The organism is Marinilabilia rubra (genome assembly GCF_003121985.1).
Lineage (GTDB): Bacteria > Bacteroidota > Bacteroidia > Bacteroidales > Marinilabiliaceae > Marinilabilia > Marinilabilia rubra.
In genome coordinates this window covers 57,672-115,342 of record NZ_QEWP01000004.1, presented here as the reverse complement: position 1 = coordinate 115,342, position 57,671 = coordinate 57,672, and the positions used below count along the sequence as shown (strand labels likewise).

51 protein-coding genes and 1 tRNA gene (2 of these 52 cut by a window edge) are annotated in these 57,671 nt (G+C 38.2%); 30 read left to right on the top strand and 22 right to left on the bottom strand.

The genetic code is table 11. The annotated features are described in order from the left end of the window. Nucleotides 1–808, top strand: the 3' portion of a protein-coding gene (locus tag DDZ16_RS06785; protein WP_232526578.1) for an Lnb N-terminal periplasmic domain-containing protein. Its footprint begins 374 nt before the window's first position; only the last 808 of its 1,182 coding nucleotides appear in the window; its start codon lies off the left edge, out of view; it ends in the stop codon at nucleotides 806–808. A 505-nt stretch (nucleotides 809–1,313) separates the two neighbouring features. Beyond that, nucleotides 1,314–2,609, top strand: a complete 1,296-nt coding sequence (locus DDZ16_RS06780) for a serine hydrolase domain-containing protein (protein WP_109263686.1) — start codon at nucleotides 1,314–1,316, stop codon at nucleotides 2,607–2,609. Nucleotides 2,610–3,359: 750 nt separating this feature from the next. On the opposite strand, the gene DDZ16_RS06775 is transcribed toward DDZ16_RS06780, so the two are convergent. Both DDZ16_RS06775 and gyrA read right to left on the bottom strand, forming a co-directional pair. Further along, nucleotides 3,360–4,523: a tetratricopeptide repeat protein gene (locus tag DDZ16_RS06775; RefSeq protein ID WP_109263685.1), complete on the bottom strand. Its 1,164-nt coding sequence runs from the start codon at nucleotides 4,521–4,523 to the stop codon at nucleotides 3,360–3,362. Between the two features lie 35 nt (nucleotides 4,524–4,558). Next, on the bottom strand, nucleotides 4,559–7,096 hold the full coding sequence (gene gyrA, locus DDZ16_RS06770) for a DNA gyrase subunit A (protein WP_109263684.1): 2,538 nt from the start codon (nucleotides 7,094–7,096) through the stop codon (nucleotides 4,559–4,561). Between the two features lie 263 nt (nucleotides 7,097–7,359). Here gyrA and DDZ16_RS06765 point away from each other — a divergent pair, with 263 nt between their 5' ends. Continuing rightward, nucleotides 7,360–9,930 (top strand): ATP-dependent Clp protease ATP-binding subunit, encoded by a 2,571-nt coding sequence (locus DDZ16_RS06765; protein WP_109263683.1) that lies wholly within the window; start codon nucleotides 7,360–7,362, stop codon nucleotides 9,928–9,930. Nucleotides 9,931–9,992: 62 nt separating this feature from the next. Here the strand turns inward: DDZ16_RS06765 and pyrI are convergent, their stop codons facing one another. Next, nucleotides 9,993–10,457, bottom strand: coding sequence for an aspartate carbamoyltransferase regulatory subunit (gene pyrI, locus DDZ16_RS06760; protein WP_109263682.1), 465 nt, complete (start codon nucleotides 10,455–10,457; stop codon nucleotides 9,993–9,995). A 48-nt stretch (nucleotides 10,458–10,505) separates the two neighbouring features. After that, nucleotides 10,506–11,423, bottom strand: a complete 918-nt coding sequence (gene pyrB / locus DDZ16_RS06755) for an aspartate carbamoyltransferase (RefSeq protein WP_109263681.1) — start codon at nucleotides 11,421–11,423, stop codon at nucleotides 10,506–10,508. 460 nt (nucleotides 11,424–11,883) lie between these two features. On the opposite strand from pyrB, the gene DDZ16_RS06745 reads away from it, so the two are divergent. The 4 genes from DDZ16_RS06745 (at nucleotide 11,884) to DDZ16_RS06730 (ending at nucleotide 15,711) form a co-directional block, all read left to right on the top strand. After that, the gene (locus DDZ16_RS06745) at nucleotides 11,884–12,588 is read left to right on the top strand and encodes an SAM-dependent methyltransferase (protein ID WP_109263679.1); all 705 of its coding nucleotides are present in this window, start codon (nucleotides 11,884–11,886) and stop codon (nucleotides 12,586–12,588) included. 95 nt (nucleotides 12,589–12,683) lie between these two features. After that, nucleotides 12,684–13,067 (top strand): BlaI/MecI/CopY family transcriptional regulator, encoded by a 384-nt coding sequence (locus DDZ16_RS06740; RefSeq protein WP_109263678.1) that lies wholly within the window; start codon nucleotides 12,684–12,686, stop codon nucleotides 13,065–13,067. After that, nucleotides 13,064–14,341 carry a M56 family metallopeptidase gene (locus DDZ16_RS06735; RefSeq protein WP_109263677.1) on the top strand — a complete coding sequence of 426 codons (1,278 nt, stop codon included), beginning with the start codon at nucleotides 13,064–13,066 and terminating at the stop codon, nucleotides 14,339–14,341. Before DDZ16_RS06740 ends, DDZ16_RS06735 begins: the two co-directional genes overlap by 4 nt. 80 nt (nucleotides 14,342–14,421) lie before the next feature. Next, nucleotides 14,422–15,711, top strand: coding sequence for a tetratricopeptide repeat protein (locus tag DDZ16_RS06730; protein WP_109263676.1), 1,290 nt, complete (start codon nucleotides 14,422–14,424; stop codon nucleotides 15,709–15,711). Here the strand turns inward: DDZ16_RS06730 and DDZ16_RS06725 are convergent. From DDZ16_RS06725 to DDZ16_RS06715, 3 genes are all read right to left on the bottom strand, one after another. Continuing rightward, the gene (locus DDZ16_RS06725; protein ID WP_232526577.1) at nucleotides 15,708–16,808 is read right to left on the bottom strand and encodes an NUDIX domain-containing protein; all 1,101 of its coding nucleotides are present in this window, start codon (nucleotides 16,806–16,808) and stop codon (nucleotides 15,708–15,710) included. The two genes, DDZ16_RS06730 and DDZ16_RS06725, sit on opposite strands and share 4 nt — an antisense overlap. 101 nt (nucleotides 16,809–16,909) lie before the next feature. Then, nucleotides 16,910–17,863 carry a phosphoribosylaminoimidazolesuccinocarboxamide synthase gene (locus DDZ16_RS06720; RefSeq protein ID WP_109263675.1) on the bottom strand — a complete coding sequence of 318 codons (954 nt, stop codon included), beginning with the start codon at nucleotides 17,861–17,863 and terminating at the stop codon, nucleotides 16,910–16,912. A gap of 18 nt (nucleotides 17,864–17,881) precedes the next feature. Then, the gene (locus DDZ16_RS06715) at nucleotides 17,882–18,814 is read right to left on the bottom strand and encodes a PhoH family protein (protein WP_109263674.1); all 933 of its coding nucleotides are present in this window, start codon (nucleotides 18,812–18,814) and stop codon (nucleotides 17,882–17,884) included. A gap of 381 nt (nucleotides 18,815–19,195) precedes the next feature. Here DDZ16_RS06715 and DDZ16_RS06710 point away from each other — a divergent pair, with 381 nt between their 5' ends. Next, the gene (locus DDZ16_RS06710; RefSeq protein WP_109263673.1) at nucleotides 19,196–19,672 is read left to right on the top strand and encodes a hypothetical protein; all 477 of its coding nucleotides are present in this window, start codon (nucleotides 19,196–19,198) and stop codon (nucleotides 19,670–19,672) included. A 166-nt stretch (nucleotides 19,673–19,838) separates the two neighbouring features. On the opposite strand, the gene DDZ16_RS06705 is transcribed toward DDZ16_RS06710, so the two are convergent. After that, a tRNA-Pro gene (locus tag DDZ16_RS06705) sits at nucleotides 19,839–19,912 on the bottom strand. 397 nt (nucleotides 19,913–20,309) lie between these two features. On the opposite strand from DDZ16_RS06705, the gene DDZ16_RS06700 reads away from it, so the two are divergent. Next, on the top strand, nucleotides 20,310–21,365 hold the full coding sequence (locus DDZ16_RS06700; protein ID WP_232526576.1) for a sensor histidine kinase: 1,056 nt from the start codon (nucleotides 20,310–20,312) through the stop codon (nucleotides 21,363–21,365). A gap of 346 nt (nucleotides 21,366–21,711) precedes the next feature. Here DDZ16_RS06700 and DDZ16_RS06695 read toward each other — a convergent pair whose 3' ends face one another. The 5 genes from DDZ16_RS06695 to DDZ16_RS06675 all read right to left on the bottom strand — a co-directional run bounded on the left by DDZ16_RS06695 (nucleotide 21,712) and on the right by DDZ16_RS06675 (nucleotide 27,283). Beyond that, nucleotides 21,712–23,127, bottom strand: coding sequence for a dicarboxylate/amino acid:cation symporter (locus DDZ16_RS06695; RefSeq protein ID WP_109263671.1), 1,416 nt, complete (start codon nucleotides 23,125–23,127; stop codon nucleotides 21,712–21,714). Nucleotides 23,128–23,254: 127 nt separating this feature from the next. Next, nucleotides 23,255–24,325, bottom strand: a complete 1,071-nt coding sequence (gene aroC, locus DDZ16_RS06690) for a chorismate synthase (protein ID WP_109263670.1) — start codon at nucleotides 24,323–24,325, stop codon at nucleotides 23,255–23,257. A 266-nt stretch (nucleotides 24,326–24,591) separates the two neighbouring features. Then, nucleotides 24,592–25,116 (bottom strand): FKBP-type peptidyl-prolyl cis-trans isomerase, encoded by a 525-nt coding sequence (locus tag DDZ16_RS06685; RefSeq protein WP_109263669.1) that lies wholly within the window; start codon nucleotides 25,114–25,116, stop codon nucleotides 24,592–24,594. A gap of 125 nt (nucleotides 25,117–25,241) precedes the next feature. Beyond that, nucleotides 25,242–25,976, bottom strand: a complete 735-nt coding sequence (locus tag DDZ16_RS06680; protein ID WP_109263668.1) for a cell division ATP-binding protein FtsE — start codon at nucleotides 25,974–25,976, stop codon at nucleotides 25,242–25,244. 113 nt (nucleotides 25,977–26,089) lie between these two features. Beyond that, complete coding sequence (locus tag DDZ16_RS06675) at nucleotides 26,090–27,283, bottom strand: pyridoxal phosphate-dependent aminotransferase (RefSeq protein WP_109263667.1); 1,194 nt, start codon at nucleotides 27,281–27,283, stop codon at nucleotides 26,090–26,092. 264 nt (nucleotides 27,284–27,547) lie between these two features. Between DDZ16_RS06675 and DDZ16_RS06670 the strand changes: the two genes are divergently transcribed. After that, complete coding sequence (locus DDZ16_RS06670) at nucleotides 27,548–28,072, top strand: DUF7935 family protein (protein WP_109263666.1); 525 nt, start codon at nucleotides 27,548–27,550, stop codon at nucleotides 28,070–28,072. A gap of 67 nt (nucleotides 28,073–28,139) precedes the next feature. Here DDZ16_RS06670 and DDZ16_RS06665 read toward each other — a convergent pair whose 3' ends face one another. Together DDZ16_RS06665 and DDZ16_RS06660 are read right to left on the bottom strand one after the other, a co-directional pair. Beyond that, nucleotides 28,140–29,339 (bottom strand): FprA family A-type flavoprotein, encoded by a 1,200-nt coding sequence (locus DDZ16_RS06665; protein ID WP_109263665.1) that lies wholly within the window; start codon nucleotides 29,337–29,339, stop codon nucleotides 28,140–28,142. A gap of 18 nt (nucleotides 29,340–29,357) precedes the next feature. After that, the gene (locus tag DDZ16_RS06660) at nucleotides 29,358–29,753 is read right to left on the bottom strand and encodes an SPOR domain-containing protein (protein ID WP_232526575.1); all 396 of its coding nucleotides are present in this window, start codon (nucleotides 29,751–29,753) and stop codon (nucleotides 29,358–29,360) included. Between the two features lie 624 nt (nucleotides 29,754–30,377). On the opposite strand from DDZ16_RS06660, the gene mltG reads away from it, so the two are divergent. Then, complete coding sequence (gene mltG / locus DDZ16_RS06655) at nucleotides 30,378–31,445, top strand: endolytic transglycosylase MltG (protein WP_109263663.1); 1,068 nt, start codon at nucleotides 30,378–30,380, stop codon at nucleotides 31,443–31,445. Here mltG and murB read toward each other — a convergent pair. The 4 genes from murB to DDZ16_RS06635 form a co-directional block, all read right to left on the bottom strand. Then, nucleotides 31,442–32,452 (bottom strand): UDP-N-acetylmuramate dehydrogenase, encoded by a 1,011-nt coding sequence (gene murB / locus DDZ16_RS06650; protein ID WP_109263662.1) that lies wholly within the window; start codon nucleotides 32,450–32,452, stop codon nucleotides 31,442–31,444. The two genes, mltG and murB, sit on opposite strands and share 4 nt — an antisense overlap. Nucleotides 32,453–32,492: 40 nt before the next feature. Next, nucleotides 32,493–34,895 carry an exopolysaccharide transport family protein gene (locus DDZ16_RS06645; protein ID WP_109263661.1) on the bottom strand — a complete coding sequence of 801 codons (2,403 nt, stop codon included), beginning with the start codon at nucleotides 34,893–34,895 and terminating at the stop codon, nucleotides 32,493–32,495. A gap of 81 nt (nucleotides 34,896–34,976) precedes the next feature. After that, on the bottom strand, nucleotides 34,977–35,732 hold the full coding sequence (locus tag DDZ16_RS06640) for a glycosyltransferase family 2 protein (RefSeq protein WP_109263660.1): 756 nt from the start codon (nucleotides 35,730–35,732) through the stop codon (nucleotides 34,977–34,979). Nucleotides 35,733–35,770: 38 nt separating this feature from the next. After that, on the bottom strand, nucleotides 35,771–36,856 hold the full coding sequence (locus DDZ16_RS06635; RefSeq protein ID WP_109263659.1) for a glycosyltransferase family 4 protein: 1,086 nt from the start codon (nucleotides 36,854–36,856) through the stop codon (nucleotides 35,771–35,773). Nucleotides 36,857–36,987: 131 nt separating this feature from the next. Here DDZ16_RS06635 and DDZ16_RS06630 point away from each other — a divergent pair, with 131 nt between their 5' ends. From DDZ16_RS06630 to DDZ16_RS06620, 3 genes are read left to right on the top strand one after another with little or no spacing between them, the layout of a single operon-like run. Further along, entirely contained in the window at nucleotides 36,988–37,803 is an 816-nt protein-coding gene (locus DDZ16_RS06630) for a polysaccharide biosynthesis/export family protein (protein ID WP_109263658.1), read from the top strand. Nucleotides 37,804–37,832: 29 nt separating this feature from the next. Beyond that, nucleotides 37,833–40,250: a GumC family protein gene (locus DDZ16_RS06625; protein ID WP_232526574.1), complete on the top strand. Its 2,418-nt coding sequence runs from the start codon at nucleotides 37,833–37,835 to the stop codon at nucleotides 40,248–40,250. 53 nt (nucleotides 40,251–40,303) lie between these two features. Continuing rightward, complete coding sequence (locus DDZ16_RS06620) at nucleotides 40,304–41,914, top strand: hypothetical protein (protein WP_232526573.1); 1,611 nt, start codon at nucleotides 40,304–40,306, stop codon at nucleotides 41,912–41,914. Here DDZ16_RS06620 and DDZ16_RS06615 read toward each other — a convergent pair. Further along, nucleotides 41,911–42,471 carry a WcaF family extracellular polysaccharide biosynthesis acetyltransferase gene (locus DDZ16_RS06615; protein ID WP_109263848.1) on the bottom strand — a complete coding sequence of 187 codons (561 nt, stop codon included), beginning with the start codon at nucleotides 42,469–42,471 and terminating at the stop codon, nucleotides 41,911–41,913. The genes DDZ16_RS06620 and DDZ16_RS06615 overlap by 4 nt on opposite strands. A 188-nt stretch (nucleotides 42,472–42,659) precedes the next feature. On the opposite strand from DDZ16_RS06615, the gene DDZ16_RS06610 reads away from it, so the two are divergent. The 11 genes from DDZ16_RS06610 (at nucleotide 42,660) to DDZ16_RS06560 (ending at nucleotide 52,088) form a co-directional block, all read left to right on the top strand. Further along, on the top strand, nucleotides 42,660–43,655 hold the full coding sequence (locus DDZ16_RS06610; RefSeq protein WP_109263657.1) for a D-xylose ABC transporter substrate-binding protein: 996 nt from the start codon (nucleotides 42,660–42,662) through the stop codon (nucleotides 43,653–43,655). A gap of 164 nt (nucleotides 43,656–43,819) precedes the next feature. Beyond that, nucleotides 43,820–45,232 (top strand): tRNA uridine-5-carboxymethylaminomethyl(34) synthesis GTPase MnmE, encoded by a 1,413-nt coding sequence (gene mnmE, locus DDZ16_RS06605; RefSeq protein WP_109263656.1) that lies wholly within the window; start codon nucleotides 43,820–43,822, stop codon nucleotides 45,230–45,232. A gap of 151 nt (nucleotides 45,233–45,383) precedes the next feature. Next, nucleotides 45,384–46,511 carry a tyrosine-type recombinase/integrase gene (locus DDZ16_RS06600; protein ID WP_109263655.1) on the top strand — a complete coding sequence of 376 codons (1,128 nt, stop codon included), beginning with the start codon at nucleotides 45,384–45,386 and terminating at the stop codon, nucleotides 46,509–46,511. Between the two features lie 44 nt (nucleotides 46,512–46,555). Beyond that, complete coding sequence (locus tag DDZ16_RS06595; protein WP_109263654.1) at nucleotides 46,556–47,725, top strand: hypothetical protein; 1,170 nt, start codon at nucleotides 46,556–46,558, stop codon at nucleotides 47,723–47,725. A gap of 155 nt (nucleotides 47,726–47,880) precedes the next feature. After that, complete coding sequence (locus tag DDZ16_RS06590) at nucleotides 47,881–48,189, top strand: helix-turn-helix transcriptional regulator (RefSeq protein WP_109263653.1); 309 nt, start codon at nucleotides 47,881–47,883, stop codon at nucleotides 48,187–48,189. A gap of 78 nt (nucleotides 48,190–48,267) precedes the next feature. Beyond that, a complete protein-coding gene (locus DDZ16_RS06585; RefSeq protein ID WP_109263652.1) occupies nucleotides 48,268–48,774 on the top strand; it encodes a hypothetical protein in 507 nt (168 codons plus the stop codon). Continuing rightward, complete coding sequence (locus DDZ16_RS06580; RefSeq protein ID WP_109263651.1) at nucleotides 48,761–49,399, top strand: P-loop NTPase family protein; 639 nt, start codon at nucleotides 48,761–48,763, stop codon at nucleotides 49,397–49,399. Before DDZ16_RS06585 ends, DDZ16_RS06580 begins: the two co-directional genes overlap by 14 nt. A gap of 161 nt (nucleotides 49,400–49,560) precedes the next feature. Next, entirely contained in the window at nucleotides 49,561–50,184 is a 624-nt protein-coding gene (locus DDZ16_RS06575) for a hypothetical protein (protein ID WP_146192204.1), read from the top strand. A gap of 10 nt (nucleotides 50,185–50,194) precedes the next feature. Next, nucleotides 50,195–51,028, top strand: a complete 834-nt coding sequence (locus DDZ16_RS06570) for a DUF5712 family protein (protein ID WP_146192203.1) — start codon at nucleotides 50,195–50,197, stop codon at nucleotides 51,026–51,028. Nucleotides 51,029–51,039: 11 nt separating this feature from the next. Further along, entirely contained in the window at nucleotides 51,040–51,681 is a 642-nt protein-coding gene (locus tag DDZ16_RS06565) for an AAA family ATPase (RefSeq protein ID WP_109263648.1), read from the top strand. A 143-nt stretch (nucleotides 51,682–51,824) separates the two neighbouring features. After that, complete coding sequence (locus DDZ16_RS06560) at nucleotides 51,825–52,088, top strand: ribbon-helix-helix domain-containing protein (protein WP_109263647.1); 264 nt, start codon at nucleotides 51,825–51,827, stop codon at nucleotides 52,086–52,088. An 11-nt stretch (nucleotides 52,089–52,099) separates the two neighbouring features. Here DDZ16_RS06560 and DDZ16_RS06555 read toward each other — a convergent pair whose 3' ends face one another. After that, entirely contained in the window at nucleotides 52,100–53,227 is a 1,128-nt protein-coding gene (locus tag DDZ16_RS06555; RefSeq protein ID WP_109263646.1) for a hypothetical protein, read from the bottom strand. Between the two features lie 472 nt (nucleotides 53,228–53,699). Here DDZ16_RS06555 and DDZ16_RS06550 point away from each other — a divergent pair, with 472 nt between their 5' ends. The 5 genes from DDZ16_RS06550 to DDZ16_RS06530 all read left to right on the top strand — a co-directional run bounded on the left by DDZ16_RS06550 (nucleotide 53,700) and on the right by DDZ16_RS06530 (nucleotide 56,952). Further along, on the top strand, nucleotides 53,700–54,464 hold the full coding sequence (locus DDZ16_RS06550) for a metallophosphoesterase (protein ID WP_109263645.1): 765 nt from the start codon (nucleotides 53,700–53,702) through the stop codon (nucleotides 54,462–54,464). A gap of 317 nt (nucleotides 54,465–54,781) precedes the next feature. Continuing rightward, on the top strand, nucleotides 54,782–55,213 hold the full coding sequence (locus tag DDZ16_RS06545; protein WP_109263644.1) for a DUF6557 family protein: 432 nt from the start codon (nucleotides 54,782–54,784) through the stop codon (nucleotides 55,211–55,213). A 67-nt stretch (nucleotides 55,214–55,280) separates the two neighbouring features. Continuing rightward, nucleotides 55,281–55,460: a hypothetical protein gene (locus DDZ16_RS06540; protein WP_109263643.1), complete on the top strand. Its 180-nt coding sequence runs from the start codon at nucleotides 55,281–55,283 to the stop codon at nucleotides 55,458–55,460. A gap of 35 nt (nucleotides 55,461–55,495) precedes the next feature. Beyond that, complete coding sequence (locus tag DDZ16_RS06535; RefSeq protein ID WP_109263642.1) at nucleotides 55,496–56,137, top strand: hypothetical protein; 642 nt, start codon at nucleotides 55,496–55,498, stop codon at nucleotides 56,135–56,137. Between the two features lie 143 nt (nucleotides 56,138–56,280). Continuing rightward, nucleotides 56,281–56,952, top strand: a complete 672-nt coding sequence (locus tag DDZ16_RS06530; protein ID WP_109263641.1) for a hypothetical protein — start codon at nucleotides 56,281–56,283, stop codon at nucleotides 56,950–56,952. Nucleotides 56,953–57,045: 93 nt separating this feature from the next. Here the strand turns inward: DDZ16_RS06530 and DDZ16_RS06525 are convergent, their stop codons facing one another. After that, nucleotides 57,046–57,671: the 3' portion of a hypothetical protein gene (locus DDZ16_RS06525; protein ID WP_146192202.1), read on the bottom strand. It continues 133 nt past the right edge of the window; 626 of the gene's 759 nt are visible here — the last part of the coding sequence; its start codon lies off the right edge, out of view; its stop codon occupies nucleotides 57,046–57,048.

The window sequence follows — 57,671 nt, the reverse complement described above, 5'->3', positions numbered from 1 at the left end:
TTTTGAATCTCTAATAGAAAATGCCCAACCTGAAAACAGGGCGTATAAATACGACTTTTTTTACGATAATTGTGCCACAAGAGTTGCTTTTGCTGTAATAGAACAGTTACCTGGAAAACCGGATTTCACAGTACAATTGCCTGCAGATAATCTTTCTTTTAGGGATGCAATACATCCTTATCTAAATTCAAAACCCTGGACTAAATTAGGAATTGATTTAATACTTGGTGCTCCTGCAGATGCAAGGACCGATTCTTTGACCATTATGTTTCTCCCGGATTACCTCATGGAGCAATTTTCCGGAATTCAATTTTCGATGAATGGAACCCAAAAGGGTCTTGTAAAAGGTACTGAATTGATTCTTGACTTTTCTGATAAGAGCGTAATAAAATCAGAGCAACTCTCTCCGGTATTGATTATCTGGTTTCTGGCAATAGTTGTTATTATCTTGTCTCTTGGTGAGCATACGGGATATATTGGACGCCTTAAATGGCTGGATATACCACTTTTTCTGGTAGGTGGTGTAGGCGGGCTTGTGGTTACTTATTTGGCTTTTATTTCAGATCATTTTGTCACAGGATCTAATTGGAACTTGCTTTGGGTAAATCCAATATGGTTCTTCTTGGTTACAAATGGTAATAATACAATTGTAAACGCCATAAAAAAACTTCAAACTCTATTTCTTTTGATCTTTTTGATATCATTACCTTTTTCACAACAGTATATTCCTGCTGAATTTATTCCACTTGTATTAATTTTTCTTTTTCGGTTGATCCGACCTTTTTCCTTTCTGGTAAAAGACAAATGAAAAAGTCCGGCTGTAGAACCACAATTTTCCATTACTCAAAATATACAACGGTCTTTTGTTTTTGTTGGTTGGAAACTTTCAGAGGTTTTCATATCAGCATTCTCACTCCTTAAGCAACTAGAAACTAGCATCAAACAAGAAAATATTGTGAATTTCGAGTGCCCTAAAGAGCGTGATTTTGTTTTGCTCTTATCCTTTGTTAGAGAAGTAATCATTGATTAAGTTCTAACGCCCTGAATTATGATAACTAGTTGTGGTTGCTTATTACAGGTTTATTAATCAAAACAAAGAAACCTTTTTGGAAAGGATCCGTAGAATTTTTTTAGAGGATGTTATGTCTTGTTTTGTTTAAAACATTATTTTTGTAGATAACATCTTCACAGAGTTTATAATGAATTTAGGTCATTATATCCGAAATACTGTTTTTAGTTGAAAAGATAATAGATCGCGAAGAGAAGTTGGAAAGATTGCTGGCAGCAGTTTTTTTCGGTTATAATTTAATGTTATGAAAGGATCAGTAAAACTATCTTTGATTATAGCAGGTCTTTTGATAGGACTTGCATCTAAATATATCACAGGCCCGTCAATCCAGTCGTTTGGTACCGACTTTACACCTCCGGAGCCGGTGGCTACTTCATTACGCATTTCCGGTTTCTTCTCCGATGATCCGGTTTTTTCCTCAATAGATCATTCGGTCAAACGGTTTTTACAGCGGAACGAGATGGCTGGAGCCTCAGTGGCAATTGCTAAAGATGGAGAAATGGTCTTTTCTAAAGGATATGGTTGGGCCGATAAAAATAACCGAATTCGAATTGAACCTTATCATCTATTCAGGGTGGCCAGCGTTTCCAAACTCATTACTGCTGCCGGAATAATGAAGCTTTCAGAGCAACACAAGTTGAGTTTGGATGATAATGTTTTTGGACCTGATGGTATTCTTAATGAAGCTCCATTCGATTTCTATGTTGATAAAAAAGTAGAAGACATCAAAGTGATTCATCTGCTGAACCACTCCGGTGGCTGGACTAATAGGTGGGGAGATCCCATGTTTATTCCCCATGCTGTGGCGCGTGGCCTCAAAAAGGATTTACCTGTTGATGCAGAAGATATTATTCAGTTCATGTTAGGTAAACGTCTTCACTTTAAGCCAGGTACCCGATCTTCCTATTCAAACCTGGGCTATGCCATTTTAGGTAAGGTCATTGAAAAGGTTAGTGGAGAAGGGTATGAAAAATATATCAAGACAAATATCCTGTATCCACTGGGAATTTTTGATATGAGACTTGGTGGCAGTTATCTCACTGATCGTGCAGAACTTGAAGTTAAATATTATGAACCGGCTGATACATATTTAGTGAAGGACCATCAAAGCGATTCTAGAGTACAACGTTGCTATGGAGGCAATGATATTGAAACCCTGGGGCCTGCCGGAGGTTGGTTAGCATCCTCAACTGATTTGCTTAAATTTATGCTTGCTATTGACGGCATGAATCTCCCGGATGATATTCTCAATCAGGCATCTATTGATAAAATGACTACCCCCCAGAAGGCTTACTTAGATCCTATTGGCTGGAGGGGAATTAAACAGCATTCGTGGTACAGAACTGGTACTTTAGCGGGTACATCCGCTTTAATGGTTCGTCGTGATGATGGTGTATCTTATGTTATCCTTTTCAATAGCAGCACTTGGAAAGGCCCAATGCTATCATCTGATATTCGTCGGATGATGGATCGTGCCATCAGACAAATGCCTGAATGGCCTGACTACAACTTGCTGGATCTGGCAAGTTCCTGGGACTAGTGTCAAGTCAAGCATAGTCTGACGGGCCAAGCCTTGCTCTTTCTGCCTTGTGCTTCTCAAAAAAAGACTCACGTAGCCTACGGCTATGCTTACTTTTTTGTTGATTTGCACAAGGTGAAAAATAGCAGCAGCTTACCCGAAATTCTACACTTGACTTGACACTAGAGTGACATTTATTAAATTGGTTTACTAGAATTTTATGTGATTTTTTTCTTTATGCAAGGTGGGGGTTGCCAAGCATAACCTTGACTACGGTTAAAAGCCTCAACGAAGCAGAAAGGGGAAAAGTGCATGAAATCAGTAATCGTCCCACCAGGCTTAACTCAATCACAAGTGAATAGCAATATTTTCCTGATATCTGCTTTTTTGAAATCAATCGATTATTATATATTTTAACTCTGGTGTCCGGTTAAAAGGGTTTAGATTTTAATAACTTTTTGAAAGTTATTGCTTTACATGAATATTGCTTCGGACAAGGCCTAAATTCGCATTAAGAAAATACCGTCAAGAAAATCAGGGTCTATTACGTGTAGAAATCCCAACTTTATGAGCGAAGCGAGTTTTCGGATTTTTTCTTAATATCCCAATGGTTTTAATGGCTGCGGGTACTGAGTTACTGTTACTATGAATTTTCTCTCTGATTAATTTCTTTTCCCCTGTCTTATAATTTACATTATGTTAATTTTAAGTATTAAAAAATACGGGCTGAAATCCAACCCGTATTTTTTAATAATAATGATATTACTGCGATTAATTAGAACCTGCTCCTCCTGTTATTGAATCAAGTTTAGCAGAAATTTCATCGTATTTATCATTCATCTCGAAACGGTAATAAAGTCCTTTGAGGCTTTCCAAAACAGCTCTTTCTTCAGGCTTCACTTCATGAGCTTTTTCCATGTAAGGCAATGAAGTTTTAAACAAACTGTCCGCTTTGGTTTTTTCTTCTTTAAATTTGGCATGATCAGTTTCATCGTTTGCAACATTCATTTGCTCAATGGCTTTATTATAATAAATCACACCTAAATTATATAAGGCATCAAAGTAAGCCTCATCCTTTTCAAGGGCTTTTTTGTAATCTTCAATAGCCTTATCATATTTTTGGCTTTGATCATACAAAACTCCTCTTGCATAATAGTAAGTTGGATTTGAAGGATCGTTCTCTACAGCTTGATTCAAATAGCTCATAGCTTCTTCATTCTGCTGAGTCTCCAGATAGTAATTGATCAATTGAGTAAGCAATCGATCGTCCTCCGGATATTTTTCAAATCCTGTTTGAAGGTTTTCAGCCATTTTAGTGGAATCACCCATTGTACCATATACCTGGTGCAAAAGTAAAACAGCATCTCCTCCACCATAGTCATAGTTAATTGACTCTTCCAAATACTTGGCGGCGGTATCCCATTTTTTTGCATTGTATGCTGCCAATGCGGTATTATAGATAATGGCGGTATCAACCGTTGGGTTATCCTTCTGGAACATGTCCAGGTTATTTACTTTCAGCACATTCTCAAATGCTGTCATTGCATTTTCATAGTTCTGGTTATTAAAACCTTCGATACCGGCATTGGTCAATTCATTCAGAAAGAATGTCAAAGCAACTTTGATTTCGTTTTCAAAGCGCCCCTTATCAGCCTTGTCTAGTTCAATGGCTTTCATGTAATGATCAACTGCATCTTTAAGCAGTTGGATGTCATTCTCTTTCTTATATTTAGCGGCAGCAAGTTTGGCTGCTACAATATAAGTTTTTGGCCAATCTTTAGATCTTTTGTGCGTATAGGCCTCTTCCATTCTCTCTCCAGCTGCATCAATATCACCGTTTTCGATATAGGCTTCGGCAGCATTAACTTTACTTTTTTGTGCATGAACACTTGCTACTGCAAAAATCGCAAGTGCAAAAACTAATAGCTTTTTCATTGTTATCTGTTTTTGAGTGGAATTACAATATTAATTTATGATTTTTCTTCCTTATCTCCATTCTCATCATCTGCATCATCTGATTGTTTTTCAAGGATTCCAGATTCTGTAATATCTTCATCCAGCTTTTCTTCAGACAATACCTTTGCAACTGACGCAATCATATCCTGCTTCTTATCAAGATTGATAAGTCGAACCCCCTGAGTCGCACGGCCAGTAACACGTATATCTTCTACAGCAACGCGGATGGTAACGCCAGAGCGATTAATAATCATCAGATCATTGTCGTCATTGACACTCTTGATGGTAATCAAATCTCCTGTTTTTTCAGAAATTCGCATGGTTTTAACACCTTTACCTCCGCGATTGGTAATTCTGTAATCGTCAAGGCTGGAACGTTTTCCAAATCCTTTTTCTGAAACAACAAGAATATCGTCGTTTTCATCTTTTACACAAACCATGCCAACAACGTCGTCGGCGTCTGAGTCAAGGGAAACACCCCTCACTCCCAGCCCCTTACGGCCAATGCAGCGAACGTGAGATTCGTTAAACCTAATAGCGCGCCCCGACCTTGTTGCCATTAGAATCTCGCTTTCTCCATTTGTCAAACGTGCCTGAATAAGCTCATCATCTTCACGAATGCTTATAGCAATTACACCGGATTGACGCGGACGTGAATAATCTGCAAGCAATGATTTTTTGATGACCCCTTTTCGGGTTCCCATCATGATATAATGAGAATTAATAAAATCTTCGTCATTTAGCTTTTTAACCCTGATAAAAGCCTTGACAGTGTCATCCGGATCTATCTGCAATAGATTCTGAATGGCACGACCTTTTGAATTTTTGCTTCCTTCCGGAATTTCGTAGACTTTCAGCCAGAAACAACGTCCGCGTTTGGTGAAGAACATCATTGTATTATGCATTGAAGCAGGATAAATGTGTTCAATGAAGTCTTCATCACGAGTTGTACTTCCCTTGGCACCCACTCCACCTCTGTGTTGAGTGCGGAATTCAGCCAGAGGGGTACGTTTAATATATCCCATATGAGAAATGGTAATAATCATTTGCTCATCGGCATAAAAATCTTCAGGATTGAATTCTTCAGAAGAATAAACGATATCTGTACGTCTGGGATCATTATACTTCTCTTTAATCTGAAGCATTTCATTTTTTATAATCTCCATGCGCAATTCAACCCTGGCCAGGATATCTTTGAGACGATCGATTTCTTTCAGCAATGATTCGTACTCAGCTCTCAGCTTATCCTGTTCAAGTCCGGTGAGTTGTCGAAGTCGCATATCAACAATGGCCCTGGCTTGAATATCAGTAAGTTCAAAGCGTTCAATCAATTTTGCCCTCGCTTCGTCAGGACTTTGAGCGGCACGGATAATTTTAATGACCTCGTCAATATTATCACTGGCGATAATTAATCCCTCAAGGATGTGAGCTCTTTTTTCAGCTTGATCCAGTTCAAACTGAGTACGGCGGGTCACGACATCGTGGCGGTGCTCAACAAAATTCTGGACAATTCCTTTTAAATTGAGAAGCTGTGGACGACCATGTACAAGTGCAATACAATTAACACCAAACGAAGACTGAAGGGCTGTGTATTTATAAAGATGATTCAACACAACATTGGCAATAGCATCTTTCTTCAGATCAATTACGATACGCATTCCCTCACGGTCCGACTCATCGTTGACATTTGAAATACCTTCAACCCTCTTTTCATTAACAAGGTCAGCTATCTTAACAATAAGTTCAGCTTTATTGACCATGTATGGGATCTCGGTAATTACAATTTTCTCACGCCCGTTTTTATCAGTTTCGATTTCCGATTTAGCCCTGATAACAATTCGTCCACGACCTGTTTCATAACCATCTTTAACCCCCTGGTAACCATAAATAGTACCACCGGTCGGAAAATCAGGCGCTTGTATAACCTTAATTAATTCCTCAATTTCAATCTCAGGATTATCAATGTATGCCACAATGGCATCAATCGAATTTCCAAGATTATGAGGAGGCATGTTGGTTGCCATACCTACAGCAATACCTGATGTGCCATTTACCAAAAGTGCCGGAATACGAGTTGGCAATACAGTTGGTTCTTTCAGCGAATCGTCGAAGTTATACTGATAGTCAACCGTATTTTTTTCAATATCTCCGAGCATTTCTTCTGAAAGACGGTTCATGCGTGCTTCAGTATAACGCATAGCTGCCGGACTGTCTCCATCGACAGATCCCATATTACCCTGTCCGTCAACAAGCATATAACGCATAGACCAGGGCTGAGCCATTCTTACCATAGCATGGTATACCGAGGAATCCCCGTGAGGGTGGTACTTACCAAGTACCTCTCCTACAATCCTTGCCGATTTTTTGTAAGGTTTTGTAGGAGACATTCCCAATTCATGCATTCCGTATAGTACACGCCGGTGTACAGGTTTTAAACCATCCCGAACATCGGGTAAGGCGCGGGAAACGATGACAGACATCGAATAATCGATGTAAGCCGATTGCATTTCCTCTTCAATGTTAATTTTAATTATTCTTTCTCCATCAGCCATTTAAATAGTCTTTAGATGAGTCTGAAATAAAAAAAAGGCCTCCCATTAGGGCCAATTTTTTTGCCGCCCTAAATTAATCATTTCCCCCCGAACAGTAAAACAACCGGGCCTGTTTTTTAAAGGCTACGCTATCTTGGGAGTTTTGCTCATTTTATAGTATTTTTGAAATATAAATAAACTCTGCAATTATGACACTGTTATAATGTGTAGCACAGTTTTTGAATTGAATTCCCGAACAACCAAAACTAGGAGAAAGGAAAAATATGGATTTAAACTTTTCATCTAAAATACGAGAAGTCCTTAATTTTAGTCGCCAGGAAGCCTCCAGACTTGGAAATCCTTTTTTGGCTCCTGAGCATTTGATGCTTGGGGTACTAAATGACCCTGAAAGTAAAGCTGGAAAGGTATTGGACCAACTCGATGTTGATTTTGAACAAGTACGTGATACTATTGAAAGACGAATAAAAGAACACACTCCGTTGAACCAAAAGGACCAGTTACCTCTTTTAAAGTCAACGGAACAAATTTTGAAACTTGTTCACTTGGAAGCCAGGGCCCTGAAAAGTCCAAAAGTTAACACGCTACATCTTTTGCTGGCCCTGCTAAAAGATAGTGGCAGTACAATTTCTGAAATTATGAAGGATTACGACGTAAAATATGACCAACTGAGGTCTATGGCTGAAAAGGCCTCCCCCCAAGGGAAAGCCCAACTTCCGGATGATGATGATTCTGACTCTCCCTTCTCTAATCAGGGTGGCGGCGGAGGTGGCCATGAAGGAGGAAAATCAGGTTCCGGAAAACCCGGTTCTGACACTCCGGTATTGGACAACTTTGGTATTGACATCACCCGTGCAGCAGAGGAAGGCCGTTTAGATCCCATTGTTGGTCGTGGCAGAGAAATTGAACGATTGGCTCAGATTCTCAGCCGCCGCAAAAAGAACAACCCTGTTCTTATCGGTGAACCGGGGGTTGGTAAATCTGCAATTGCGGAAGGTTTGGCCCTGCGGATTATTGACAAAAAAGTATCCAGGGTTCTGTTTGATAAACGTGTGGTTACTCTTGATTTGGCTTCAATTGTTGCAGGTACAAAGTACCGGGGGCAGTTTGAAGAGAGAATCAAGGCCATTCTCAACGAGTTATCCAAGAATCCCAATATCATTTTATTCATTGATGAGATTCATACCATTGTTGGCGCCGGAGGTGCCACCGGCTCACTGGATGCTGCCAATATGTTGAAACCGGCTCTAGCCAGAGGAGAAATACAATGTATTGGTGCCACAACATTGGATGAATATCGCCAGCACATTGAAAAAGATGGTGCTCTGGAACGTCGATTCCAGAAAGTAATGATAGAACCGACAACTGTTGATGAAACCGTTGAAATTCTCAATAATATTAAAGAGAAATACGAGGACCATCACAATGTTAACTTCACACCTGAAGCAATTGGAGCTTGTGTGAAGCTGACGGAACGCTATATTTCAGACAGGCACTTGCCAGATAAAGCTATTGATGCCATGGATGAAGCAGGTTCCCGGGTTCATATAAGTAATATTGTTGTTCCTGAAACCATTCTTGAGCTTGAAGAAAAAATTGAGGAAACCAAAGAAAATAAAATCAAAGCAGTTAAAGCTCAGAACTTTGAGTTGGCAGCAAGTTTCCGGGATAAAGAAAAATCTTTGATTGATGAATTGGAGAACTCAAAAGCCAAATGGGAAGAAGAACTTCAAAAACATCGCGAAACGGTGGATGCTGAAAAAGTAGCTGAAGTAGTAGCTATGATGACTGGTATTCCTGTTCAGCGTGTAGCTCAGGCAGAAGGTAGCAGATTACTGCAAATGGGCGATCAGCTCAAAGGCAAAGTGGTTGGTCAGGATGATGCTATTGTGAAAATAGTCAAGGCCATTCAACGAAACCGTGCCGGACTAAAAGACCCCAACAGGCCTATTGGTTCTTTTGTATTTCTTGGACCCACTGGAGTTGGAAAAACTCATTTGGCTAAAATTCTTGCTCAATATCTTTTCGATACCACTGATGCATTGATTAGAATTGACATGAGTGAGTACATGGAAAAATTCAGTGTATCAAGACTTGTTGGAGCCCCTCCGGGATACATCGGTTACGAAGAGGGTGGCCAGCTTACTGAAAAGGTACGCCGTCGTCCCTACTCTGTTGTATTGCTTGACGAGATAGAGAAAGCTCACCCCGATGTATTTAATATCCTTCTGCAAGTGCTTGACGAAGGTCGATTAACTGATAGTCTCGGGCGCCGTGTTGATTTCAAAAACACCATTATTATAATGACTTCTAATATTGGTACGAGAGAATTGAAGGACTTTGGCCGTGGCATTGGATTTTCAACAGGAAATCGTCCAAGCGATTCGGATCACGCCAAGAGTGTTATCGAGAAAGCTCTTAAAAAGGCATTTGCACCGGAATTTCTGAACCGTATTGATGATGTTGTCATCTTCAATAGTCTTGAAAAAGATGATATACGCAAAATTATTGATATTGAGCTAAAAGGTCTTTATCAGCGTGTTGAATCTCTTGGCTACAAGCTTGAGCTTTCAGATGAAGCTAAGGATTTTATTGCCTCTAAGGGATATGATGTTCAGTACGGAGCTCGTCCTCTGCGCCGGGCCATTCAGAAATATCTTGAAGACGAGATGGCTGAGGTAATAATTCAGGCCTCTATCAGTGAGGGTGATATTATAAAAGTTGACTTTGATCAGGAAAAAGAAAAAATAACAACTAATATTGAAACGTTGCCGGAAAAATTCTCCGATAAAGATGACGGAGAAAAAGAGAAATCCGGAGAAGCTAAAAACAATTAAAAATAGAAAGGCTGACATTAAAAAAAATGTCAGCCTTCTTTTTATTCATAAATAACTTAAAACTATGAAGCTTCAAATCTCAATTCTTCCTGTGTCGTGATTTTTTCACAGTAATGACATCTTAATGCCACATCCTTTTTATTAATCACATTGAAATGTGTTGTAATTGCCTCATTATTAGTTACACATTTCGGATTAAAACATTTTACTATTCCCACAATGGCATCAGGAATGGTAACATCCCGTTTTTCAACAACTTCATAATCTTTAATTACACTTAACCGTGCATGAGGGGCCACAAGTGAGATCTTATTGATTTCATAATCTTCAAAAAACACTTCAGATACTTTTATTATAGCCTTTTGTCCAAGTTTTTTGCTGTCCAGATTGGCTCCAAAAGTAACCTGTGTGGTTATTTTATCTAATCCAAGTATTGTGATAACCTTAAATAAGTTTTCGGAGGGAATGTGGTCAATTACAGTCCCATTCTCAATTGCGCTTACTTTTAGCTCTTTATAATGTGCCATTTTAGTCATTTTTTTGTTCTCTCGATGGAGAAATAATAAAACCCACTTTTATTTCATTCCCATTAAGGCGGCCATAATAGCCATGCGTGCAAAAACACCATTTCTTGCCTGATCAAAATAATAGGCTTTGGGACTTGTATCTACATCTGTATGTATTTCATTCACCCTGGGTAATGGGTGAAGAACCCGCATGTTGGCTTTGGTATTATTAAGCATTTGCTTTCTTAATACATATGCGTTTTTTACCCTTTCATATTCCATTGGGTCCGAAAAACGCTCCTTTTGAACCCTTGTCATGTAAATGATATCTGCCTCATCAATAATTTCCGAAAGTTCCCCATGTTCATAATAAGGAATCCCATTCTCCTCCAGAAACATTTTGTACTCACGGGGCATCCGTAGCTCTTCGGGGGATACAAAATGAAATGTAGGATTGAAATTTGAAAGAGCCATCAATAAAGAATGGACCGTTCTTCCATATTTAAGATCACCTACAAGGAAAATATTCAGGTTTTCTAATCCACCCTGCGTTTTTTGGATGGAATACAGGTCCAACATGGTTTGGGTGGGATGTTGATTGGCTCCGTCTCCTGCGTTAATGACAGGTACAAGAGACTGTTCTGAAGCATAGCGCGCACTGCCTTCCAGGGGATGTCGCATCACAATAAGATCAGCGTATCGGCTTACCATTTGTATGGTATCTTTCAGACTTTCCCCTTTGGTTGTTGACGAGGATGCTGAATCAGAAAAACCTACAACCCTGCCTCCCAGTCGGTTAATGGCTGTTTCAAAACTCAACCGGGTACGTGTTGATGGTTCAAAAAAGAGACTTCCAACAACCTTACCCTGAAGTAACGGTTGATTGGGATTTTTTTCAAATTCTTCAGCAAGTCTTAGCACGTGAAGAATTTCTTCTTTACTGAAATCATTGATGGAGACTAAACTCCGGTTCTTCATCTGAAGCATGGGTATTCTTTATGATGGTTTAAAAATAGTGTTTCCAAACAATATTGCACAAAAAAAGACCCGATCAATAAAATGACCAGGTCTTTTAATATGAATATCTTCGAAATAGAAATGGCGAAGCACTCTGCGGATGCAGAAAGCGTTTCGGTGTTTGTTCACCAGAAATACCGGCTTATTTCCTATTTCCTGTTTTAATGTCATACCGGGCATCAAAGCTACATCTTTTTTTCTATTCTGTAAAGTGCAAACACAAAATGGTCACAAAGATTATGAAGCTTTTTAAAAAGAAAATTTCCCTTCTCGTATTATAAATATATTGAAATTTTCTTCATATAATAACGATTTGTGAAAGATGTGGAAATCTGATCTTAATTTCTTTGGAATCATGACACTTCTTAATCATACTTAAGGTTCCACAGGTCTTTTTATTTCCCTATTTTTGCCCAAATTTAAAACAATTATGAAGGGAAAACTCTATATGATTCCCAATCATCTGGGAAATGAAAATACGGCATTAACAATACCCTCGGAGGTTGCCGCCATGGCTTGCCAGTTTCGCTATTTTATTGTCGAAAATCTTCGAACTGCCCGTCGTTACTTGCGGTTGCTTGATAGCAATATGGATATTGATGCCTCCTCTTTTTTTGTTTTGGATAAACATACCGGTCCCAAAGAATATGCTTCCTTCCTGAATCCTATACTAGATGGCCAGGACATAGGTGTAATATCCGAGGCAGGGTGTCCCGGAGTAGCCGATCCCGGGGCAGAGATCGTAAAAATTGCCCATCAAAAAAACATTGAAGTTGTACCCCTTGTTGGCCCCTCCTCTATCCTATTGGCTTTAATGGGTTCCGGAATGAACGGACAAAATTTTGCTTTCAACGGTTATTTGCCAATTGACAAAACTGAGCGTACCAAAGCCATTAAGCATCTGGAAGCCAGAAGTACAAAAGAAAAACAAACGCAGCTTTTTATTGAAGCTCCTTATCGCAACAACGCTTTGGCCCAGGATATACTAAAGCATTGTCGTCCGGATACTCTATTGTGTATTGCCTGCAATGTTACACTTTCCGAGGAATTGATTGTAACCAAACCAGTATCCGCCTGGAAAGGCAAATTACCTGATTTGCATAAGAAACCAACCATGTTTTTAATACAGGCATAATCCGCACACATCATCCTTTAATAATATTTAACAGTGAATTGGTTGATCAACTAAGGTTTTAGTTGTAATTTTAAACTAAACATTTAGTTGAATCCATGAAAGAACTAACAAAAGCAGAAGAACAAATAATGCACCGGCTATGGCAAATGGACAATGCCACAGTGAGACAAATCATCGATCAGCTTCCTGAGCCGGCACCGGCTTACAATACCGTATCTACCATCGTGCGCATATTGGAAAGGAAAGGGTTTGTAGACCATATTGCTGAGGGTAAAGGTCACGTTTATTTTACTATTATTTCCAAACAAGAGTATACCAGAAAGTTTATGAAACGCTTTATAAGCAACTACTTTGAAAATTCATTCAAAAACCTTGTCTCATTTTTTGCAAAAAACGACAAAATGGATCTAAATGAATTCGATGATCTGGTAGCTGAAGTGCGTAAGGAATTGGAAAACAATAAAAACAAAAGACAATGATTAGTTTTTCAAACTGGCTTTATGAGTCATCGGTATTAGTAGCGGGAATAGTACTTGTTTTTCAGGTATTTCTTAAGGGAAGGACCACCTTTTCATTCAACCGCATTTTCATCCTGGGGGGACTAATTATTGCTCTAATTCTCCCCTTTTCTCCGGCCGACTGGTTTCTATCCGGAAATGAATCCAATAAAATTTCAATGCTGATGGATCCGGTAACAGTTACCTCAAATAACATAAAGGCTTTAATAACAAGCCCTTTCACCAATTGGGATGTTGTTAAGCTGCTTTATTTTTCCGGAGTAATTTTGCTATTGTTCAGACTGGTGTATGGATTGGTAAAACTTGGCTTATTGTCCAAATCTGCCGAATTTGTCCACCACGGAAGATTTAAACTAGCTTTTTTGCCAGGCGATTTCAGCCCATTTTCCTTTTTCAATATGATTTTTATCGAAAAGAATACATTTAGCGAAGAGGAATTAAAACAAATCATTGCCCATGAAACTTCTCATTCACGAAAATGGCATTCTTTGGATGTGATTCTGCTTGAATCAGTTATTATTTTTCAATGGTTCAATCCTTTCGTATGGTTTCTGAGTCGCAGTTTAAAGGAAATTCATGAATTCCAGGCGGATCGTGAAGTATTAAAACGGGGAACTCCATTAATTAACTACAAAAGGCTGTTGCTTTATCAGCGCACCGGAGAACGTCTGGATCTGGTGAATAGTTTTCACAAATCATTCATTAAAAAACGATTTATCATGATGACTAAAAATAACAATCCATCCAGACGTAATATTGTTCTTGCCTCTACAGCAGTGATGATATTCTTTATTTGCTTTATGTCTTGCAATAAAGCTAATAATGAGGTGAATAACCTTTATCAGGAAAACGTTGAAATTTCCAAATCAACTTCCGGAACCAAGGTATATAATATGGCAGATGAGATGCCAGAATACCCGGGAGGAAGTCAGAAATTACGTTCTTTTTTGGCAAATAATACTCAATACCCTCAAAAGGCAATAAAAAATAAGTACGAAGGGCGGGTATATGTGAAATTTGTAATTAGCGAGAAAGGGGAAGTTAAAAATGCTGAGATTGCCAGAAGCTCAGGTCACATTATATTAGATGAGGAAGCTCTTCGCGTTGTTGAAAGTCTTCCTGCATGGACTCCTGGTAAATTTCAAGGTGAAAAGGTAAGTGTCAACTATACTGTTCCCATCAATTTCAGGATATCGGACAGCAACGCTGGGGAAAACGACAAATCTGAGAAATAAAAATTTTCATTATAGAATTACCTCCAGATTTTTTTTAATTAATAAGTCTGGAGGTGTTTTTACTCACTTAAACCTTAATTATGAAAACTCTTTCCACAATCATTTTTTCCCTGATTCTAACCTCACAGTTTTCTTCCGCTGTAGAATTTATTAATGCTGACACAACTGATACTGTTACTGCGGTTGACACCCTTACTCAGATTAATACCCCTGAAATTTTATCCCCCGACATAGTCTCCAGGCGCATCGAAAAAGCCAGGCGATTAATGAAAGAGTACAAAATTGACAGAGCCATTGACCTTTTGGAGAAAACCTATTCGGAGGATTCCTCCTCTGTTCAATTGGTAAAAGAACTTGAAGAAATATACTACAAAACATCAGAGAACAATAAAGCATTAGAGTTAGTAAATCTTTTGCTAAAGCAGGGACTAGACAGCTCAGTTTACATGCCTCATAAAGCTTTAATACTAAAGAAGGAAGGTGACTTTAGAGCATCAAAGCCCGTTTTCCAATCACTTATAAAAGCAGATAGTACAAATACGTTTTTTCTTAACACAATAGCCGAAGTATATCAAGATCTCGGCAAAACAGATAGTTCTCTGATATTTTATACAAAGAGTGCAGAAACTATCCCAAAGTCTGTTACTCTTTATAAGGCAGGAAAATTACTTCTTGGTAAGGAGAGAGCAAATGAGGCTTTAAATTTCATGGGAAATTACTACAATCCTGAAATTCAGCAATCTAAGCCTTTAAGAAGGCTAATAGGGCAAGCCTTTTATTTAACCGACAATATAGAAAAATCGATTGCCCTTTTTTCTGAGTTATACACCAAGGGAGATTCTTCCTTCATTACTACCAAATTCCTCGGAATGAGTTACCGAAAAGACGGCCAATTCATAAAAGGAGAAGAAGTATTGAGAATTGCTGCTTTTCAGAATCCCAATGATTTTTTGGTCTTTTTTAATCTTGGCATTTGCTGTAGAAAAATTGGGTTGGTAAATGAAAGTGAAAAACACTTCAACACAGCTATGAATCTTGCTTCCACTCCATTGGTGGTTAAAGTCATGATCAATACTGAGTTAGCTGAAACTTATGAAAAGCAGATGAGATGGGAAAAGGCACTAGCGCTCTATCAGGAAATTCTTGAGGCAGATCCCTCTAATCTTTCAATTAGAATGAAAGCACTGTTTGTACTTGACTATCAGATAAAAGACAGAGAACAAGCACTAAATGAATATAAGGTAACCCTCAAGATGTTTGAAGAAGATACCACCAATTCTGATCATTATAACAACCAATTGAAGGATTACCTGAAACGCCGCATCAATAAAATCGAGAAAGAGGAATTTTGGAAGGGAGGAGAAAGCTAAACAACCTGAGCCTGAGTTTTATAAAAGTGAGCTTCAAACCTTAAAAACTCATTCTCGAAATTTGGTGTAAAAACGCTTTTTCCAATATTCTCCTTTATTTCTTCAAAAGTCCATATTCTACCTCCATCCAGTTCGTCTGGATTGGGGGTAATTTTTTCTTCGAAAGATTTAGCGAAAACAAAAACCAATTCTTTCTCAATCTTACTACGCCACAAATAGCGCCCAACAGGAATAGCTCCTTCGGCATTAATTCCTATTTCCTCACGGGTCTCACGCTTTAAAGCTGATTGAATATCTTCATTGATGGCCACATGGCCTCCAACAGCTGTGTCCCATTTTCCGGGCTGAACCTTTTTATGCATTGGACGTTTTTGAAGCCACAATCCATCTGAGGTAACCACCTGAACGTGCACAACAGGGTGTAACCATTTCACTTTTCCGTTATGAACCAAACTCCGGGGTGCCTGCCCTTGTAATTTTCCTTCTTCATCTACGATGGGAAGCCACTCCTCCCTACTCCATTTTTTGCGGCGTTGCTGATTCGAAATCCAAGAAATTCCCAGCAACAAGGCTACTAAGATATAAAAACCCGGTCCACTTATTGCTGCCCACCAGGCATGAGGCATCCAAAGAGCGGCTCCAAGAGTAAGAAAGGTATGCGCTGCCATTAGCCAGAAAAAAACTTTCAGCATTTGTTGCATTAACCACGATTCAAAAGGGCCGGTCATCAATCCTTTAAAATACCGTTGGCTCATAATCATTACCAAATTGTGGTCGGAAAAAGCCGAATAACCAATAAGCAGCAAAATAGCAGCACCGATGAAAACCGGCTTCAATTTAAAAAGTAAGGCATTGTCAAACAATATGGCCAATCCCCCTAAAACGACCAGAAAGCCCACATCCATTAAGATAAACTTATCGACCCTTTTTTCGCGGAACCAAAACCAAATCAACTGACTAAAACCTAACCCCAAAGCGGCTAATAATCCTGATGTAGTTCCCCAAATAAGTTCAACACCAACAAATAATAAAAGGGGCAACATTCCCGGCAATAATTTTCCGGCCAAAGAAATCTTTTTGCTAGCTGAAAGTTTCACAGCGTAAAATTTTAAAAAAGAAACGCAGATATATCAGAGAGGCTAAACAAAAGCCATCGATAAATTCTAATCCCTGATATCTCTGCGTCGATATGAATAGTTTATTTTAAAAGGCCGTTAAGATATTCTGTAACGTTCTTTTCAATTCTTCCGGCGACATCTTCAGCTTTTGCTTTTTCAAAAGTTTCACCAGTAATTTTCTCAAACAATTCAATGTACCGTTCCGAAACTTCCTTGATATAAGCTTCATTCATATCTGGTACTTTTTGTCCGTCTTTTCCTTCAAATCCATTTTCAATAAGCCACTGACGAACAAACTCCTTAGACAATTGTCTTTGTTTTTCGCCGTTTTTCAAACGCTCTTCATATCCGTCTGCATAGAAATAACGTGAAGAATCAGGGGTATGAATTTCATCAATCAGGTAAATTTTTCCATCTTTTTTACCAAATTCATACTTGGTGTCCACCAAAATCAATCCCTTTTCAGCGGCCATTTCAGAACCACGTTGAAACAACTCACGCGTGTATTTTTCCAGCATTGCATAATCATCTTCGCTTACTAATCCCTGTTTCAGGATTTCTTCGCGTGAAATGTCTTCATCATGGCCCACATCCGCTTTTGTTGTTGGAGTGATGAGAGGTTGATCAAACTTTTGGTTTTCAACCATTCCCTCAGGTAAAGGATTTCCGCAAAGTTCTCTTTTTCCTGACTTATACTCACGCCAGGCATGTCCTGTAAGGTATCCGCGAATAACCATTTCCACTTTGAATGGCTCACAGAAATGGCCTACTGTTACCATAGGATCGGGAGTTTCCACCTTCCAGTTGGGTACGATATCGGCAGTTGCATCAAGGAATTTGGCCGCAATCTGGTTTAACACCTGTCCCTTAAAAGGAACCCCTTCAGGTAATACCACATCAAAAGCTGAGATGCGGTCAGAAACTACCATCACCAGGTAATTGTCATCGATGTTGTAAACATCACGAACTTTCCCTTTGTAAACGTCTTTTTGACGGGGAAAATTAAAGTTGGTCTTTACAATAGCGTTTTGCATAGATATGAAAATATTGAGTTATTCTTTTTCGTAAGCTTCAACTATGTCTGTCACCAATCTGTGTCGGACAATATCTTTAACAGAAAATTTAATGCGCTCAATGCCCTTAATTCCTTTAAGAATACGCATAGCCTGAACCAATCCGGAGGTCATAGGATTTGGCAAGTCAATTTGGGTAATGTCACCTGTTACAACAAACTTGGCACTAGTCCCCATCCTGGTCAAAAACATTTTCAACTGATTTGTCGTCGTATTTTGGGCTTCATCCAATATCACAAAAGCATTATTAAGCGTACGCCCCCTCATATATGCCAGAGGAGCTATTTGTATTGTTCCGTTTTCCATGTACTCTTTAAGCTTCACTGCAGGGATCATATCCTGCAAAGCATCGTAAAGTGGTTGCAAATAGGGATCAATTTTCTCTTTCATATCCCCGGGTAAAAAACCCAGTTTTTCTCCTGCTTCAACAGCAGGGCGACTTAAAATAATCCGTCTTACAACTCTACTCTTAAGGGCTTTCACAGCTAAAGCAATTGCCGTATAAGTTTTTCCTGAACCTGCCGGTCCAACGGCAAACATCAGATCATTATTCTCATAGGCCTCTACCAGCTTACGTTGATTTTCAGTTCTTGCTTTAATCGGTTTGCCGTTCACTCCAAATAGGATGGTATCGTCCGGACTTTCAGACTGAATAACTCTCTCCCCTTTTAAAATATCATTAATTGAATCTTCTTTGAGTACATTATACCGTTCATAATGTTCGAGAAGTTGATTGATTTTTTCTTCGAAATCGGCGACTTCCTCCGCTTCACCCATGGCTTTGAGCCAATTACCCCTGGCTACAATCCTTAATTTGGGGAATCCAGCTTTAATCAAATCGAGTTTACTGTTTTTAACTCCTAAAAACTCAACTAAATCAACTGATTCAAGATATATAAGCTTTTCTATCATACAGTTTTCATTCTCCTGTTTTTCCGTTGCAAATTAACAACATTTTGGGAAAATAAAACAGCTAAAACGGTAGTATTCCATCAATCTTTCTGCTTGTTTCTGCGCATAAATAAATTTGTACCATCCATTATTATTACAAATGAAAGGAGTATGTCTCCAATAGCTTCAAAAGGGCATGTAAAAAATCAACTTTGCGAGTTCCCTGCCAACCGTTCAGGCAGCCACCAGATCAATAACTTATACAGATTATTTGCGGATGGAAAGAAAATTCATAAAATACCCACAACTAATTATTAAATAAAAATCAGGATATCAATTGAAAATTAGTTGAACATTAATTAAATTGAAATTGTTTTGAAAGAAGTAAAATAATACTTAAATATGGAAAATTCAGATAGCCAAAATAGGTTTAGAAAAATTCTGGAAGGTTTTAAGGAAGCTGATGATTTTAATGCCTCATTTAAAGAATTTTTTATTGACAGGTTATGTAGAATTATTGAAGACAGGTATCCTACTTTAGAGTTTAGCGAAAAAATGGCGGAACATTTGGTGCTATATGCTGAAAATACTATAAGTTATACAGAGTCAGTCATTGATAAAGATGCTTCCTTCCCGGATTTTAGAAAAAAAGAAGAAGTCATTCGGATGAAATCTGTAGTTAAAAAACTTCCGGACTTTTGTGAAGACACAGAATTTGTCGACAGGATAAATTCTGAAGCAAAAATGTGCATGGTAAAATTCTTCCCTGAAATATATGATTTATCGGGAGACGGGTTTAGATTGCTGGATGTCAATGCCAGGTTTTTTAACCATGGCTTTTTGAGTAACCTATCTGAAACCCGTGAAACTGTGCGGTAGGATATCTGCCTTTTTTTCTTTTGCTGGTTATTTCTCTGGGTTTTCCATATGAGCCGATCATAATAAACAATTATTGGCTTAATTTTTCAGAGAATTATAGCATGAAATTTTTCATAATAAAACACCCTTGTAAATTATTGTTTTACAAGGGTGTTTTATTTTTTTGTCGGGGTACCAGGACTCGAACCTGGGACCTCGTCGTCCCGAACGACGCGCGCTACCGGACTGCGCTACACCCCGAAAGAAGCTTTTTTATTAATTTCTAATGCAAAAATAATTTTTTTTAATGAAATACCTTTACATTGTTAGGATATTTTTAGAAATTTGCGGCGAATTTAATACTTAACCCCATATGTTTAAATGGTATTTACATAAACTTGCAAATAGAACTTTTTCGAAGGAAACTAGTTACAACGAACATTTTTTTCTTGTAACAGTTGCTCTTTCCTTTTGGTTTACTTTTGTTAGTACGGTGACCAATCTGTTGATAGGTCTTCATGGCATTGTTACGATCTGGACAGCAGTGATGTCTGCTTCATTCATTCCCATTTTTTTTCTCGGCCGTCATCCCCAAAGGAGGATTCGAAAATTTGCGATAAGCACTTTTTTCGTAACCGTATTAATCTCACTCAATGGCATGTGGATATATAATGGTGGTTCTCAAAGTCCCTCCCCTATTATTTTTGTCGCGTTGATGGCTTTAATCATTTATTTTAACCCAAAACCTGGTTCTCCTCTTATTTCTTTATTATTGGGAGTCAATATTGTTCTCCTTTTAATTCTGGAATGGCAATACCCCCAAATAATTGTTTCATATGAAAGTGAACAACAACGGATTTTAGATTATATTGTTGTAATTGTTTATTTATTTGCAGCAGTTATCCCAACACTTGCGTATGCCAAAAGGAAATTGTTAACAGAAAAAGAAGTTGCAGAAAAGGATAATAAGGAGAAATCGGCTTATCTGGCCAATATGAGTCATGAAATTCGGACCCCCATGAATGCGATTGTTGGATTTACCGAATTGTTGCAACATTCAGGATTGTCACCAAGAGAAAGAAATGAATACATTTCCATCATCAGGGAAAACAGTGAGTTACTGCTGACTCTTATCAATGACATTCTTGATTTGTCAAAGCTTGAGGCCAACCTGGTAGAGAAACACATATCCACATTTTCGATTGAATCCTTGTTTTCCCAGGTTTACAATGCCCACTTTACTCAAGCCAGAAAGCTGGGCCTTTTTTTAGAAAAAGACCTGCCTCTTGAACTTAAAAATGCTGTTATCGAAAGTGACCGAACTCTGTTGTTTCAGATCTTTTCCAATCTAATTACCAATGCATTAAAAGTCACTCATGAGGGAGATATCCGTTTTGGGGTAAGAAAAAAGAGCGACAGGATTTCGTTTTTTGTATTCGATACCGGCCCCGGGATTCCGAGAGAGCAACAAAAACGAATTTTTGAAAGGTTTAGCCAGTTAAATAATACGAGGAAAAATACAGACAACCCGGAAGGTGTCGGCCTGGGGTTATCAATTTGTAAAGCTTTGCTGGACTTGTTGGGAGGTGAAATAAATCTTCATTCAGAAGTAAACAGAGGATCAACATTTATATTTTCCTTCCCTTCAAGTATTGTAAAATATTTCAGTCATACTTTTCAGGAAGAGGGTGAAGAGTGCAATATAGTCAACTAGCTAATGTCAAAAAAGACTCGCAAATTGATTTGCAAAAGGTAAAAAATAGCGGCAGCTTAACCGACATCCTGCACTTGACTTTACAATAGTGTCAAGTCAAGCATAGTCTGGCGGCCCAAGCCTTGCTCTTTCTACCTTGTGCTTCTCAAAAAAAAGACTCACGTAGCTACGGCTATGCTTACTTTTTTGTTGTTTTGCGCAAGGTGAAAAATAGCGGCGGCTTACCCGACATTCAACACTTGACTTGACACTAGTATATTTTCAGGTTTGTTCCACCCTGTTTTTCTTAACCAGGATCTCCTGAAAAGCTGCATGTTTGAGTATTTCTTTTCCCATTTGCAGAAACTTACTCCACAAAGGGATCTTTTTCAATCTTTGTGGTTTTATCGATAACGGAGCTTACTGTAGCATCTCCTGTTACGTTTACAACGGTCCGCATCATATCCAGAATGCGGTCTACAGGTAAAATAATTCCTATCCATGCCGGATTTAAACCTACTGAAGTCAGCACTATCATTAGCATAACCAAACCCGCACTTGGAATAGCAGCTGAACCTATACTTGCCAAAGTTGCTGTGAGCACCACTACCATTTGCTGTCCCAGTGTTAAATCAACCAAATGCATTTGGGCCAAAAACACCACTGCCACGGCTTGATACAGGCTGGTTCCATCCATATTCACAGTAGCTCCAATTGGCAAAACAAAACTGGAAACTCTTTTATCAACGCCGAGGTTTTCTTCAACACACTCCAGCGTAACTGGTAAGGTTGCAGCACTGCTACTGGTAGTAAAAGCCAGCATTTGGGCTGGACTGATTCCCTTCAGAAATTCCTTGTATGATATTCCTTTTACGAACAAACCCATTACCAAGGGATAAATCACAAAAGCCATAATAATTAACCCGAGGGCCACAACCAAAGCATACCACGTTAATCCTTTAAAAAGCTCTAAAACATGTGCAGGGTTGTTGCCTGCCATTTGATTGACCATTCCGGCCATGAGAGCAAAAACAAAAAAAGGAGCTAATTTCATTATCAAATCAACCATTTTCAGGAAAACTTCTGCCACAGAATCAATAAACCCGACAAGGGGCCTGACCTTTTCCCTGGGAATAAACAGGATAGCAATCCCGAAGAAAATACCAAAAAAGATAACTTGAAGCATATTGCGGTTGTCACTCAGACTGGAAAAAATATTACCCGGAACCATATCTTCCAGAAAAACCAAAGGTCCATCTTCACCTGCTTTTTTGGCAGTTTTCAAACGGTCTTTAACTTCATCAGTTTCTTCAAAGCCCTTTCGGAGCGAAACCTCATTTACAATATCTGCATATGCTGAATCTTTTGAGAACCATTTGCCATCTTTTGGTGAAAGCCCTTTTTCGTTTAACCAGAGTTCGTAGCTCATTCGATTCTGGAGCCTGACATCTTTATCCAGTGTTTTACCGGGTGCAAACAGGTTGACCAACAGCAAACCAATAGTGACAGACAAAATAGTGGTGCACAGATATAAAAGTAAGGTTTTTCCTCCCAGTTTACCCAAGTCTTTGGGATGACCAAGACTCACAATACCACCAATAATGGAGAATAAAACCAAGGGTACTGCAATTAACTTAAGCAGGTCAATAAAAATTCTTCCCCATGGCGCGATCCAGTTTTCGGTAAAGGTATTCCACCCTAGCCAGCTCCCGGCGAGAGCCCATAAGATACCCAAAATCAGTCCAAAGATTATTTTCCAGTGAAGCGGCAGTTTTTTGATCATATATCTGCAATATCGGTCAGCACTTATAATTCTTCATTCCGGCTTAAGCCAATAAAAGAAAAAAATGCAAGTTTCAATAATAAAAAGTAAAGGAAGTTTCATTCTCCCCAAAGCATTGATTCTCGATTTAATGATAAGTTTTGTTCATCAACCAGGCATCAGCCATTACCATGGCAGCCATAGCTTCAACAATTGGTACTGCACGTGGCACAACGCAAGGGTCATGGCGACCTTTAGCCTTCATAACAACCTCTTTGCCGGATTTATCAACTGTGTGTTGATCCTTGAGAATGGTTGCTACGGGTTTAAAAGCCACACGGAAAATAATTTCTTCTCCGTTGGAAATGCCTCCCTGAACCCCTCCGGAGCGATTGGTTTTGGCTTTTATTGCGCCATTTTCACTGAAAAATTCATCATTATGCTGAGACCCTTTCATAGAGGCCGCCTGAAACCCCATTCCATATTCAAATCCCTTTACTGCGTTGATGGATAGCATTGCCTGTCCAAGAGAAGCATGCAGTTTTTCAAACACAGGATCTCCCAATCCGGCAGGAGCGTTTTTTATTACGCAACTAACTACTCCTCCAACTGAATCTTTATCTTTTCGAACATTATCAATATAATCGATCATTTTTTCGGCTACCTTTAAATCCGGACACCTTACAGGCGTTGATTCAATCAATGATAAATCTTCGGGTATTGTCTCCATTTGAATTTCTCCCACCTGCGATACAAAACCCACAATTTCCGCTCCGATTTCTTTCAACATTAATTTGGCGATAGCACCTGCTACGACACGGGCAATGGTTTCTCTTGCCGAAGAACGCCCCCCGCCTCTGTGGTCACGAATTCCATATTTGGCATCATAAGTATAATCGGCATGCGAAGGCCTGTAAAGATCCTTTAGATTGTCGTAATCGCCTGATTTTTGATCCTTGTTCCAGATTGCAAATGCCAAGGGGGTTCCCGTAGCTTTGCCTTCAAAAACACCTGACAAAAACTCTACTCTGTCCTTTTCATCCCTGGGAGTAGTTATTTTCGATTGTCCCGGGCGACGTCTGTCCAATTCTTTCTGGATAAAATCCATATCTAATTCCAAACCGGGTTTTACTCCCTCAATTATACCACCAACTCCTCTTCCATGAGATTCTCCAAAAGAAGTAAGCTTAAATAGTCTTCCAAATGTATTACCTGCCATCGTTTTATTTTTTCAAAATCATTATAAACAATAGTCTCCTGATATTTTATGCCTGAGACCTTCTTTCATAAGCCGCCTAATCACCAAATAGTGTAAAGCATTTGTTTATGAGAAAATGCCACACATTGGAATTCCGCTTTTTGAAGCAGACAAGCGATCTATTGTCGCAAGAATGTCTGTAAAAATAGCTGATACCAAATACATGAGCAAAAAAAAGGTGTTTCATACAGCAATGAAACACCTTTTATCATAAAATATCATTGTTATTAACAGCTGCAGCCATCGCCACAATTACCTGAGCTACAGTCGCCTCCTACTGCTTCAACCAATTCGTTTTCAGAAGCATCACGAACCTCAAGTACTTTTCCTGCAAAGTGCAAATCATCACCTGCCAGAGGGTGGTTAAAGTCCATCTTAACAGTGTCATCGGCAACTTCCAATACGATACCATTCAAACGGTTACCATTGGCATCCTGCATAGGAACCATGTTACCAACCTTAAGTAAAGACTCATCAATCTGTCCCTCTACTTCAAAAATATTTTTGGGCAAATCTACAATAGCATCAGTGTTTACTTCACCGTAAGCCTCATGAGATTTAAGTTCGAAACTAAAATCGTCACCCTGGGTGAGACCTTCCAGCTTTTTTTCGAACATCTCAATCATCTTACCAGCTCCAAACACAAACTGCAAAGGATTGCTTTCTCCGGTTTCCTCAACTAAATCACCTTCGGCACCATTGAGACGCAATTGATATGAAAGCGATACAAATTTGTTTCTTGCAATTTCCATTCTGAATTTCTTTTAATTTATTAATCGATTGCAAAGTAACAGAGAATTTGACTCTAAATCAAATTCATGGCCAATGATTTTAAGGAATAAAAAGGAAAAGAATCCAAAAAAATATTAATCGCCATTTATTCTATAAGTTGATCAAAATCAATCTCCTCCTGTGTGGATTCTGTAAGGCGGGTGTTTTCGCAACGTATGGTTCTTCCGGGAAATTTCTTAATTAATCCATAATTATGGGTAGCCATAACTACCGTTTTTCCCTCTTTACAGATAGCATGTAACAATTCAAGCAAATCATCAGAAGTATCCGGATCGAGATTTCCTGTAGGCTCATCTGCCAAAATTAGGTCAGGGGTATTCAGCAATGATCTGGCAATTCCGATTCGTTGCTGTTCTCCTCCGGATAGTTGATGAGGCATTTTGTATCCTTTATGAACCATGTCTACTTTTGACAATACATCACGAACCTGGTGATCCATTTCTTTTTGATCCTTCCAGCCTGTAGCTTTAAGGACAAAAAGCAGATTGTCATAAACATTTCTATCTGTGAGAAGCTGAAAATCCTGAAAAACGATTCCCATTTTCCTTCTTAAATAGGGCAAGTCTTTATTGCGTAATCTTTTAAGCCTGAATCCGGCAACAAAACCATAGCCCTCCGGAAAAGGAAGATCTCCGTAAAATGTTTTAAGCAAACTGGATTTTCCACTTCCCACTCTTCCGATGAGATAGACAAACTCTCCAGGTTTTATGTTAATATTTACATCGCGTAATATAATGTGCTCTCTCTGACGTACTAATCCATCAGATATTTCGATAATATGGCCATTATTATTAACAACCGGAAGCGTTTCTTTTCCCATGAATACAATATTTTTGACCTTGCTAAATGGAATGCAAGGTTAACCTGAATGATATAAATTCAAATAATTCAGATTTAAATATAAAACACTAATTCCACTTATCAAAAGCAGGATTAAACAAGATCTGCTAAAGCTTTTTTGATTCGCTTCATAGCCTCCACGAGCAGATCATCGCTGGTGGCATAAGAAAACCGAATGCAATTTTTATTTCCAAAGGCAGTGCCGGTTACTGTAGCCACATGGGCCACTTCGAGAAGGTAAAAGCTCATATCCCTTGCATTTTCTATGGTTTTGCCATTATAGCTTTTGCCTAAAAAAGAACTCACATTAGGAAATAAATAAAATGCCCCGGCAGGATCGTTAACTTTTAATCCGGGAATTTCACGGGCCAATTTCACAACCAGGTCTTTTCTCCTTCTAAACGCCTCAACCATCTTGAATGTATAATCCATTGGACCTTCTATGGCAGCTAACGCGGCTTTTTGGGAAATGGAATTGGCACCCGAAGTGTATTGCCCCTGAATTCTGGAGCAAGCTGATGCCAACCATTCAGGAGCTGCGATATATCCGATGCGCCAGCCTGTCATGGCAAAACCTTTGGAAACTCCGTTTACTATTACAACACGGTCTTTTAATCCCTCAAACTCGGCTAATGAATGGTGCTTTTCATCGTAATTTATATATTCATAAATCTCATCTGAAATTATGAATACTCTCGGATGACGCTCCAATACCTCAGCGAGGCCTAGTAACTCCTCATAAGAGTAAACACTTCCTGTAGGGTTACTTGGGCTATTGATTAACAAAACCTTAGTCTTTTCGGTAATGGCCTCCTCTAATTGTTCAGGAGTCATCTTAAAATCCTGGTCAATTCCGGCGTAAACAAAGACCGACTTTCCACCGGCCAGTTGTGCCATGGCAGGGTAACTCACCCAATAAGGTGATGGAATTATTATTTCATCACCCTCATCTACCAGACTGTATATGGCATTTGCCAAAGCTTGTTTACCACCCGTTGAAACGACGATTTGAGAAGGTTTATAATCAATATTATTGTCACGCTGAAATTTTTCTGCTATAGCCTCTCGTAATTGAGGAATTCCGGGAACGGGAGGATATGTTGTGAAATTTTCATCGATGGCTTTCTTTGCTGCATCTTTTACATGTTCAGGAGATGGAAAATCAGGTTCTCCGAGACTAAGATTAATAATATCATATCCCTGTTCGCGTAATTCCCGGCTACGCTGGGACATGGCTATGGTTTCTGATTCAGCTAATTGAGCAAGACGCTGTGAGAGTTGTTCCATGTTTATATAGAGTTTTTTATGGTATTTTTCCTGACTGTTTAAGCTAATTCTCTTTGAAACAAGTATTTTATAGAAGTAACAAAGAAAGCACAAAAATAGATTTTTTTTTCCTGAAGGCAAGAGCATAAAATAACGGCGGGTGTGCAGGACGGAAATAATGATTAACTTTGTGTATAGGTGAAAGGAAATAGATTTCGTTTTGAGGTTATTAAACCGAGTTCTTCACTAATCAACCCTGTTAAATATTAAAAAATAATGAAACCGATGGCATTACCTGAATTGCTTTGGATTGTAGTACCTGTTTTATTGATTGCTGTTTTTACACTGATTTTAGTAAAATGGTTCCTTGACAATGATGCTAAGCGAAGACGTCAGGAGTTCCTGATGAGTAACAGCGAAGTTATTCTGCAACATAGATTTCAGGCTTATGAACGCTTCACCCTTTTTTTGGAACGTATTTCTCCGGAATCTCTGGTTTTGAGAGAGCAACAAAAAAACATGAATGCATTTCAGCTTCAAAGTCATCTTTTGAAAAACATTCGAACAGAATTCAATCATAACCTGGCAATGCAAATATATGTTCCTTCTGAAACCTGGCAATTGGTGAAAAATGCACGTGAAGAAGTCGCACGCCTCATTAATACTTCAGCCTCACAAGTTCCACCAAATGTTCCTTCTTTTGAACTTGGAAAGAGAATTATTGAAGATGCAGGAACTTCTGCTAATTTTTCGGTCAAAAAAGCGTTGGAGAATATTCGCAAAAACGTTGATGAGATGGCACTGAGATAAGAAAGAAAAAGGCCATCTCTGCAAAACAGAGACAGCCTCGGTCTTAAAGGAAAGGAAAAGAAGCTCCTTAATTTCTTTCAGCAATTAACTTCTCTGCTAATGCTTTTCCCAGTCTACGACACTCTTCATACTTTTGTTTCTTTAAAGTATGTTTTTCTTCTACTGAATTTTCAATTATTTCCCATTTCAGTGCTTCACCAAGCTCCGTGAGACGCTTTACTGATGTTCCGGCCCATGTATATGAACCCAAAATGCCAAGGCAGTGGTCTTTTACACCCATATGTTTAAGTTTATTGGCCAGGGCTTCCATATTGGGATGCAATTCATTGCTATACGTAGGACTTGCAAGCACCAGCCCTTTGTATTTAAAAATATCGGAAATAATATAAGATGAATGAGTTTTGGAAACATCATACATCCGGATTTCTTTGATTCCTGCCTCAGCAATTGCGCGCGCAGTAACCTCTGCCATTTCTTCTGTATTCCCATACATTGAGGCAAAAGCAATTACAACCCCTTCTCCGGTTTTAAAACTACTCCAATCATCATACATCCCAATTACTTCTTCAATATGACTCCGAATAATGGGCCCATGAGTGGAAGCAATCATTTTAATATCAAGACCGCTAAGTTTTTTCAATGCTTTTTGAACCGGACTTCCATATTTCCCAACAATATTGGAATAATATCTACGCATTTCATCATGGAAATAGCTGAAGTCCATTTCATCATCAAAAATGCTACCATCCAGTGTCCCAAAGCTTCCAAAAGCATCAGCAGAGAATAGAATTTTTTGGGTTTCTTCATAAGTCACCATTGTCTCAGGCCAATGTACCATTGGAGCCAGGTAAAACTGGAGCTTGTGCTTCCCAAGGTCCAACTCATCGCCTTCTTTTACTTCCATTAAATTATCGGTAATTTCAAAGAATCCCTCAATCATTGGAAGAGTCTTTTTGTTACCAACAATCTTGACATCAGGGTAAAGCTGACGGATAAGATTAACTGAACCGGCATGGTCCGGCTCCATGTGATTTACAATCAAATAATCGATGGGGCGATCACCGATAACTGATTGCAGTTTTTTCAGGAACTTCTCAACCTGGCCGATCTCTACTGTATCCAGCAAAGCAATTTTTTCATCCTTTATCACATATGAGTTGTATGCAACCCCTCTTGGTAATGGCCACATATTCTCAAACAATTCTGTACGCCGGTCATTTACTCCCACGTAAAAAATATCCTCAGATAACTGTACTGGTTGATACATTTTGTGTTATTTAATTTATTATTGCTTACGAATCAGAAGCCACACATCGCTGTATTTAGGAAAGTTGCGACGAATGGCGGCGATGTTATTGCGGGCAGGCAATTCATCATTATATGCTGCTACAGAGACTCTGTAAAGGCCGTTCTCATTTTCTAAAATAACAGGAACAAAACCTTCATCAATCAGGTCTTTTTTGTAATTACGAGCGTTATCAAGATAACGGAAAGAGCCCACTATAACATAGTAACGATAGATTTGGTCTTCATTCTCTTCTATATCTACCGACTTTACTTTTTCTTCCCTTATAATTATTTCCTGTTCCTCTTCTTTTTCTTCCTCAGCAACAGGTTTCTTATCTTCACGCACTTCTATGCCATCATCTTTGCCTCCCTCTGCATAGGGAGATTCACTCATTTTGGAAGATCCTTTGCGCAAGGATGCACAGGAGGATAAGAAAACTAATAATCCGATCAGTAAAAATATATTCCTTACCATAGTTTGATAATTAAAATTAATCCCGTACTCAATTTCCTAATTAGTGCGTGTCCATAAAGTCCCATTTACCGCGTTATGCTTGCCCGAAAATTACTCATCCCGGAGGATCGGGACTGCGCATTTTCAGGCTTCGCAAGCCCCCGAAGAAAAATCGGGGCAGGCTTTATAAATGAAACTTTCTGAACATGCACATAAATTTTGACACTGTTTGCTTAATTTATAGACCGATACTAATTGTAGTACAATTTAATTGATCTTTTTTGCATAAGCGGCACCAAAATTGCAAAAAAAATCGTTTGAAACAAACAAAAAGAAGGCTGTCTCTATTAATATAATGTTCTATTTTTGTGGTCTAATAAAAAAAACTCTATCAGAAACCAATAGATCGTTAGATTTTTAGATATTAGAAGATGCCTGCCTGACGGCAGTCAGGTAAGATAATTCGTATTATGCTGAAAATCCGCACATCACCACAAATGAAAGTGTTCTAACAATTAATTGATTACGAATCTATTGTAATAATTTAACGGGGTATTGAAAAAAATGGCGATAAAACAAAAACATAAAAGAAATAATCGAAAACTGATTCGTTTTTCACTTCTGGCTGCAGCGGCCGTGGCTGTTGGTGCCTGGGTATTGTTGAATTTGCAAAAAAAAGTATTTTCCCCAAACGTTAATCTTGAAGGGGAAAAAACGGCCAGTTTTTATATTCCCACAGGAGCTTCTTATGAAGAAGTCATGGGGCTTCTGAATGTTTCCGGATTTCTTGAAAGACCTGAAGACTTTGACTGGCTGGCTCAGAAAAAGGATTATCCTGACAATATAAAACCAGGTCATTATATATTGAAAAACGGAATGAATAATAATGAACTGGTCAATGTGTTTCGCGGTGGCCTTCAAACTCCGGTAAAACTCACTTTTAGCAATGTCCGTACAAAGCAGGACTTGTCAGGAAAAGTTGCGGAATACATTGAGGCCGATTCTGTCAGTATTTTGCAAGCCCTTAATGACACTACATTGCTTAAAGAATTTGGCGTTACTCCTGAGACTGTTTATGCAATGGTTTTACCCAACACATATGAGATATGGTGGAATACCGATGCTGAAGGATTTATCAAAAGAATGCACCGGGAATATCAAAATTTTTGGACTGAGGAACGAATTCAGAAAGCCAAGGCTGCAAACCTGAATCCTGTCGGTACAGCAACTTTGGCCAGCATTGTTGATGAAGAAACAGTAAGAGGCAGTGAGAAACCAACTATAGCGGGATTATATTTAAACCGGCTGCAGAGAGGCATTCGTCTGCAGGCCGATCCTACTATAAAATTTGTACTTGGCGATTTTGCGATAAAACGCGTATTGTCTCGTGACCTGGTTATTGATTCGCCCTACAACACCTATATGTACAAAGGTCTGCCTCCCGGCCCCATTCGTTTTCCTTCAATATCCGGCATTCAAGCCGTTCTGAATCATGAGCATCACGACTATCTTTATATGTGTGCGAAAGATGATTTTTCCGGTTATCACAATTTTGCCAAGACACTGAGGCAGCATAATGTAAATGCTGCAAAGTACAGAAGGGCTTTGAGAGAGAGAAGAATCTGGCGCTAAAGGATGTTTACTTCGGTCTCCAGAAGAATTTCAAATTTTTGTATAATATCTTCTTTAATTTTCATAGCCAGGTCAGCAATTTCCAGTCCCGATGCACCACCATTGTTTACAAGCACAAGGGCTTGTTTATCATGAACCCCTGCCCGGCCCGATTTGTAACCTTTCCAGCCGGCTTTATCAATTAACCAGCCTGCCGGAACTTTAACCCGGTTACTTTCATTCAGAAAATATCCCGGAATTTCAGGCCATTTATCTTGAAGATTCTTATAAAAATTACCGCTTATTACCGGATTTTTGAAGAAACTACCTCCATTTCCTTTCTCTTCAGGGTCAGGAAGTTTACTTGTTCTGATATTAATAACTGCTTTTCTGATATTTTGGAGCGTAATAGCCCCCATATTTTCAACTTCAACTTTCAGTGAGCCGTACCCCAGCTTAGTAGCCGGCTTTTTATTTAACCGCAAAGTAACACCTGTTACAATGACTTTATTACGTAATGGCCCCTTAAAAATGCTATATCTGTATCCGTAGCTGCAACTATCTTTTTTTTTGAGGAACTTTTTTCCTGTTTCAAGGTAAACACCTTCCACGGTTTCAACCAAATCTGAAAGCTCAACGCCATAAGCCCCGATATTCTGGACTGGTGCAGCACCTGCATGACCGGGGATCAGTGAAAGATTTTCAACACCCCACAAGTTATGTTCTACAGCCCATTCCACACATTGGTCCCAATCCTCTCCTGCAGCAAAATAAACAAAGGCATAGTCATCATTTTCATTTACTATCTTTTTTCCCTTAAAAGCAGGATAAAGGACAGAGCCATCGTAATCCCGGGTAAATAAAAGATTGCTTCCACCCCCCAATATTAGAAAAGGATTGTTGAATTCCCCTTCCTCTATCCAGTTCCGGATTTCTTTCGGTTCGTCAAATTGAATGAACTCTTTAGCTTTAACATCAATATTGAATGTATTGTATTGCTTTAATGAGAAATTATTAAATCGCTGCATTTAAATTATTTTGAATAATTCCGAGAGAAATAAAACAAGTTTACTTTACCTCTTCGGGTGAAGGCCCATAATAAGAGGTATTGTAATATCCGTATCGCTTGTCGGCCGGATTTATGTCATTAAGAACCAGTCCTGTATGAGATATCTTTTCATTCCGTATTTCCTCAATTGTGGTCGCAAAATGTTCTTTGTGAGTTAATCCGGCTCTTACAATAAACAAATTACAATCCGAGTGTTGCATAAGGATTCGGGCATCAGCCACCAGGCCAATTGGCGGAGTATCAACCACAATTACATCAAACTGGCTTTTAAGGTAATCAAACAACAATTTTGTTCTTTCTCCGGCAATAAGTTCAGATGGATTTGGAGGAGTGACTCCGGAGGGAATCAGCCACATATTTTCCAATTCTGAGGGATAGATTATTTCTTCAAATTTCTTTTGATTCACGAGATAATTAGAAATACCAATTTGTTGATCCTTCTCAAAAATCTTTGATAGTCTTGGTTTGCGCATATCAAAACCAAGTAAAGCCACTTTTTTACCTGAAATGGCAAAAGCTGATGCTAAATTCAGGGCACAAAATGTCTTTCCTTCTCCTGTATTAGTGGATGTTACAAGAATCACCTTATGCTTTTCTTCTGAGAGCATAAAACGGATTTTTGTACGCAATGACCGAAATGATTCGGCCAGCAAAGAATTGGGCAGTTCTCTTACGACATTTTCTCCTGTTATCCTGCTTCTAACAATAGTCCCCATATTTGGAAAATCGCCTGCTATAGATTCCATCTCCTCACGATCACGGATCTTGTTATTCAGCATCTCTTTGAAACCAATAACAGCAGCAGGAAGTATTAAAGCTAACAAGAATGCTTTACCATAATTTCCCCTTTCATCAGGAGAGACAATGCCGGAGATTGTGGCTTTATTTAGGATCTCATTGTCTGGAGTATTTGATGCTTTTGCAATTTGTGTTTCCGAGTTTTTCTGTAAAAGAAAAGTATATATTGCATCATTTAGTTTAAAAGCTCTTTCCAGTTCAAGAAACTCTTTTTCCAGTTCGGGCAGATTGTTCATCCGGATGCTTAATTCTGCAACTTGTTGTTTTATTTCGCCTTCCCGGATAAGAAGGGTTTCCATTTTTTTATCGATTGCCTGGAGTAATGTAGAACTAATGACACTTATTTCATTTTCAAGCTGAGAATAATATGGATTGGAGATTCCTGTAGCTTTATCAAGGGTTTTCATTTCAGAAATAGTCTCCATATACTTACCAACAAGCTGGTTAACCACCCCTGCATCGTCATCTGCAAATGCTGATAGCAGATAATCCTCCTTCATTTTACCATTTTTTAATCTCGCTTTCAATTTTTGAAAGTAGTCGTATTTTAGCTCCATCATTTTCAGCTCCTTTTCGAACTCGATGAACTCATCAGCCAAACGTGATGCAAACTCAGAAGGAACCATAAATCGGTTATTTTTCCTGAAATCCATCAATTTTTTCTGTGTCTGGTTGAGCGTATCAGCGACATTTTTGAGTTGTTGCTGAATAAAATCAAGCGACCGGGTAGCCATATCATTTTTCCGTTCCAGGTTATTCTCCACAATCACATCAGACAAAACATTGAGGAAAGCTACTATCTTGCTTGTATTATGGCCTGTAACACCTATAAACACAATGGACGATCCTTCGCGATAATTATTTACAGACACTCTGGATCTATAACGAGAGGTTAACTGTTGATGAGAATTGAACTTTATGAAAAACTCTCCACTCCCGGTTCTTAAATTCCTGGTATCCGGAATGATACGAAAAGAAAAATTCTGGTGATTAACAACTTCTCCTGCTTCGACCGTCTTCTCATAGGAAAATGGACCTGTACGGCCGACCGCAGAAGATTGATCAAATCTATGTAAAACCCCCGACTCACCGGATGCAGAAACTTTATATTTTCCACCTGCAAGTGGTTTTATATAAAGTGGAACACCGAGAATTTGAGGATGGTTTTCAAGTATTTCAATTTTAAAAGGGGCAGAATGATACAATTCTGTGTCTTTAAAACGTCCGTCAGCATAGTATGAAATACTAAAATCAAGCCGATCTATAACCTCCCGTATTGTTTTTTGAGACTTAATAATAAATGTCTGGTTTTCAATATTCCGTACTTCAGAAGAGAGCCCAAATCCTTCCATGAGGTTGATGTCATTCAGCATCTTTTCCGATTCAGCTTTAAAAAGCATGGTTACCGATCCCCGGTATACGGGTAGTGTGTAACGATGAAACAGGTAAACCCCTCCCAGGAAGACAGGAATGCTAATGGCAAAAAGAAACCAATGCCGTAATACTAACCTGGCTATCTTTTTTATATCTGAAAACCCATCGCTTTTACCTCCGGGAATATTATGGTTCTGGAAAGAAGAAGATCCTTTCGGATTCGTTACCATGTTTAATTGAATTATAGGTTACAGTCTGCTAAAATAGCTAACAAAATGAAATAAAAAAACAACCAGCCGGGGAGTGCACTTTTAGTTTCTACGGACAAATTGAGATAATTTTGAGGCATTTTTCAGAAAAAGAGTTCTGAGACCTCCGACGTTATTTGACCTTAATGCCTTCAGGTCTTCGCCCGATTTAGCAATAACATTTCGCAGAGAGCCATTACTTGCACCGCCCAATCTCATCCGTACCATAACCTCCGGCAGGTACTCTACTTTTACGACAGGATTGGATAATGCCCTAAGCAACCACTCATAATCTGCCGAAATACGGTAACCTACATTAAACCGGCCAATTTTATGGAAAAATTTTCTGTTTACATAAACTGTAGGATGTGGCGGCATCCATCCCCGCTGAAGTTGCTGCCGGCGAAACGATCCGCTTCTCCAATATCGAACTACTTTTTCCGGATTTTCAGCCTTTACATATTCCAAATCGCCATAAAGAAGATGGAAATCGGTTTCCCTAGACCTAAGATCAATGGTATCAAGGATATCTGACTTTGCGAAGATGTCATCAGCGTGAATAAACCCTACTAATTCGCCCTCTGCCAGACCAATTCCTTTGTTCATGGCATCATAGATTCCCTTATCTGGTTCACTGATCCATTTATCAACAACATCTGAGTTGTTTTTCAAAATATCAATGGTTTCATCTGTAGAACCGCCATCCACTACTATGTATTCAAAATCAGAAAACGTTTGACGGCGAACCGATTCAATGGTGGCAGATAATGTTTTGGCTGATTGATAAGTGACAGTTATAAGTGAAATTTTCTTGCCCATTGATTAAATTTTGATCTGCTGCAAACAGCGAATTGACATTAATTGTTTCGCAATCTTTTGGCTTTGCTTCGGATAAATATTGCCGGCAAATAAAAAATTATAAATCCCAATACGAGATTTAACACCATAAGTTTCAACATACCAAAGTCTTTAAGCAAATAATTCAGGGCAATAAAGACAATGTTTATCCCTCCCAAAATCAAAGCAATTTGAATGTGTGAAAACCCCAATGTCAGCAATCGGTGGTGGATGTGATTTTTATCCGCAACAAATGGAGAATTTCCTTTCGAGAGCCTTAAAAAAAACACCCTAAGAGTGTCGATTACCGGGACTATTAATATTCCCAGAACAACAGCAGGGGCAGAGGTCATTTGATGATCCAGACCAGTGCGTACTTCCGGAGCATTGGCTTCCATGAATCGGATAGCCAGGGTAGCCAGAATAAAACCAATGATCATAGAGCCGGTATCACCCATAAAAATCTTCTGGCTTTTGGAAAAAACATTATAATACAGAAAAGCCAGGAGCGCCCCTATGACTATAGCACCTAAGACAGTCACATGGACATCATTATTAATGTAAAACCAGAACATAAAGCCAAGCGTGGATAAAACACCGCTAATTGCCGCCAATCCATCAACTCCATCAATGAGATTAAATCCGTTGACAATAAAAATGACAAAAATGATAGAAATAGCGAGACTGGCAAAGTAATCAGGTTCAAGACCAAAAAAACCATGAAAAGCTGTAATTCTTAATCCTCCAAATCCGACAATAATAAATGCAGCCAGCAATTGTCCCAGAAGTTTCATCATGGGAGCTGTAATCATTATATCGTCCTTTATGCCAATGGAAAATATGACTAATAATGCAGGCACTATAAATGGGATCGGCTTAAAGTCAAACCAATCCACGTAAAGTGTATAGGTAAACAGAAAACCAATAAATATCCCCAAGCCACCAAGGTTGGGAACTTTTTGTTTATGAATTCTACGTTTTCCGGGTTCGTCGAAAAGGTTTTTGGAATGGGCCACTCGCAGGATTGTAGGAATGGAAAGAAAAACCAGAATAAACGACAAAAACGCAGCAAATAAAATCATTAAGCACGTTGAGTAATCATTCATGGACTTTTATCAGAAATTAATATTTTGGCAAAAATAGGAAACCCTTTTGACAAAGTTAAATTTATGAATGTTTAATTTTAAAAAAGAAAACCATAAATTTGGCCGTTAAAACCTGGATATTATATTTAGCTATGCAAAGAAACCCTGTCTTATATCAGCAAAAATCATTACCTCTGGTAAAATTCCTTCTGTTTTTTAGTTTTATCGTGTTGGTTTTTAGCAGTTGTATTCCACAAAAAGAAACTGTTTACCTTCAAAACAAAAAGGAAAAAAAGAATTATTCAGATCCGTATAGTGAGCTTACGACTGTTACAGAAAGGTATGTATTAAGGCCTAATGACCAGTTATTCATACAGGTAAACACAAGCAACCCGAAAATATCTGAGTTTTTTAATCCCTCAAGATCAGGTGGCGGTGGAAATTCCCAGCAAAACCAATCATTGTACACTTACCCTGTGGATGATAATATGAACATTGATTTTCCGTTTGTAGGTAAAGTTAATTTTGGAGGATTAACGTTGCAGCAGGCTAAAGAAAAGATGGAAACAGCCCTTGAGCCATTTGTCAGTGATGCTCATGTGAAAATGCGATTGGCAAGCAACTCTTTTGTTATTTTAGGAGAAGTAGGCAGTCCCGGACGCATTGACATGGGAAAAGAACAAATTACCATATATGAAGCTGTTGCTTTGGCCGGAGATATTCGTACATTCGGAAAAAGAAGTGAAATAAAAATTGTAAGACCTAAAGGGGATGCCTACGAAACCTTTTTTGTAGATATTACCGACAACAACCTGGTGGGATCAGATGAGTATTATGTGTACCCCAATGATCTTATTTACGTAAGACCAATGAAAGCCAAAAGCTTTGGAATTGGAGAAACTTTCTCGTTTGGAATTGTAAGCTCCGTTCTGGCATTGTACCTTACCATCAGAGCCATCTCCCAGTAGCTTATGAACTTAGGAAAAGAAAACTATAAATGAATTCAAACTATCGCCCCAACTTAAACAATCAGCCAGAAAACAGAGACCAGTCAACAGCATTTATGCTGGATTACCGAAAGGTGATTTTTGATTTGTTGCGTTTTTGGTGGGTTTTCGCAATTACAATTCCCCTGGCCCTTGGTATAGTTTTTAGCATCCATCGCTACACACCTCCTGTTTATCGCGCATCTATGTCGATGCTAATGGAAGAGAGAGGTTCTGAAAGGACGCAGGATGATATGATGCAGGGGTTCGGGTTAACCCCCGGGCAAAGAAACCTGGACAACCAGATAGCGGTTCTTACGTCGAGAGATATTATCCGCAAAACCATTGATCAGCTCGATTTTCATGTAAGCTATTTTGCTTCAGGACGATTAAAAGACACAGAAATATACTCTTCGCCGGGATTTGAAGTTCAGTTTGACTCTTCTGCCACGCAACTTTTGAATGTTCCCATTTACCTTACCGTTATTGATAACAATCAATTTCAGATAAGCGTTAAAGCAGAAAGTGCCGGAACCATTAACTATAAAACTGAGTCTACGAGTGCAATTGGAGGCATAAATGATTTTAAACGAACCTATTCTTTTGGAGAAATAATTGATTTACCATGGCTTAAAGCCAGAATTATCAATAAAAGTTTGCGCACGTCCAATGATAAAGCTTACTATTTCAGATTCAATCACCCGGAGAATCTCACCTCACAATATTCAAGAGTGCTGCGTGCGAATAAGGCTGGCGAAAATTCTTCAATTGTTCATATTTCTGTCACCGGCCACAATCATCAAAAAAACATCACATTTCTGCAGAAATTATCATCAACCTTTATTCAGGCCAATCTTGAAAAGAAAAATCAGATAGCTACCAATACAATTAATTTTATTGAGGAACAATTAATAGTTATCTCAGATTCTTTAGCCAGAAAGGGGACACAGTTAAGTACTTTCCGGACAGAAAATCAAATACAAAGCATAAGCGCTGAAGCCGAACACCTTTTTTCTCAAATCCAGGAATTAAGCACACGCATTTCCGAAAAAAAACTCACCCTTAATTACTACAATTATCTTGGGCAATATTTTTCATCAGATGATGTCTTGAATAAGGGACTTGCCCCGGCAGCCTTTGAAATTGACAATCCCATTATTTCCAGGCAAATAAATAAAATTCTTGATCTGAATAATGAAAGATTGACTCTTAATGGGCAGCAAAACCCTTATAAGCAAGAACTTGACAAACAAATAATCGTTGCACGTCAAACTTTGATGGAGGCAATAAAAAATCAGAAAGAGATAATCGGAGAATCCATAGACAGACTTGCAGAAGAAAAGATGTTGATGACCCGTCAACTCTATCAGTTACCGGAAAAAGAAAGAAAACTCCTTGGTATTGAACGGCAATTTGATCTTAACAGCGAAGTTTATACCTTTTTGCTTAGAAAAAGATCAGAAGCTCAAATCCAGAAAGCCTCTAACACTTCTGATCATTCTGTTTTAGAAACCCCGATATTTACAGGGCAGGTTTCACCAAAAACTTCATCTAATTACCAAAAAGCATTTTTTGCCGGGGTATTGCTCCCTCTTATTTTCATTGTCCTGAGACATCTGTTGAATAATAAAATATCTTCAACAGATGAAATTGAGAAATTAACTCAAAAGCCTGTTGTTGGCCATATTATGCATAGCCATAAAGGTGTCACCAATGTTGTTGCAAATCACCCCCGATCGGTAATAACCGAAACTTTTCGAAGGGTAAGGACAAGACTGGAGTATATGACTTCCAATCAAAAAACTCCAATAATTTCTGTTTCGAGCTCTATGCCCGGCGAGGGCAAAACTTTTTGTGCGCTAAATCTGGCAGCTGTTTTTGCTTATTCAGGGAAGAAGACCGTTCTTATTGGTTTTGATTTAAGGAAACCAGGTCTCAATAAAATTCTAAATCTTGATGATTACAACGGCCTCTCCCAATTCTATATTGGAAAGGTGACCCTGGATGAGATAATTCATGATGGCGGGCAGGAAAACCTGAGTGTTATCCCCTCAGGTGCCATTCCTCCTAATCCTTCTGAGCTTATTTCCTCAGATAAAACGGATGATCTTTTTGCTGAGTTATCTCGCCGTTTTGATGTAATTGTACTCGATACTCCTCCCATGGGTGTAGTTGCGGATCCAATTTTATTGGCAAGAAAATCTGACACACTCATCTTCCTGGCAAGGCAAAATTTCACAGTCAGAGAAGCTTTTGCTCAGACACTTAAAAACATTGGGGATGAAGGCATTGATAATGTGGGGATATTATTTAACGATTTGCAGGTAAAAAAAGGCAAGAGAGGAATGAAATACGGCTATGGGTACGGATACGGTTATGGTTACGGCTATGGATACGGCTACGGGCATGGGTATTACGAAGAACAGTAAACCACCGCGATATTATTCTCTCGATTTTTTTTCTGCCTCTAAAACCGGAAAAAATGAAATTGGTGCTTATTAAATATTTTTTAGTGTTGATCTTTGCATTGGGTTATTTTCAAAGCCCTGCACAATTATATAATAGCGACAACAACCGGACATATAATCCTTTTGAAAGAATACTCCATCGGCCCGGACAAAACCTTCACGGATCTTTAAAACCACTCAGAATTGATGAGCTATCAGAAAAATACAATACTGATTCCCTGATTCAACGTGGACTTCCCACCACTTCTAATAATGCCGGGATTCTTAAGCGTTTCTTTTCAACAGATCTTTTTTCCTGGGATAAAAACAATGTTGAAATAAGAATAAACCCCATTTTTAACTTTGAAATGGGCAATGACAGCCAGACAGGAGAAACATGGTTTGTAAATACCCGTGGAGCAATGGTGGAAGGCAAACTTGGGGAAAACCTCGGGTTTTATGTTGACCTCCGGGAAAATCAGGCCACACTGCCCGGATATATTGACGAATTTGCCAGACAAAGAGACATTGTTCCCGGTCAGGGGCGGCGTAAAGACTTTGGAGAAAATGGTCATGATTATGCGCAATCAACCGGTTATGTTAGTTACAATGCCGGTAAATGGATCAATCTTCAGGCAGGATTCGGAAAGAATTTCATAGGCGATGGCTATCGGTCTTTATTCCTTTCTGATGTGGCTTACAGTTACCCTTTTTTCAAAATGACAGCATCTTTTCTGAATGCTAAGTACATGTTATTGGTTAGTGAACTGAAGCATTTCGAAAGAGACAGAACTTTGGGAGACACCCGTTATCCATCTAAATACGGAGCGTTTCATTACCTGAACTGGAATATTGGGGACAGATTTAGTCTCGGACTCTTTGAAAGTGTTATTTGGGCTGCAAAAGACACCGTAGGGCACAGGGGAATTGATGTAAACTATGTCACCCCGTTGGTGGTATTCAGGCCTGTTGAGTATAATCTGGGGTCACCGGACAATATGACCATGGGACTCAACTTTAAATACATTCTCTGGAAAGATGCAGCGATATACGGTCAGTTTGTGTTGGGTGAATTCAAATTTGATGAAGTATTCTCCGGCGAAAAATGGTGGGCAAATAAGCAGGGGTTTCTTGCAGGATTAGAAATATTTAATCTTTTGGGAATACAAAATTTCGATTTCCAAACAGAATATAGTCAGGTACGTCCCTATACTTACTCGCACTACCAGCCCATAACCAACTATGGCCATTTCAATCAGGAATTGGCACATCCGCTGGGAGCCAATTTCAGAGAAAGTATAAGCTTTTTGAGATACCGTACAGGCCGTTGGCATTTTGAGTTTAAAGCACAACTGGCCACCAAAGGATTAGATATGTCTGAAGATATTAGTTATGGTGGGAGTATTCACAAACCAAATATTACAAGGCCTGCAGATTATGGACATGCAATTGGACAGGGGCTGAAATCCAAACTCACTCAAGCCCAGTTAAATGTTTCATGGCTTATTAATCCAAAAAACAACATGAATCTTATGATGGGGGCGCGCTACAGAAAAATATCGAACGATCAGGAATCTGTCAGCGGAAATTACATTTATGCAGCTTTCAGAACATCACTTCAAAATATTTATTACGAATATTTTTAGTCGATGCTCCCTGCCAAATCTCTTGTTTTTACTTTTTCGGCCGGATTACCCCGGTAAACGGAATAAGCATCCAGTTTTCCGCCTGATACACTCTGAAGTGCCAAAACACTATGTGAATAACAATAAGTATTACCTGATACAACTGATCTTGCCCCAATCCAAACCCCATCTTCCAGAGTTATCTCACCTACCATCAGGTCGAATGTTGGCTTTGTATAGTTATGGTTCCCGCAAAGCAACAAAGCATCCTGTGATAAGCAGCAATTAGCGCCAATTGAAACCCTGGCAAGATTATCGATCCAAACCCCCTCTCCTATCCAGGTATAATCCCCAATTGATAAATTCCATGGATATTTAATGTTTACCCGTGGCTTGATTACCACTCCCTTACCTATCTTTGCTCCAAAGACTCTTAAAAGCCTTACCTTCAGGGATGAAACAGGCCAAATAGATGGAACAAAAAACAGGGCATTCACAAAATACCACAAAGTTCTGACAAACACCCCTCTACCGGGATAATACCAGCTGTTATCATACCTGGAAAGGTCCACTTTCATAACCATAAAAATTTTTCTGAGATATTGCTGAAAAATGCAGCATTCACAATCAGGTTGTGAATATAATAAATAACCCTTAAAATGAATGATTTTGATAAACTTCAATGTTAAAGCATGCAAAAAAACTCTTTACGTTGACCCCAAAAATTCGTAAATTAAGAAAAATTACTAACTGAAAATCTTGTCCTATGAAATCATTCGGTTATCTCCTCAGTACTCTGTTGCTTGCCGTGATCCTGGTAAGTTGTAACAACAAACCTAAAATAGGGTTTTTAATGGACACTCTTAACATTGAACGTTGGGAAAAGGACAAAGAATTATTTGAAAAGCGCGTTGAAGAATTAGGGGGAATACCATTAGTTCGGATTGCGGATGGCAACTCTCCTAAACAATTGGAACAGACAATGGAATTGATCTATGACCATGTGGATGTTTTAGTTGTCATTCCTGTTGATTTGCATGCTTCACGCGACATAGTCAGGGAAGCTCATAAGAAGGACATTCCAGTGATTTCTTATGACAGAATGATTCGTGATTCTGATGTCGACTATTATGTATCTACAGATAATATAAATATTGGCGAGTTGCAAGCAGAATACCTTTCTACAATGGCCCCGAACGGAAAATTTGCCTTACTTGGAGGGCCAACAAAAGACAACAATGCTGCCTTACTACATCTTGGATGGATGAATGTTTTACAACCGCTCATCGAAAAAGGTGACATTGAAATTGTTGTAGATGAGTCTGTAGAAAACTGGAATTCTGAAGAGGCTTATGAAATTATAGATAACTATCTGTCAAATGATAACCCTGAGCTTGATGCCATAATTGCCGGTAATGATGAACTGGCCGGTGGTGCAATTCGTGCATTGCAGGAGCATAACTTACAAAGAGAAGTTTTGGTTGCAGGACAGGATGCCGAAGTAGAGGCTATTAGAAACATCGTAGCCGGTTATCAGACCATCACAATCTTTAAACCAATCGATGCTATGGCTTATACGGCCGTAAACATGGCAATGAAGCTAGCAGAAGAGGAAGGTCCCATAAACACCAATATTACTGTTAACAACGGCCATAAATTGGTTCCTTCGGTATTACTTTCAGCCCAGGTCGTAAACCGCCAAAACATAAAAATGACAGTGGTTTCTGAAGGCTATGTAAAAGAAGAGGAGATTTACCAGTAACTATCAGAAATTATGTCATAAACAACAACTGACTGGTCTAATCTATTTGTGATCTTTTTTATATAAAAAAAATCCGGTACTGCGGTGCTGGATTGGCAACGTTCTTTTGACTGCCAATCCAACATCGCATTTTTAATACTACATTTGCAGTAAAATGCGATTTCATGATTTTAGAAGACACAATTTGCGCAATTTCAACGGCCCCCGGTGCAGGAGCTATTGCCGTTTTACGTTTGGCTGGACCAAAAGCATTTAACATTACTGAAAATGTCTTCAGACCAGCTGCTAAAAACAAATCAATCACAGAACAAGCTCCCAATACAGTGCATTTTGGGACCATTTATGATGGAGAAAACGATATTGACGAAGTTGTTATTACCCTCTTTAAGAGTCCGAAATCATTTACCGGAGACGACATAGTTGAAATTTCCTGCCATGGGGCTGTTTTCATCCAACAAAAAATCCTTCAGTTACTTACAGACAAGGGTGCACGTTTGGCTAAGCCGGGAGAATTTACCCAAAGATCTTTTCTAAACGGGAAAATGGATTTAAGTCAGGCTGAAGCAGTTGCAGATTTAATTGCTGCACGCAGTGAAGCGGCTCGCAGAGTAGCTCTCAAACAAATGAAAGGAGGCTTTTCTAATGAGTTAATCAACCTGCGTAGTAAACTTCTTGAATTTACGTCCCTTATTGAACTTGAATTAGATTTCAGCGAAGAGGATGTTGAGTTTGCTGATCGGTCACAACTCATTGATCTTGTTCTGGAAATTGAGCACCTTCTAAAAAAACTTATAGACTCCTTTTCACTGGGTAATGCCATAAAAAATGGCATTCCGGTGGCAATTGTGGGACATACCAATGCCGGTAAATCCACCCTTTTGAATGCCTTATTACAGGAAGAACGGGCTCTTGTTTCAGACGTGCATGGTACAACACGCGACGTTATTGAAGATGTTATGAACATTCAGGGCATTACTTTCCGCTTTATAGACACAGCCGGGATAAGAAATACCATCGATAAGGTTGAAAGTATGGGTATTGCCCTTACTTACAATAAAATTAAGCAAGCATCCATTATTGTTTTAATGATGGACGCCCAGGACGAAGATGCCAAAATTCATCAGGCCGTTTCAGACGTCAAAAGGCACATGAATTCCGATAAGCAGCAACTAATTGTTGTTGTTAATAAAACTGATCTGGTGGATTCGGAAATCTTGGAAAAAAGATTTTCTAAAAAAGCATTTCGTGAACTAACCGGCACCGATTCGGTTGTGCCACTGTCTGCAAAAATGCACATTCACCTTGACAGGTTAACATCTGAACTGCTTAAAACTATGGATACGGGAGCCATTGACAATGATGAAGTAGTGGTTACCAATGCCCGGCATTACGAAGCTCTCAAAAATGCACTTGAAGGTATTCAAAGAACCCTTGAAGGCCTTCAAAATGGAATTTCCGGGGATTTTTTATCTCAGGATATCAGAGAGGTTTTACATTATTTGGGCGAAATAACCGGTCAGATTTCTACTGATGAAGTTCTGGGGAATATTTTTAAAAACTTCTGTATCGGAAAATAATAAAAGAAACCCACAGAAAACAAAGGAAAATAAATTAACTATATACCAAGTATTTATCAAATTTTTCTTTTTCTAAATTTTCTTCAAGATTCTTTTATTTGAGATTATTTTACTTTATTTTTACAACACCAAAGGAAAAAGTTGTAAAAAGATGAAAATTAATCTACGTAAGAGAAAACTAAAGGATGGACGCATTAGTCTGTTCCTCGAATATTATAAAGGCTACTCCAAAGATGTCAACGGTAAAATTAAACACAATCGGGAGTTTGAGAATCTTGAATTGTATCTATATGAAAAACCGAAAACGCCTAAACAAAAAGAAGAGAACAGAACTAATTTAGAACTTGCTGAAAAAGTAAAAACCAAAAAACAAGCGGAATACGATTCCGGAAAGTTTGGCTTTAAAACTGAAACCAAGGTTCGGGCAAATTTTCTTGCATATTTCAAGAAACTTACGGATGAGCGATTTGAAAGCCAGGGAAACCATGGCAATTGGGATAGTGCTTATAAACATTTACTCAAATACTTTAATCCCAATACCTCCTTTTCTGATATTGACACAAATGCACTTAAAGGATTTAAGAAATATCTTGATAAAGATGCAACTACTCCCCAAGGAAAACCCTTATCTCCAAATACAAAACTTTCCTATTTCGCTAAAGTCAAAGCAGCATTAAATCAGGCCTTTGACGATCATGTTATTTTCGATAATCCAGGTAAACGAGTTAAAGGATTCCCAAAAGCGGAAGTTGAACGGCCATATTTAACGCATGGAGAAGTTCAAAAATTAGCAAAGGCTGAATGCAGAATCCCTGCTATAAAAAAAGCTTTTTTATTTGCCTGCCTTACAGGATTAAGGTATTCTGACATAGAAAAACTAACATGGAAAGAAGTCCGTGAAAACGAAGACGAGCTACGTATCGTGTTTACCCAGAAAAAAACCGACGGACTTGAATACCTCTACATCAGCAAAAATGCAAGAGACCTGCTTGGCGATAGAGGCGCTCCTGAGGACAAAGTAATTCCTGGCTTAAAATACACTGCCCAAACGACCAATATTCTAATGAAATGGGCCATAAAAGCCGGGGTATATAAAGAATTTACATTCCACTCAAGCCGCCACACAAATGCCGTACTGATGTTGGAAAATGGTGCTGATATTTATACTGTATCGAAAAGACTTGGCCATAAAGAACTCCGGACAACAGAAATCTATGCCAAAATTGTTGACCAAAAACAACGTGAAGCAGCGAATATAATCCCTACAATAGACCTATAACCAAAAATGCTTTAACCAAAAAGAATATCCTTAACTGTTTAAGAATGAAAAAAAACACCTCAATCCCAGTTTCTGCACCTACTTTTCAAGATTTTGTCTTACAAAACATTAGAAATTCCACTGATAGGTATACCGCTGAAATTGTTTTATTACAACTTAAGATTGAAGATGACATCCAATTAATGGAATTAGAGAGTTCTGATTTCATCAAACATGAGACATTAAATGAGTTTGATACCAATTTTCTCCATGAGAATTGGCAAAAATTCATTAACCTTTTCGAGAGTTACATTCATACAAAGCCGGATCTACCAGAGTGGCTACAGAAAAATTGTCAAGAACACTATTCAGAGACGTTAAGCCTCATTAGAGAAAAAATACTTAGCCAGTTCGTTAACATTTTGGAAATTTCTAAATTCTGGGAAGAGTATTTTCAAAACGACAAAATATTCAAACTCGGCTTAAGAAGCCAGTCTTCCCATGCCCCCCAGTTCATAAAAGAATATAGTGACCTTTTTTTTAAAGACAACCCTCCTATTCAAGATTTTATCATTCAAATCAATTCAAAATCAACAGTTATTGCGTTTAAAACAATATTTAGGTTATTTATTCTTGAAAAGATTATCCCTACAAGAAAAGAAGAACTATTGAAAGAAATTCAAAGACGAATAAGCACACAAAATGAGGTTATTTTACAAAGCCTTAATAACGAAGAGGAAATTCCTGGTTTGATTAAGTTTTATGAAAAAGTGGAGGCTCAACTTAAACAAATAAAAATCCCAAAATTTCACCTGCATAATAAAGAAAAGGATTTCTCCAAATTTAAAGATATTTGCAAGGACTTCTCGAGAGCCCCTAAACTCTTTGCCTATAAAATTGAAGAGCTTCTTGATTTGGTAGATCAAGAGTCGGAACAAGGATTGGTTTTTGATATTGACCCACAAAAAAAAGAATTATTCTATATCTTTATCGATACAATCAAGGAAAATGCAATAGTTAATAAAAACACAGTTGAAGTTATTGAAAATAGGTTCACCATAGGTGGAAGTAAAATCAAAAATTTCACAAGGACAAAAAGCGACTCCCTTAAAGTTTTTTTCACAAAATTGAAAGTAGACAGTAAAATGAATAACCTTAAATATCAATTATTGAGGCATAAATATTTATGCCATTTTTTGAATAATTTTAAAAAAACTCCCCCCTCCACTCCATAAATAACAACCTGAAGACAAGCAAACTAAACCATCATAATTTGGGATAAAAAATAATCACCTTCCATTATTTTCCTTATTTTCCTTAATTGCCCTTGAATTCATTTTTCAAGGTACAGGCGCCGGTACCCATGTTTAATTTTTTTAACTGAAAAATCATGGGAAATAAACAAACAGAAACTCTCCCTATTGAAGAAAGATTAATAAGGATTGAATCACTCTTACTTTCAAATAAGAAAGTACTCACATTTGATGAAGTTGTAAGTTATACAGGTTTTAAACCCTCGTATCTCTATAAGCTTACAAGCTCTTTTTCCATTCCTCACAGTAAACCAGGAGGTGGCAAGCTCTTTTTCGACAAAGAGGAACTTGATGATTGGCTCTTGGCGAATAAGTGTAAAACCCGAAGTGAAATTGATCAGGAAGCCAGTAATTTCCTGACCAATAAATCACATCGACACTTCTAAACAAAAAAAGCGTTGCTCCCACAACGCTGTTAAATTCAATATTTTTTTTGTACCACAAATATATGGATATACATCCACATGAACAACCAAGCTATGGAAGGTTGGATAAAACTACATCGAAAATTTATGGAACACTGGCTGTATAACGGAAATGATCCTTTTACGAAACGAGAAGCATGGATTCATCTCTTATTGACGGTTAATCACAAAGATATGGATGTGCCTATTGGAGATACTATTTTCACTTGTAAAAGAGGACAAAGTATTAGATCCTTAAATACTTATGCGAAAGATTTCAATTGGACAAAATCAAAAGTTAATAGATTTTTCAAACAGTTGGAAAAGCGGAACATGATTGAAACGGAAGGGCTTCCAAAAACGACACGGATAACCATCTGTAATTACGATTCTTATCAGGGACAGCGAAACGCACATGAAACGCAAGAAGATAAAAATCGAAACGCTCGTGAAACGCTCGTGAAACCAAACAAGAATGAAAAGAATGATTTAGAAATAAAGAAGGAAGAAATTGACTCAAATTCAGAAAATAAAAACTCAAACGATCCCTATTATGTCGAAATATAACATGGATGATGTTTTCCAGTATATAGGTTCAATTGGAAAAACATGGGTTGTAAATTTTCACTTAAATGAGCATGACCGGGAATTATACAGAAGGGTATTCTTTTACTTCTTTAGAGATGAAGAATTTAACAAAATCAACCCAAAGTATGATTTAAACAAAGGACTTTTGATTATGGGAAATGTTGGGGTTGGAAAAAGTCTCATGCTCATGGTTTTCAGAAAGCTTGTAATGGAGTATTTACAAAACCAGGTTTTCACCATTGAAAAAACAATAGATATTACAGGAAATTTCTCTTTAGAAGGTTATTCCATTATTCAACAGCACAGTGATCTTTGTTTTTTCAATAAAAATGGAAGGATGGCTGATCGTGTCCCCAAATCTAAATGCTATGATGATCTGGGCAGTGAAGAACAATTCACAAGTTTTTACGGGACAAAAATAAATGTAATGGAAAAAATCCTGCTTAAGCGATATGATTTTTTCATCACTCATAAAATGAAAACATTTATTACCACAAACCTCTCTCCTACTCAATTAGAATCCAGATATGGAGAACGAGTAATGAGTCGTCTGAGGGAAATGATGAATCCTATCTATTATCCTGGTGAAGACAGACGAAAATAACATTCAAACCCATTAAAAACAAAGGATTCAGCCCCCAATGTTACATGAATAATAGTAATGTAACATCGGGGGCTCCCGGCAAACTCTGTTTGCCAACCATGGATGTAACACTGTTACGTCCCCTCTTGCTTATACCAAATTTAAAACTCAAACAACTGGAAATGAAAATTATACGAATCTCAAATGAAACTCATTCTGCTTTCAAAAATTTATGCATAAGGGAAAAAAAAGGATTAACTGAAGGCACTGAAATAATTATTGCCGGTACACTTAAACGAGGAACTCTAAAGGAGGTCAAAAAAGATGTATTTTCTCAGATCCAATCATTAGAGAATACTTTTCGAAGCTGGATGAAGCAACAAGAAAAGACACATCTCACGGGAATACAGGAGGACTTAATTATTTTATCCCGCCGGCTGAAAGATGTTTCCACCAGAACAGAAACAGAAGCTCTTTTTGAATCCGGAATAACCAGGCTAAATGATACCTCCAAAGCCTCTCTCCGAAAATATGAAGAACTGCTACATGGATATGCAGAAAGGAAAAGCCGGTTTCTTAAGTGGTTGAAAAATTTTCTAATTGCTTCCTCTTCTGCAGTAGCCGTGTATTTTTTCACAATGCTTATACTTGATTACTCTGCAGACAACAAACTAGCAGAATATGATGTATTATCCACCAAATATAAAGCATTGAGAGAATATTGTCGATTTGTTGAGCGGGAACAGAATACAAAAATTCTTGCTCCTTTCGATGAAAAATGGAACCAACTGCAGATACAACCTTAATCCTGACACTATGTATATCAAAGTCATTAACCCCAAACTGCATGGCAACACAACATTCTCCAATACCGGCTCTTGCAGAAACCTTGCTAATTATCTGGGCAAAGAAAATGAAAAGTTGCCTTTGGACGAAAAAGAGTTGTTCTTCAACAATAAAGAAGCCGAACTAAGCAGCAATGCAGTAATTAAAATGATTGACAACAACGTCAAAGGGATTGCCAAAGGAAGAACCAGATTTCATTCGCTGGTAATCGCTCCGGATGCTGAAGAACTAAAGCACATAAAGCACGATTCGAAAGCTTTGAAAGATTACACTTCGGAGGTAATGCGCCAGTATGCTAAATCTTTCAATCTTAAAAATGGCCTGGAGTTAGGTCTTGATGATCTGGTGTGGGCTGCCAAGCTGGAAAAAGAAAGAAACGGGGAAAATAAAAATGGAGATAATATGCATGTCCATGTGATTGTATCCGCAAGGGATAAAGAACAAAACACAAGCCTCTCTCCCAACGTCAACAACAAACAGCGTTTTAACCGGGTACAATTCTATTTAAAATCTGAACGGGCTTTCGATAAAATGTTTGATTACCAAAGAATCGAGAGTCGCCTCCAAACCGATCAAATGCGAAAATATGGAAGTCTTGATGAAAGGGAAAGGTATTTTGCCGAATTGGAATTAAAACAACAAAAGCATCAATCGGCTCAGCAGAATTCGCTTAATACCAACATCCTTCAAAATCTTGTCCAGGGTGCTGATTCAGGATCATCTAAAGGGTATAGAGAAGAAATTGATTACAGCAAGTACCGTAAAATCAAAAAACGAAACAAAAAACGAGGTCCTAAACTTTAAAATTAACAACTATGATAATAAGTATATCATCACTAAAGGGTGGAACTGGAAAATCCACCATATCACAAAACCTGGCGGTATGTTTTGCACATATGGGATATAAAACAATCATTATCGACACTGATACCAACGGATCTTCTCAAAGATGGTCCGGATTGAGACCGGAAGATTACCCGGAAGTTCCTGCGGTATCAATTTCAGATCCCAGAGCATTAAGAAAAAACATCAACCAGATTCAAAAAGATTATGAAATGGTTATTGTGGATGGCACCCCTGCCCTTTCAGAATTGGCCAGTACCATTATTCTTATTTCTGATCTGCTTTTAATTCCAATCAAACCAGGGGTGCTTGATCTTTGGGCTACGGAAAAGTTTATTGAAAAATATGAACAGGCATTAGTTTTAAAGCAGGATATCAATGCCCGGTTTTTATTGAACCAGGTTGATTCGAGAACAAAAATCAGTCACGAGGTTTATGATGTGTTAAAAGATTTCGGGATTGAACCAATGCAATCCCAAATTAATAATCGCATCGCCTATTCTGAAGCGATCATTTCCGGATTAGGTGTTTATGAGTTTAAGGACCCGAAAGCAAAAGATGAGACTATAAAACTTGCCAATGAGACGATTGAAGTCTTGACAAACATGGACTAAAGCATAAAAACATAATAACGTAAAAGCATATTTATGTCCAGACATATTTAAGCTTTTACGTCAAAACACAATTATGTCGCTTAATTCACCGGTCTATAAATGAGATACTATCCTGTTTTTTATAATTCAAGAACCTATTCCAGATGAAGAAAACAAATACACTTAGAGATACCCTTTCAAAGAAAAAAGAGTTGCCGATAAAAGAAAAAAGAGCAAAAAGCATTGAAAAGGAAGTCACAAATATCCATGCTCCTAAAAAGGCTTCTGAGGTATATTTCCGTACAACGGTTTACTTACCCAAACAGCTTCATAAAGAATTAAAGGTTTTTGTTGCTCAAAATGAAGGCCTCTCTTTGAAAGAGTTCATTACTGAAGCTGTGCAGGAAAAGTTGAATAGAAGCAATTAAACTTAGGCTATTCAAATGAAATTAAACTGACTAACCGTTAATGCTTCGATAGATGGCCGGGTTTTAAAGCCTTCCTCCCCTATCTGCAAAACAGAATCAAAAAAATAACGGCTCATTTCTGATTGTTTGCATCCCCAGGGCCGATTGTAAGGCCTTAAAGTCCAGCCATTGGCCTTGAATTTGTCACGACTTCGACGACAATTGTAAATCACCGCATTGGCAGCATATTGGCGATTATTGTTCTTGGTATAAAAGCGGCAGGCAGAATTCACAGCGTTGTAAATAAGGTGATATACCTGGCCCAGGGAATAGTCTTGCAAAAGATCTGAAAGTATTTCATCCACCACCTCTCCCTGCTTCAATTCAAATCCGCTGTCTGACATTTGAAATTCTAATAGTTCCCGGGCTTCGTCCAAAATTATTTTCTTCCATAATTTGTATTGATCTTCAATAGATGATTCCAACCTTTTTTCAGGAAGCAACAACTTTTTAGCGATCTTTTCATCAAAGCCGTAGAATAATTCACATGCCCCCTTATCTTCTATACCTAAAACAGATAAAATCCTATCTATCTCTGATTTATTGGGATACATTTTAAAATCTCTGAGGTTTCCTCCGTCAACCTTGGTGAAATCCTCTGAAATAGCATTCGCTACCAATGAGCCCAAAAACACTTTTACATCAAAATCGAGGGATTCATATCTTTCGGAAGTGACATCAATAATACCATGAGCTTCTAAATCAGGAGGAATAGCATGCCAATAGGCCCATTCGGCTTCCTCCTGTTCACGTCTTAACCGCTCAAATTCCAGTGCTCTCAATCTATTCTCAGGGCAGAAATCTTCAAACATAGGAGTTTCACAAACCGGACAATAAGGATTTGAGAGCTTCCCTCTAATGGTGTGGGAGACCCACGACACCGCTTTACATTCAGGACAAACATTCTCAGAGTGAAGAGCCGGAGGTAAATAAGTCCTAAATTCAGAAATATTTACCTGTTCAAGGCCATACTTTTCAATAATATCAAGGATTTTAAGTTCTTTTTCGTGATAATCCTGAATTACATTTTCGATTTCTTCAGAGGTAAGACCGGACAAATAAGAGCTAATGTCCGGTCGGATGGTTTTGTATTCTTCCATAGACCTGTTTTTAGGCCCACAAAAAAGTGGGTGTGAACCTTCGCGTTATATAGCCTTAGAAGGCACCGCCAAGCACCCGAGAGAACTAAATAAGCGAAAGGAACACACCCATATCAGGTGCGTTCACTTCCTGGCTTCTCTCTCTCGTAAAAATTGGCGGTTTTTCTAAGGAGAAGCTTTAGTGACGCAATACCATTATCTATCACAAAAATAAGAAATCCTAAGCAACAAATCCTTCTATTTGTGGTTAATTTCTAAAACTAACCACCCCTTCCCTTATGTCCTTCACAGCAGAAAACAGAAAAAGCGAAAAAAGGAATTTGGGAAAAAGAGAATTTTCTATTTTTCCGGAAATAGAAAAAGATTAAAAAATTAATTTCCATTTTTCTCCTTCAATACGCTCCGGAATTCAGTCGTTTATTCCATCAAAATTTATAAATTTGATCTATTCATTTAACCGATTTCAATCTATATGAAGATTCAATACTGCTCAGATCTGCATCTCGAATTTGCCCAAAATGCACTTTTTTTGCATAAAAACCCTATCAAATCTATTGGGGATATTCTTATTTTAGCTGGAGACATTACTTATTGGGGTAAAAAGCATTTCAACCACTGGTTTTTCGATTATGTCTCCGACAATTTCAAAGCTGTTTATTATATCCCCGGGAATCATGAGTTCTATACCGGAAAGGAAGTGCAGATACTAGACAAGCCGGTATTTGAACCACTGAGGGAGAATGTTTTTCTGGTCAACAATAAGGTAATCCATGTAGAGGGAACAGATTTTTTCTTCACTGCATTCTGGTCTCACATTCCTATTAGTGAGTCATTAATTGTTGAGCGAGGCATCAACGATTTTTACAAAATAAGGCATAAGGGGAAGAAATTAAGAAGTGATGATTTCAACAGACTACATGAAGAAAGCCTGGACTTTTTAAGTCGCGAGCTTCAAAATTCTACTGCAAACAAAAAAATTGTAGTCACCCACCATATTCCAACACAGTTGTGTAACCCTGAGCAATTCAAAAATTCAATGATTAATCCTGCTTTTGTCTCGGAGCATTATGATTTTATTTTCGATAGCCATATTGATTACTGGATATACGGACATCATCATGTGAATATGCCGGAAGCTGAAATAAATGGCACAAAGCTTTTGACCAACCAGTTGGGATATGTGCATTTAGGAGAACATCATTCTTATCGAAGAAATGCTGTAATTGAAATTGAATAAACCCAGAAACGAGAATATTGGTAGTATGCAAAGCAATTACAGAATACTTACATCTATCTAATAAAAAAATGCTCTCCCCTATCACTTGCACCCAAAAAAGAAAGGCCTGCCGGCATTCCGACAGACCTATCTAACCTTAACCCTAACCCAAGTGCTAAAATATACCAGATACTTGAGTTATGCAAATATGATTTTGTTATCCTTCATCAATGGCTATAGCAGAATCAAAAACAAGGACTACAGATAATCAAAATTCATTTTTCACTCAGAAATTTTTTTGATAATTTCATGCTAAATCCCTTATTTTACTATTTACCATGACTTTGAAAGAACTCTATAACAATACAAACTGGCCATCAGTAAGGGAAAAACTCTTTTCATTATACCCGGATCTAAAGAAAAAAGAAACCGGCTATCAAAAAGTTTATGAACAATTATCCTTAATTGAGCCACAGAAAAGCACTTCTGAAATTTTATTAAGTTTCATTGAGGAAAAGGAGCCGGAATACGACTCTTATATCCACGTATCAGCGATTGAGACCAATTCGAATCCCCCAGAATCATATAGTCCGATGTTCTCTTCCTGGGAAGAATGGATGGGAATGTCCATCAATGAAACAACTCTAAAAGACTATTCCGCCTCGGAAATACTGGCCCATTGCCTCCTTGAAATGACATTGACCGGATTTGACCCGGAGACTAGAAAGAGGACTGAAGACGAACTGTATAAGCAAAGTCTCCAAATGTGAAAAAACGGCTGATTGCATATTACTACCGGAAAAATGCCATAATTGGAAAAAATATTAAAAAGGCGTTATGAAAAAAGAAAGGGGAAAAGAGAATAATGATCAGTCCTTTGATAACTCAGGAGATTCTTCAAAAAAGAATGTTCGACAAGGCTGGGATAATGCAGCCAGGGAGGCCCATGAAAATGGAGATGACAAGTTAATGCTTGATTTTGATGAGGATTTTGAACAGGATGGATGGATATGGTAATGCTACGTAAACATTGGACTTTATACAAAAATTAAATGCTGGAAAATTTTGACATATTATCAAAGTGGTTCGTTGCGACTGCAAGCTTATTGACAGTTCTTTTGAAAGTACTTGACTCACTTTCAAAAGAAAGGCGAAAAAAATCACTTGCGGACGACCTGAAGTTAATTAGAGACTTGCTTGACCGTAAAACACATGAATCCGATGTTATTTCAGAAGAACTATACTTTCAGAAGATTGAAGAATATATTTTGCTCAGTGATTCGAGATTTAAGTGGTTCAACACTCTATACGCCCTCTTGCTATTTGTAGGATTTGGATATTGGACAATCTACCTCATAGATAATTCCAATGACTTCAATCCGTGGAGCCTGTTAACAGCTCTAATAAGTATTGTTGGAGTTGGATTGCTGCTGGATACCGATTTTAAATCGAAACAAAAAGATAAGAAACTATTTAGCATCGAAATTCTTAAAGGAATATATACTGGAATAATCATGTTATTGTTTTCCACAGTCTCCGCTTTAGTTCTATTGTTAAATTTTTCAGGATACACAAATTGGTACATAATTCCAGGTGTTTTACTTCCACTAAGTTTAAAGGTAATTCACGATAGTATTGAAATAAAAAAAAACAAACTCCCAACAATTCATGAGAAAACTATAGGAGGACAATGATTTAATCTATACTCGTTTTTTGTGCCTGTTATTGTCACGGCCGAAAAATAAAGTGCTTCGAAAAAACGCATATTTTTTTAGCTGCAACACTTCTATATTATAGAAAGACGATTGATTCTGCGAACCCCCAAAGGCCTTGAAAAATGAGAATAATACCGACAATAGAAAAATACTTAATCGGAATAATGACAGACGAGTTTCATCGATTTACTTCATGGGATAATTGTCATCAAGCGTTTTCCGCATCTCAGCAAACCGAGATTCATTCATTAGAATTAGCTTTTTATTTAGCAAGTTGGGGAATGTATAGAGGCTCGAGTGGCTTATTGCAGAAAAATCATTTAATCCATAGAGGCGCGGTTAATATTTTGTTTTCGCATGAAAGCCAGAAATTAAAGTGCAACTCAAAAAATGATGTGGTGAGAAGCAATATCCCTGACATACTGAACTTAAAGATTAAATTGGCTAACCATTACAGAAATATATATTTCACAAAAGGAGAAGAAAAACCAAAATCAATTTCACCGACGGATACATTGCTGAGTAAGATCCTACTAGGAACTTTGGGGTGCGTTCCAGCTTTCGACAGGTATTTCATTGATGGCCTAAAAGAAATTAAGATACAAAACAAAGTGTTTGATGACGCTTCATTGGATGAGTTGTTTGATTTTGTTGAGGAAAATAGGACTGAAATAAAGGATGCTCAAAAACTGATACTTACAAAAATAAATAAGTTCTACCCAATAATGAAAATCTTGGATATGTATTTTTGGCAAATAGGGTATGACAAAGAATTGATGCAAAAACAAGGATAGGAGATGCTATATGAAGATTTCGTAAATGCATATCCTGTCTGTCACGAAGTAGGCCTGTAGTGAAGAAGTAATCAAGAAAGATGACTTCGGGAACTATTCTTTTAGTTTTTTAAGTTCTTGGCCCACTTCAATCCAAAATTTATTGGAAATGCCGAAGGCTGTTGGATGGGGAATCACAACATAAACAGTATTTTCCCTTTTCTTAAGGTAAACAGCATGCTTTTTGTGAAGGTGAATCTTTGAATCTTCAGAAAAGCTTATTCCGGCGATCTGATGCCAATAGTCTAAGTATTCTTTATCAGTCGAATAAAAAATCACAACCTTGGGGTAATGTTCTTGAATTAATTTCCTTATTTTGTTGATCCGGATTTCAGTTAGTGCTTGTTTGTAAGATTTTCTATCTTTTAAATACTCGATATCAGACCATTCTGAAATCTCAAACTTTTTGGAAGAAGGAGAGGAAATAGGGAAAAGTTCTAAAAGGCAATTTGGGCTGTTAAATCTTCCAAGCCATTCACTTTGGTATTTTTTGATTATTGAGCAGTTTTTCCCGTCATACGCTCCATTAGATGCCAATTGCAATTTTATTAAACCAGCCCATGTTCTTTGCAATTTGAATTTCCTGGACGTATGATCAAAGAATCTGGATAAAACGGCATTAGATGTTTCGGGTGACTTGTAGGAAAAAATCCTGTCATGGAATTCATACAAGTCTGCAA

Bases quoted from the DNA above. Each gene is read 5' to 3' on its own strand.
- DDZ16_RS06780 (WP_109263686.1), top strand. From the start codon at position 1,314: ATGAAAGGATCAGTAAAACTATCTTTGATTATAGCAGGTCTTTTGATA.
- DDZ16_RS06775 (WP_109263685.1), bottom strand. From the start codon at position 4,523: ATGAAAAAGCTATTAGTTTTTGCACTTGCGATTTTTGCAGTAGCAAGT.
- gyrA (WP_109263684.1), bottom strand. From the start codon at position 7,096: ATGGCTGATGGAGAAAGAATAATTAAAATTAACATTGAAGAGGAAATG.
- DDZ16_RS06765 (WP_109263683.1), top strand. From the start codon at position 7,360: ATGGATTTAAACTTTTCATCTAAAATACGAGAAGTCCTTAATTTTAGT.
- pyrI (WP_109263682.1), bottom strand. From the start codon at position 10,457: ATGGCACATTATAAAGAGCTAAAAGTAAGCGCAATTGAGAATGGGACT.
- pyrB (WP_109263681.1), bottom strand. From the start codon at position 11,423: ATGCTTCAGATGAAGAACCGGAGTTTAGTCTCCATCAATGATTTCAGT.
- DDZ16_RS06745 (WP_109263679.1), top strand. From the start codon at position 11,884: ATGAAGGGAAAACTCTATATGATTCCCAATCATCTGGGAAATGAAAAT.
- DDZ16_RS06740 (WP_109263678.1), top strand. From the start codon at position 12,684: ATGAAAGAACTAACAAAAGCAGAAGAACAAATAATGCACCGGCTATGG.
- DDZ16_RS06735 (WP_109263677.1), top strand. From the start codon at position 13,064: ATGATTAGTTTTTCAAACTGGCTTTATGAGTCATCGGTATTAGTAGCG.
- DDZ16_RS06730 (WP_109263676.1), top strand. From the start codon at position 14,422: ATGAAAACTCTTTCCACAATCATTTTTTCCCTGATTCTAACCTCACAG.
- DDZ16_RS06720 (WP_109263675.1), bottom strand. From the start codon at position 17,863: ATGCAAAACGCTATTGTAAAGACCAACTTTAATTTTCCCCGTCAAAAA.
- DDZ16_RS06715 (WP_109263674.1), bottom strand. From the start codon at position 18,814: ATGATAGAAAAGCTTATATATCTTGAATCAGTTGATTTAGTTGAGTTT.
- DDZ16_RS06710 (WP_109263673.1), top strand. From the start codon at position 19,196: ATGGAAAATTCAGATAGCCAAAATAGGTTTAGAAAAATTCTGGAAGGT.
- DDZ16_RS06700 (WP_232526576.1), top strand. From the start codon at position 20,310: ATGTGGATATATAATGGTGGTTCTCAAAGTCCCTCCCCTATTATTTTT.
- DDZ16_RS06695 (WP_109263671.1), bottom strand. From the start codon at position 23,127: ATGATCAAAAAACTGCCGCTTCACTGGAAAATAATCTTTGGACTGATT.
- aroC (WP_109263670.1), bottom strand. From the start codon at position 24,325: ATGGCAGGTAATACATTTGGAAGACTATTTAAGCTTACTTCTTTTGGA.
- DDZ16_RS06685 (WP_109263669.1), bottom strand. From the start codon at position 25,116: ATGGAAATTGCAAGAAACAAATTTGTATCGCTTTCATATCAATTGCGT.
- DDZ16_RS06680 (WP_109263668.1), bottom strand. From the start codon at position 25,976: ATGGGAAAAGAAACGCTTCCGGTTGTTAATAATAATGGCCATATTATC.
- DDZ16_RS06675 (WP_109263667.1), bottom strand. From the start codon at position 27,283: ATGGAACAACTCTCACAGCGTCTTGCTCAATTAGCTGAATCAGAAACC.
- DDZ16_RS06670 (WP_109263666.1), top strand. From the start codon at position 27,548: ATGGCATTACCTGAATTGCTTTGGATTGTAGTACCTGTTTTATTGATT.
- DDZ16_RS06665 (WP_109263665.1), bottom strand. From the start codon at position 29,339: ATGTATCAACCAGTACAGTTATCTGAGGATATTTTTTACGTGGGAGTA.
- DDZ16_RS06660 (WP_232526575.1), bottom strand. From the start codon at position 29,753: ATGAGTGAATCTCCCTATGCAGAGGGAGGCAAAGATGATGGCATAGAA.
- mltG (WP_109263663.1), top strand. From the start codon at position 30,378: ATGGCGATAAAACAAAAACATAAAAGAAATAATCGAAAACTGATTCGT.
- murB (WP_109263662.1), bottom strand. From the start codon at position 32,452: ATGCAGCGATTTAATAATTTCTCATTAAAGCAATACAATACATTCAAT.
- DDZ16_RS06645 (WP_109263661.1), bottom strand. From the start codon at position 34,895: ATGGTAACGAATCCGAAAGGATCTTCTTCTTTCCAGAACCATAATATT.
- DDZ16_RS06640 (WP_109263660.1), bottom strand. From the start codon at position 35,732: ATGGGCAAGAAAATTTCACTTATAACTGTCACTTATCAATCAGCCAAA.
- DDZ16_RS06635 (WP_109263659.1), bottom strand. From the start codon at position 36,856: ATGAATGATTACTCAACGTGCTTAATGATTTTATTTGCTGCGTTTTTG.
- DDZ16_RS06630 (WP_109263658.1), top strand. From the start codon at position 36,988: ATGCAAAGAAACCCTGTCTTATATCAGCAAAAATCATTACCTCTGGTA.
- DDZ16_RS06625 (WP_232526574.1), top strand. From the start codon at position 37,833: ATGAATTCAAACTATCGCCCCAACTTAAACAATCAGCCAGAAAACAGA.
- DDZ16_RS06620 (WP_232526573.1), top strand. From the start codon at position 40,304: ATGAAATTGGTGCTTATTAAATATTTTTTAGTGTTGATCTTTGCATTG.
- DDZ16_RS06615 (WP_109263848.1), bottom strand. From the start codon at position 42,471: ATGAAAGTGGACCTTTCCAGGTATGATAACAGCTGGTATTATCCCGGT.
- DDZ16_RS06610 (WP_109263657.1), top strand. From the start codon at position 42,660: ATGAAATCATTCGGTTATCTCCTCAGTACTCTGTTGCTTGCCGTGATC.
- mnmE (WP_109263656.1), top strand. From the start codon at position 43,820: ATGATTTTAGAAGACACAATTTGCGCAATTTCAACGGCCCCCGGTGCA.
- DDZ16_RS06600 (WP_109263655.1), top strand. From the start codon at position 45,384: ATGAAAATTAATCTACGTAAGAGAAAACTAAAGGATGGACGCATTAGT.
- DDZ16_RS06595 (WP_109263654.1), top strand. From the start codon at position 46,556: ATGAAAAAAAACACCTCAATCCCAGTTTCTGCACCTACTTTTCAAGAT.
- DDZ16_RS06590 (WP_109263653.1), top strand. From the start codon at position 47,881: ATGGGAAATAAACAAACAGAAACTCTCCCTATTGAAGAAAGATTAATA.
- DDZ16_RS06585 (WP_109263652.1), top strand. From the start codon at position 48,268: ATGAACAACCAAGCTATGGAAGGTTGGATAAAACTACATCGAAAATTT.
- DDZ16_RS06580 (WP_109263651.1), top strand. From the start codon at position 48,761: ATGTCGAAATATAACATGGATGATGTTTTCCAGTATATAGGTTCAATT.
- DDZ16_RS06575 (WP_146192204.1), top strand. From the start codon at position 49,561: ATGAAAATTATACGAATCTCAAATGAAACTCATTCTGCTTTCAAAAAT.
- DDZ16_RS06570 (WP_146192203.1), top strand. From the start codon at position 50,195: ATGTATATCAAAGTCATTAACCCCAAACTGCATGGCAACACAACATTC.
- DDZ16_RS06565 (WP_109263648.1), top strand. From the start codon at position 51,040: ATGATAATAAGTATATCATCACTAAAGGGTGGAACTGGAAAATCCACC.
- DDZ16_RS06560 (WP_109263647.1), top strand. From the start codon at position 51,825: ATGAAGAAAACAAATACACTTAGAGATACCCTTTCAAAGAAAAAAGAG.
- DDZ16_RS06555 (WP_109263646.1), bottom strand. From the start codon at position 53,227: ATGGAAGAATACAAAACCATCCGACCGGACATTAGCTCTTATTTGTCC.
- DDZ16_RS06550 (WP_109263645.1), top strand. From the start codon at position 53,700: ATGAAGATTCAATACTGCTCAGATCTGCATCTCGAATTTGCCCAAAAT.
- DDZ16_RS06545 (WP_109263644.1), top strand. From the start codon at position 54,782: ATGACTTTGAAAGAACTCTATAACAATACAAACTGGCCATCAGTAAGG.
- DDZ16_RS06540 (WP_109263643.1), top strand. From the start codon at position 55,281: ATGAAAAAAGAAAGGGGAAAAGAGAATAATGATCAGTCCTTTGATAAC.
- DDZ16_RS06535 (WP_109263642.1), top strand. From the start codon at position 55,496: ATGCTGGAAAATTTTGACATATTATCAAAGTGGTTCGTTGCGACTGCA.
- DDZ16_RS06530 (WP_109263641.1), top strand. From the start codon at position 56,281: ATGAGAATAATACCGACAATAGAAAAATACTTAATCGGAATAATGACA.